We start from the raw sequence: 57,671 nt of genomic DNA, 5'->3' as shown, positions 1-57,671 counted from the left end.
GACTGGTCGGGCCGCTGAATTAGGCGCTTGAGCGTATAATCACTGCCATCGATGGAGGCGATGACCACGTCATTGGGGCGGGGTGTCAGCGTGCAGTCCACGGCCAGCAAGGAGCCACTACGGATGCCATCTTCGCCCCCGGTCATGCTGTCGCCAAAGCAGCGAATGAGGTAGGTGGCATCGGGATGCGGCAGCAGTAAGCCATTCAAATCCAGCTCCTCCGGCTGGTGGTCACTGGCCGGGGACGGAAAGCCGGCCGGTACCAAGTGGTCAAAGTACGGCAGGAAGAGCGGTTCGCGGAGAACCGAGACGATAACAAGTTCAGGCATAGGGGTACAGCAGCTAGGTGGTCTGCAAGTATACGCTATACTAATATAATTAGTATAGACAATGCCAATAATTTTAGTTATCCGGCCTGCTCTCCTAGTCCCAGGGCACGCAGATCGATAGAGGCGGCGTAGTCCTCCAAGCAATCTGAAGTGGTAAAGGTGCACGTGCGCACGAGGCGATTGGCGAACTGGTCGTAGGTGAGTTCCACGAAAAAGCCCGCCTCAAAGTGGTACAGGTGGACCGCGTCCTGCTCTTCGTAGCGCCGGGCGAGAAAGTGACCGTACTGCCCAATAGCCGTCAGTTCATCAGTAAAAGCTAAGGCCTGAAAAGAAGTAGCGGCAGGCTTCATCTAGCGGAAAGGGGCCGGGTAGTCGCCGGGGGAGTCGGGCAAGGGCCGGTAGCCTGGCCCCCCGCGCAGGATGCTCGCTGCGAAGAGTTACTTCCGGGGGTCAACGCGCTTTGCTGGGGCCGCCTCCCGCCCGGCTACCTAGCGAAGCCATCCCCTGCCTAATCTATACCCCTTTCTGTTTTCGGTAGCCTGCAATTTGTGGGGTAATAGTCCGACCTTCACGGCCCGTGGACCTTTTCCTTTCCTCGTACTATCCTGTATGGCGACCATCACCAAAGTCACCGTGAGCCTGACGATGCTCAACGTGTTTTTATCGGACAACACCGTCAAGCCGTTCTTCTATACGCAGCCCCTGGCGACCTTTCTCTACACGGCTACCCCGCAGCAACGGGAAAACTGGGATATTCAGGACAAAGGCCGGGCAGTGGTCTGGCCAGACCTGGGACAATCGTTGGGGTCGAGCAGTTAGGGTAGGTCCTCTTCCGACAAGCGGACCAGTCGTGGTAGGGCGACCCGTACGGGTCGTCTGAATAGTTTCCGCGGCGCTAACGCCGCGGGCCCCACAGCCGCTAGCGCCGGGCTTGTTGTCCTGGGGAAGGGGAAGGCGCTCCCTCCTATTGCCTAATGTTAAAAGATACGGGGGCAGTAAGAATAGCTAGCAGCCTACAGCAGCTTCCGCCGCTTCTTTTCCTCCTCCGGCAGTTCGCGCTGGGACTCGGGATGCTGCGCGAAAAAGGCCAGGAGCGCCTGGTCGAGTACCGTCGCGAGGTCCTTCCGCTCCCAGAAGGAATACTGGTGCAACTGGCGCCACGTCTCCACCGGCAGCTGATTCGAGAACTTGATCTTGACCGCTTCCGCTTCGGGCGCTACGCTCGGGGCCGCAGGTGCCTTGGTCGCTTTCGGCTTCAACAAGAGATCGTCGGGATTCGCGGGTAACAGCTGATCGAGGTCGAATTTGGGTTTGGATGCCATGCTAGTCAGTGTTTATAATATTTATGATCTTGATAATATTGACAATCCCTCTTATCTTGATTATTAATACTATCAAGATAAAATAGATGATCAAGCAAGAATCTCTTGCGTCAGGGCCTCATAATCCATAAGCGCATTGGAGTTGGGGGCGGTTTCGTGCAGGGACCGCCGCTGCACCTGCGCTTCGGGGATAGCCACGTTGTCCCGAATGGTGGCTTGCATGACCAGGGCGCCAAACTGGTCCCGCATGCGCTTGACGAACTGGTGGTGGAGGCCCTTGCGGTAGGTGGCGGCATACTTGGTGAGAAAAATACCCCCTACTTCCAGCTCCGGGTTGTAGCTGTCCTGAATTTTCGCGACCAGCTCCAGCAGGCTATTCACGCCATCGAAGCTGAAGAGCTCGGGCTGGGCCGGCACGTACACTTTCGAGGAAGCGGTCAGGGCCGCCACCGTCAAGGGGGAATTGGGGCTGGGCGGACTATCGATCAGCACGTAATCGATATGCGCCGCCAGGTTTTTGAGGGCCTTCTTGAAAAGCAGCGGATACGCTAAGTCCGCCCCGAGCCCCTTCTCGGCTACCACCAGGGACTCATCCGCCGCCACGAGCCACAGGTTGGGCCCCACGGGCTGCATCACGTCGAGCAGCGTGGCTTTGTGGTCGATGACCTGCGTCAGGTTCTTAGCGGGGGCCACCAAGGGCAGGCACCGGGTGAGGTTCGCCTGGCTGTCGGCATCCACCAGGAGCACCCGATGGCCCGCCTGGGCCATGCAATGACCCACTGCCCAGGCGGACGTGCTCTTGCCCGTGCCTCCCTTCCGTAACGCGAACGTGTAGATTTCCATATGATCTTGAGTATATATCTGGTAAAGAAGGTCAACATAAGCTAGATTAACAAGCAGCGGTAGATAATCATTACTATATTCTTTATATTGATTATCTATCTTATCTGGATGATTTGTTTTATCTAGTTGATCTACTTTATCTGTATGATCTGTTTTATCTGGATAATCTTGCAAAAATATTTTGCTTTATTGCCGGCTTACTTGCCCAGTGGGCACGGGCTTACCGGCCCCTGGGCGGCGGGTGGCCTTAGCCGTCCAGGATAACGCTCCTAAAGACAAGTGGCCATAGCCGGAGGCGGCCCCGGTTTTGCCTGGGTGCAGCAACCCTGTACTAAAGTCCATCTAGCTTATCATGATAATCTTTATTATCAAGACAGACCAGCTGAAGTGACTGATCTTGACCATCAAGATTAATCGGCTACGCTTCTCCGCCCGCAGAAATGAGGGCCCGGGGGCCGCGCGGACGGGTGGAGTGCCATCGGCAAGCGGTTGCCCGTGGGGTAGGGGAGGGGCGGCCCCGCTGGTGACCGGGTTATCCCGGCGCCGTTTGTGCCGGCGCGCCCGACCTGCCCTCCTGCTCCTGGTAAAGCATGCTTAAGTGCCCCGAAAGCCCGGAGGGGGTAGGGAATCATCTATTACCAAACCCACGAAGAAAAGCCCCGCGGCCTGCCTGGCACAGGCTGCGTTGAGCTAAAGAAGCGGCAGGGAGCTTTCCCCGGGGTGCGTAACGTGGATTTGGTAATAGATGGGTAGGGTAGCCCACCCGGCGCGCCGGCCGACCCCTAGTTGATCGGCTTGGCTGGGGAGTTGCGGCCGGGGCGTCGTGGGTTTGGGAACAGGTCAGTCATTTATCATGGCCGCCCCGGCGGAGAGTACCCGTACTCGCCCCGGGGAGAAAGTCCCCAAATGGCTTTCCCAAGCCCGGGAGGCCATTAGTCAGGTGCTGCTGTAACCAGCGTCGAGAGGGTAGCTATTACCAAAACCCCGCCCCCGGGGCTGCGATTACGAAAACCACGGATCCCGATTACAAGAGCACGACACCTATTACCAAAACCCCGACAGATGGCTTTAAGGCACTGGGTGACTCATCTGCTTACGCCGGCGCGTTGTCCCAAGAAGATCGGGCGCCCCGCTTCGGTACTAAGGGCCTGTCCTCCGTCACCGAACGCCTTGAGCCGACCCCCGCCCTCAGTAGAAGACGAGCCGGTTTGGCTGTCCGTTTACCACGGCCGTCACCGGCGAGACCTACCTGAAGCTTAAGCAGACGGGATACTTGGGAGCCGGTTTTCCTGTTCAAGGAAGTGACGGCGGCGGCCCTGACCAAGGAACTTCACCACTACCCCAACGCCGAGAAGCCTTTGCCCCCGGCGGCTGGCAGCGCCCCCCAGCCGCCGGGCAGCCTCGGTATGGCCGGAGCTGCCCGGCGGCGAGCGCCGAGCTGGCTTCCCTCGGCCGTTCCCTAGGCCGGGCGGTAATCCCGGCCAGCTAGCCACTGCCCCCCGGTAGGGGAGGGGCCTTGCCGATCCTTCGGGCCCGGCTCCGCTTGGGGGTGGGGAAGACTGGGGTGCCATTTTTCACGCAGAAGAAGTTTTTGTTCGCCCGCCGCCGCCGCACGGGGGCGGGGTGCCATTTTTCACGCAATTGCCCGGGGAGATAATACCCTCCCCACCAAGCGGTTCGCTCGCTTTTCCCGTTTCCCTGCTGGGGCCCAGAACCCCCTAGAAGCTATCTTTATCCTGGCTCCAGCCTGCTTTCCCGCCTTGCCAAGCGTTTCTATTTTCTCAAAAAAAAGCCGAACCTCTTCTGTTTTCTTAAGCTATTCTTTACTATTCTATATTCAGGGCGCTTTAACTGATTGATAGTCAAATGTTTGAACCCGTTATCTACGTGAAAAACGGCACTCTGTCGCGTGAAAAATGGCACCCTATCGCGTGAAAAACGGCACCATCTACGTGAAAAACGGCACCCTATTGCGTGAAAAACGGCACCCCTGCGTGAAAAACGGCACCATCAGCGTGAAAAATGGCACCCGGAACCCTGCCCCGCCCCAATTGCGTGAAAAATGGCACCCGGTGAGCTCGCCTTCCTCATCTGCGTGAAAAATGGCACTCCTATCGGGTTGTTGCGTGAATGGATTTTGTGTTCACGCTTTTTCGCTTATCTTCACCGCCTATCCCGGCCCAACCCGCGTTGCCCATGCTGCCCCCTTCGTCGCCGCCCGCCGCCCTCTACCCCCGCGCCTACCAGGCCAACGCCCTGGTGCGGGCCCCGCTGAAGCTGACCCACGTGGAGGCGCGCATCTTCGCCCTGGCCCTAGGCTGCATTCACCAGGACCAGACCGAGCTGCCCGGCATCTCTATCCCCCTGAGCCGGGTGATGACCCAGAAGAAGGGGGGAGCGTGTACGAGACCATCCGCGACGCATGCAAAAGCCTCATGTCCAAGGTGGTCAGCATTGAGTCCCAGACCGGCAGCAAGAAGCGCTTTACGGCCTACTCCATCATCAGCTACATCGACCTGAATGAGGGCACCGGTTATTTGACGGGCAACTTTGCCCCCGAGATCAAGCCCTTCCTGCTCCAGCTGGCCGAGCAGTATACCCACGTGGAGATCGAGACCCTGCTCACGCTCAAGTCCGCCCACGCCCACCGCCTGTACTGGCTGCTCAAGTCCTGGGATGACGTGGGTTTGTGGGAGGTAGACTTTGAGACCCTGCGCAAGCAGGTGCTCGGGGATGACAACGACGTGACCTATACCCTGTTCTACGACTTTAAGCGCTACGTGCTCGAGCCCGCCCTGCGGGAGCTGCACTCCCTGGGGTGGGTGGTCAGCTACCAGCCCGTCAAGGAAGGCAAGAAAGTCAAGGGCGTGCGCTTTACCATCCCCAAGCCCCTGGCCCAGCTCGGGGAGGACGGCTTCCCCGAGCCCGCCGCCCCGCGGACCAGCAGTAAAACCCGGCCCGGGGACAAGCAGATGAGCCTGGCCCTGGCCGCCGAGCTGCCCACCCTGCAGCAGCGCATTGTCACGCGCCTGCAGAAGCTGAAAATGACGGCGGCCCAGATTCAGCACGTGCTCGACTTTATGGGGGACGACGAGGCTCGCATCGCCAAGCTCATGAAAGTCAGCCATCCTTTGCTGCGCGATTACGAGGCCGGTAACAAGGTATTTGATAACTTAGGTGGGGTGGCGACCAACCTGCTTAAAACGGAGTTCCCGGCCTGTACCCCACCCTCAAGTAAATCCACCCACCGCCCGCTGGGCTCGGGGTAGGGGAGGGGCCAGAAAGGGGGAACAGCTCCCGGAGCAGGCAGCACTGGAGGGCTACCGGAGTACATAAATAATGACTGGGCTAAGCCGGTCATTATTTATACTTTTGTACTAAAACAGTTAATTTTGAGGTGTTTTTTAAAAGTATATTTTAGCATTAAATGGATATAAGCTCTTGTGCTAAAATGTACTATTACAGTTAGGTCCACTTGCCCTTGAACAAATCATAGGGCTCCTACTTTCCAATGCTCAACCCACTTTTGTCGCCTAGGCAGGTTCTCTTTCTGCTTCCCATATAGGTTCAGGTAGAGAAAGAGAGCTACCCGCTTGGGCGTAAGCCCCGCCTGTTCACCGCCTTTCCGCTGTTCTCTCGGCCCGCTGTTCTCTCGGTGTCCGGGTACGTACGCCCTCCGGGGCTTCCCCGCGCACGGCGCGCACAAGCCGCTGGTAGGCGTGGATGAGCTCGACCGTGTCCATGCTGGTCGCCACGCTGTGGAAACCTTCTTCCAGGCGCTGCCGGGCCCGCGTCCGATCCGCATAGATGAAACAGTACTTGCCCGCCGCCTGGCAGGCAGTAAGAATGCGCCGCAGCGCACGCTGCATCACTTCGGCCTCAAACTGGGCCGGCACGCCCAGGGCGATGGACAGATCAAAGGGCCCAATGAAGAGGCCATCGACGCCTTCCACCTGCACGATCTCCTCCACCTGCTCCAGGCACTCGCGGGTTTCGCACTGGGGCAGCAGCAACGTCTCGCGGTTGCAGCGTGCTAAATACTCCCCCAAGTTTTGCAGCGCCGGCGCGTAGCTGAAGGCCGAGGCCCGGGACGGGCCAAAGCCGCGCTCGCCCAGGGGCGCGTACTTGCCATATTGGACCAGGCGCTGGACCTCCTCCACGGTTTTGATGGCCGGAATCACCAGCCCCTGGGCTCCCTGATCCAGCAGGTTCATTACCGCGGCCCGAGAAGTATCCTTCACCCGCACCAGCGGGGTCAGCGAGTGGCGTTCGGCGGCCAGGATCTGGGCGGCGGCCCCCGCCACGCTGCCCGGGCCATGTTCCAGATCCAGCACGACATAGTCCAGCCCGGCCAAAGCCAGGCATTCGATGATGGCCGGGTCCCCGAGCTGCACGAAGGTGCCCAGCGTGGGGTGCCCTGCTGTAATTTGGCGCGTAGTTGATTGAGCATGCAGTCAGGGGAGTAAGGGCGTCCGATAGTGGCCGCGTAAGATGGGGATTTCGCGGAAATCCGTTTGCCGCCCGCCAAAGGTTATCCGCGCCGGAGTCCGGGCAGCGCCGATGGGTGGAGACCGCCACTGCCTGGTTATTGTGCTGGTCCAGTTGCCGCGCCCGCCGGGCCCCACCTGGTATTCGCTTCGCCGGCCACCCCCCGGTGGTCGCGGACGAGGAGCTCCTGCTGGCCAGTGTGGTGGTCTTTACCAGCCAATTAAATCTGACACCCTGGCTTCTGCACGTGGCCGCCGCCGACCCGGACCGGGAGGTAGCCCAGCTGCTCGGCGCGCTGGCCGTGGGGCAGTACACCCACGCCACCTGGGATGGGCTCATCCCCACGCTGCTGGGCACCCAGGGCCCGCCGCGCGCGTGGCGCCGGCAGTATGGCGCGGGGGATTTGACCAATTAAACTTAGTACCGATAAGTGAGGATTATCGGTACTAAGTTCGTAGGTTTGGGCGTCCCAAGGTTAGTAACGATTTACTCCTTATCTATAGGCTACATGGAAAATCCGTCGTCGCTGCCGGTCCTGATCCCCACCCGCACGCACGCACTCGTGGAGATGCCCGCCTCCGTGGGCCGCTACGCGGAGGCGGGTCTGCAGGGGGCGGCCAATACCCAGCGCGGCTACGCCGCCGATCTGCGCAGCTTCGAGGACTACTGCCAGCACCACCAAGTGAGCTACCTGCCAGCCGCGGTCACCACCGTGGCCGGCTATGCGTCCCAGCTGGCCGACCGGGGCAAGAAGTTCGCGACCATTCGCCGCCACGTAGCGGCCATCGCCAAGCTCCACCAGCTGGCCGGGCAGCCGTCGCCCACCACCCACGAAGCCTTGGGCGTGGTACTCGACGGCATCGGCCGGGTCCTGGGCAAGCGCCAGCGCCAGGCCCCGGCCTTTACCGTGGCAGAATTGAAGCAGGCCGTGCGGGCGATGAACTTGACAACTCCCACCGGGCTGCGCGACCGGGCCCTGCTCTTGCTGGGCTTTGCCGGGGCGTTTCGCCGCTCGGAGCTGGTAGCCCTGAACGTGGAGGACGTGGAGCTGACCCGCCAGGCCCTGCTCATCCACCTGCAGCGCAGCAAAACCAACCAGTACGGGGAGGCCGAAGACAAGGCGGTGTTCTACGCTCCCACCGCCGACTACTGCCCCGTGCGGGCCGTGCAGGAATGGATCGAGTGCCTGGGCCGAACTACCGGGCCGTTGTTTACGCGCATGAACCGGGGCGCCGCTGGGGTGCCCGGCCGGCCGGGGCTGGCCCGCCTGTCGGATCAAAGCGTGAATGATCTGGTCCAGCGCCACCTGGGGCCGGCCTACTCGGCCCACTCCCTGCGGGCTTCCTTTGTCACCATTGCCGTGGAGGCGGGCCAGTCCAACAAGGCCATAAAGAACCAGACCAAGCAGAAGACTGACGCCATGATCGAGCGCTACGCCCGCCTCGACGACGTGAAACGCTTTAACGCCGCCCAGTACTTAGGCCTCTAGCCGGCCGGCCGCCGCAGGCAGGGCTAAGAGATTCGTATTACACTCCGGGTGCTGGCTTCAGCAATGGTTGCACCCGGGTTAGCCGATGGCCTTGGTCGCCTGACGACCGGCCCAGCTCTACCCTCCTCCCATACCCCCGTATCGGCCTTGGGCTGCTGCTCAACCGTGCTGGCAGGCTTATTGGTGCCCAAAAACCAAGTGAATCCCAGGTAGGCCACGCGGGTTTCGTACTTAGTCTGGAAATTAGCGGTGAGTCCTTCGGCTGCGAGCTGCGTATGCTGGCGGCGCGTGTTCAACACATCGCTGACGCGCAGGGTGAGCGCGGCTCGGTTGTGAAATAGGCGTTGGCGCAGGGCCACATCGATTCCGTATACGGCCAGCAAGCGGCCCTGCGGCACTACGAGCGGAGCGCGGTAGGTGCCGCTGAGCTGCACGGCCAGCGTTTTGGTGGGGCTGAAAGGGTTAAGCAAATAGGCCGGGCCGGGGAAGTTGGCGCGGGTACCGTCGCCAGCGTAGCTGGCCACTTGGTTGCGGTAAAACGAGCCATTGGCCGTCAGTTTCCACCACGTAGTCAGGGGTTGCGTCAGCGAGAGTTCCAGGCCGTAGCTGGCGGTGCGGCCGAAGTTGGCGTAGCTGGTGCGGGTGATAAAGTCGGGCTGGCCGCTCCGGCGGGTTGCCAGCGTGTCAAGCGTGCGCAGGCTCTGAATAGCTTGGTTGGCGAAACGCCCAAACAAGGTCGTGCTCAGCGTCGTGGACTGCCGGTTTGCTTGGTAACCCAGCTCGGCTACCTGCACGTACTCGGGGCGCAGAGTGGGGCTGCCTACCAGCTAGTTGCGCGCATCGGAGTAGATAGACAAAGCCACGATTTGCAGAAAGGTGGGGCGGTTCAGGCGGCGCGCGTAGCTGAGCTGGAGGCGCTGGTCGTGGGGCAGGGTGCGGGCCACCGTCGCCGAAGGAAACAGGTTAAAAATGCGCTGACTGGTGGAGCCCGTGGGCAGTACCTGCGCTTGCTGCCCGGTGTACTCGGCCCGCAGCCCGGCTTGGTATTCCCACGAGCCCGATTGCTGCTGGTAAGAGCTGTAAGCCTGCGGCAGCACCTGCTGATACTGGTAGCGGTACGAGCCGGCCTGCTGTCGGACGAATGCTGCCCCGCCACTGGCTGCCCTGAATACTCGGCCGTGCCGGGCGTCACCATTACACTGCAGTCGTAGTACTCCGCCTATTGCAGGTAAACATGAACAAGAGCCGGTACTCGTCACCCCTCGCAAGGGAGCGTTTGCGAAACGTGGCCCAACAGGTTGAAAGCCGCTGAGGTGTTCTTGTCTAAGGACCGATGCCACGGCCTAATCGCTACCTACAGTACCTAGCACAAGGCCTCGTACTCGACAAAGGCTGGAAATGGCAGGCGGGCGATAACCCGGAGTGGGCGAAGGCAGCATTTAATGACTCGAAGCAGACAAGCGGGGATTCAACGAAGGATACTTTTGAGGTGCCCCAAATGCTTAAAAAAGGGCTGATCAGCTGGTTGCGGCTCCGCCTGGCATTCGGTACTACGCGACCGCAATCGCTGGCACGAACGATCCCGCAAGCAGGGGCTTGTGAAATCCAGCTGAACGGGAAACTCATTTATCAGCTTGGTGCGCTCCGTACTGCCGCCGGCCAAATCAAGGCGTTTAATCTGCCCAAGATCCTCGTTTCATTTCCGGTTAGCCCCGACCCCGTTCAGGGGTTGGCGATCCGCTACGCCTTCCCGCCGAACATCCACTATGCCACGCATTTTGGCATGATGAATCCCCTGTTCTTGGGTGCCATACACCCTGCCGATACGGCTGTTTCAACCTACCCGAACGCCGATCCGCGGGACCGCAACCGAGACATCGCTAAAATCCCTGTTTTCGCCCTTCTGTACCGGCTTTTCTCACCCTCTTTGTGTTCTTTCCCGGATGGAAAGCCCCCTGGATTTCTCGGTTTACGCCCTTTGCGCCGCCGTCTCGTGGGGCCTCATTTCGTCGGTGAGACCACCTGCTTTTGTCAATACAGTTTACGGCATCAACAACGCAGCCCTGATCTTCGAAACGCTGGGGTACCTTTTCAAGCTCCCGGCAGTGGACGCGACCTTTCAGGCTAAAAAAGGCCGCTTCTATGGGGCCACAGCACGGAGTGGAATCGGTGCCATGGGTGTCGGAGCGTTGGTGTATGGGTGAGTCGCACGTGTTGGCCACGGGAACCAACTAAACTGCATTCGGCAACCGCCACCCCAGCAGAGGTGGTGTGCCGAATACCTTTAACTTAGGGGTCTCTACAAATCGCCAACACCGATGGGACGGTTTCTCCTTTTTTGCGGGTTGCTGCTTTTCGGCCTGGGAATACGTCAGGCCGCGCGGGCCCAAGCCCCGGCCCCGCCTACCCAACGGCTGACGAGCTGGTGGTGGAAGCCGGCCGGGACAACCGAGTTCGGGCGGCCCGACGCCGCCAGCCCTTGGCGGCCCGCGTACTGGTGCAACACCGCCGTCGACGGGCAGCCGGGCCCGGCCCGGCAGCTGTGGCTACGCACGCGGGTGACCATCTCCGAGGCCCAAAGCCGCACCCCGATGCTGCTGGTGTTGCGGGGGTGGAGCACGGCCTCGGAGGTGTACTGGGACGGCCAGCTGCTGCAGCGCAACGGCCGGCTCGGCCCCCAGGGAGAGCAGCCCGGGCGCTGGCACCAGCAGCTGCCGCTCACCCCGGCGCAAGCCCAGGCCGGGGCGCACACGCTGCTCGTGCGCGTGTCCAACCAGCACTTTGCCGACCGGCCCTGGCAGCCGGTGGCCACCTTAACTACCTGGCCGCGCCTGCTCGCCCAGCAGCAGCAGGAGACTTCCTCCGCGACGCTCATCATCGGGATCCTGGGGGCCTCGGCCCTGTTTTGCGGGCTGTTGTACGTGGGCTTTGCCCGCCAGCGGTCCTACCTCTTCTTAAGCGCCTATTGCGGCTTGCACGCCCTGAAAATCTACGGGGGCCTGCGGGGCGCCGCGCCCGACGCCAGCGTGGCCGAGTACTTCCTGCTGGTCCACGACGTTTCCTACCTGGCCCTGCTGGCCAACAACCTGTGCCTGCTGGCGTTTTTGGTGCTGGAGCTGCGCCTGCCGCGCGCACGCTGGTGGCTGACCGGGGCCCTGGTATTTTCGGGCGCGGCGTACGGTTGGCTGCCCGTGAGCTTTTACTTTGTCGTATTTACGGTGGTGTTGGTGGCGGCCGGGCTGCTGGCCGTGCGGCTGCGGCGCGAGGTCAGCCGCTGGGCGCTGGCCGGCATCGTGGGCCTGACGGGCCTGACCTTTCTGGGCTACCTCTGGCTGCTGCCGCTGGGCTACTACTGGGGCATCGTGTGCTTTATCGGCCTCATGGCTTTCGCCCTCGGGCGGCAACTGGTGCAGCGGCACCGGGCGCAGCAGCAGGCACAGCTGCGCTCGGCGCGCCTGGAGAACGAGCTGCTGCGCAAGAACATCCAGCCGCACTTTCTGCTCAACACGCTCATGTCCCTGCAGGAGCTCATTGAGGAAAACCCCCGGCAGGCCAATCAACTCATTGACGCGCTGGCCGCCGAATTTGAGTTGGTGTCGAGCATCGCCGAGGAAAAACTCATTTCCATCGAAGACGAGCTGCAGATCTGCCGCACCCACCTCCAGATCATGGGCTTCCGCCGGCAGTCGGAATTTGTGCTCGAAACCCGCGGCCTGCTGGGCACCGAGCAGGTGCCGCCGGCCACCTTCCACACCCTCATCGAAAACGGGCTGACGCACGGCTACGCGCAGCGCGGCACCGGGCGCTTCGTGCTGACCAAGGAGCCCCTGGGCCGGGGCGTGCGCTACCGCCTCTTCAACGACAGCGACGCGGCCGCCTGCGGCCGGCCCGTGGTGGAGGGCACCGGCTCGCGCTACGTCAAGATGCGCCTGGAAGAGTCCTTTCCCGGGGCCTGGCGCCTGCGCTCGGCCCCGGTCAGTGACGGCTGGGCCGTGGAAATCGACCTCTTGGCACCCTCACAGTAGCGCCATGCGCGTGCTCATTGTCGAAGACGAGGCCCTGGTGGCCAGCCGCCTCGCGCGCTTGCTGCGTGCAGCCCTGGGCGAGCGGCTCAGCAGCGTGGTGGTGCAGCCCTCGCTCGAGAGCGCGCAGTTCTTTCTGCAGGATACGCCCATCGACCTGCTGCTGCTGGACCTGAACCTGAACGGGCAGGACGGGTTTGCGTTGCTGCAGCAGGCCGTGGCCGGCTCCTTTCACACCATCGTCGTCTCGGCCAACAAGCAGCGCGCCATCGAAGCCTTTGACTACGGCGTGCTGGACTTCGTGGGTAAGCCCGTGACGGCGGAGCGGCTGCAAAAGGCCCTGGCGCGCTTCGACCACCGCGAGCTCCGCGCCGCCGCGCCGCTCAAATACCTGGCCGTGCGCCGCCGCCAAGCGATTCGGCTGCTCGACATCGCTGAGGTCCTCTTTATCAAGGGCGCGGGCATCTACTCGGAACTGCACCTGCGCAACGGTAGCGTGGAGCTGCACGACAAGTCGCTGCAACGACTGCAAGCGGTGCTGCCCCCGGATTTTCAGCGCGTGCACAAGTCCTACATCGTGCGGCTGGTCGACGTGCGCCAGCTGCTCAGCCATGGCTCCAGTAAGTACGAGCTGGAACTGCTCAGCGGGACCCTCTTGCCGGTCGGGCGCGAGCGGTACAAGGAACTCAAACAAGCGCTGGGCTAACCGCGGCGGGGGAGCTAAGGGCCGGCCAGGCCGGAGCTGGGCCCAAGAATAGAGCGGGACGTTGAACGGAACAGCCCAGAGGCGCCGGCCTTGAGCCGTTGGTAAGGAAATAGCGCCGTTCATGAAGAAATGCGGGCCGCGGGGCAGGCAGGAGAATAAATTGGACGCAGTACCCGGCTTTAAATCCTTCCGCCATGAAACGTCTGTCCTATCTGCTGCCCCCGCCGCTGCTTCGGTTGCTCGCCATGACGGCCCAGGCCCCCACCTCAGCCCGGGATAAACAAGCGGTTCGAGCCGCCTTCCTGGAGTAAGCAGCGTCCTTGTCGCCGGGCAAAGTCTTGTTTTTCAGAACGTTGACCATCCACAAGCCCATGAAATTAACGATCAATCACCTCTCCAAGACCTACCCCAATGGGGTAGCGGCCCTCCAGAATGTGTCCTTTACCATTCCGGCGGGCATGTACGGTCTGCTGGGTCCCAACGGGGCGGGCAAATCCACCCTGATGCGCATTCTAGCTACGCTGCAGGAGCCGGACGCTGGCAGCATCCGCCTGGGCACTCTCGATGTGCTGCGGGAGAAGGAGGCTGTGCGCCAGACTTTGGGCTATTTGCCCCAGGAGTTCGGCGTCTACCCCAAGGCTAAGGCAGAGGAATTACTCGACTATTTCGCTATCCTCAAGGGCTTTACGCAACGTCTGCCCCGCCGCCAAGTAGTGGAGGCACTACTGCGCAAAACGAATCTGTGGGAGGTGCGCCGGCAGCAGCTGGGGGGCTTTTCCGGGGGCATGCGCCAGCGCTTCGGCGTGGCGGTGGCCCTGCTGGGCAACCCGCGGCTGCTGATCGTGGATGAACCCACCGCGGGCCTGGACCCGGCCGAGCGGGTAAGATTCCTTAATTTATTGAGTGAGCTGGAAGAGAACAGCGTGGTGATTCTCTCTACCCACATCGTGGAAGATGTCGCGGAGTTGTGTACCCACATGGCCATCATTAACCGGGGTGCATCCTGCTGGAAGCCGAGCCGCTCCAGTCCATCGAACGCCTAAAAGGAAACATCTGGCGCAGCGTGCTTGACAAGCAGGCGCTGCCCGCCGGGGAGCAGGCGCAGGCCGTACTCTCCACCAAGCTGCTGGGCGGCCGCACCGTCGTGCGGGTATACTGCGAGGCGTCGCCGGGCGCTGGGTTTGAACCGGTAGCCCCCGACCTGGAAGATGTGTACTTCAGCACCCTGGCCGGGCACTACGGACCCAGGGTGCAGCAGCCGGAAAGGGAGGTGGTCGTATGAAGCTGTGGACGGTTTTTCGCTTCGAGGTAGCCTACCAGGCCCGCCAGGTCTCAACCTGGTTTTATTTCCTGCTGCTGCTGGTGATTACCTTTTTCATGGCCCGCGAAGTCTTCCTTGATGAGGCGCAAGTGGGTGGCTTCTTCCTCAACGCCCCATTCGCCGTGGCGCAAATCACCCTCGTCGCCGGCATCATGGGGCTGCTGGCGCTGGCGGCGGTGGCGGGCGCCGCCGCAGCGCGGGACGTGGAGACGCGCCTGCATCCGCTGCTCTACTCCGCCCCTATCGGCAAGGCCTCCTACCTGGGCGGGCGGTTTCTGGCCACCTTTACCCTCGGGGCGCTGCTGCTGAGTGCTGTTCCCCTGGGGCTGCTGGGGCTGCGCTCCTGCCGGGGGAGCACCGTGACCTCCTCGGGCCCACGCGCGCGTCTTCTTATCTGAGTGCCTATTTCCTGCTCGCCCTACCCAACGCCTTCACCGCGATGGCGCTGATGTTCTCGGCGGCGGTATTCGGCCGGCGGGGCATCGTGAGCTATCTGGGGGGCATTTTTATTTTCTTCGCCGCGTTTGTCAGCTGGCAGTTTGTGGCCGTAGAGCAGGGGTACTGGGAGATAGGGAAACTAACGGACCCGCTGGGACTTACGGTGCTCGGTGAGTTGTCGAAAGTCTGGACCAAGGCGCAGAAGAACACGCTCCTGGTCGGGCTGCAGCCGTCCATGCTCGCCAACCGCCTCGTATGGCTGGGCGTCGCGCTAGGCAGCTTAGCGCTCACCTATTTCCGTTTCCGCTTCGCCCACCTCGCCGAGAGCTCCCGCCGGGGCGAATTGCCCGAGGCAGCCATACCCCATCCGCCCTGCCCGCAGGTAGCGTTAGGACGAAGCGTACCCCCCTTGTCGTGCCGACGGTCCGGCCGGCGTTTGGGCCCGCCACCAGGGTGCTGCAGGTCCTGGCTATCGCGCGGGAGTCCTTCCACCTCATCGGCACGGGCTGGGGTGGCCTGGGGGTCGCGGTCCTGGCCGCGTTCTTCATCCTGACTGCCCCCTGTCCCTGGCTAGCTATTATGGGGTTCCGGAGCTCCCCACCACCGGGCAGCTAATAGCCCTGCTGGAAAACCCCAGCGATCATGGCATCTGGCTGGTTATCCCGCTGCTCATCATTTACTACGCGGGCGAACTCGTCTGGCGCGAGCGCGACGCCCGCCTAAGTGAAATCGTGGGGGCGGTACCCCTACCGGAGTGGGTCTCCTTCGCCGGCAAGTTTGCGGGGCTCACCCTGGCGCTGGTTGTCCTGCAGGCGCTGTTGCTGCTGGCCGCGCTGCTCGTGCAGCTGCGCTTAGGTTACTACGAGTTTGAGGTCGGGCTGTACGCGCGTGTCCTGTTCGGTATCCGGCTCACCGATTACCTTTTGCTGGCCCTGCTCGCCTTCTTCCTCCACGTCGTGGTCGACCAGAAATACGTCGCTCACCTGCTTGCCGTAATAGCGTACGGGGTGGTGGCCTTCGGCCCGCTCCTAGGAATTGAGCCCGGTCCCCTGGTCTATGGCTCCGATCCGGGGTGGTCGTACTCGGACATCCGGGGCCTAGATCCCTTCCTGGGGCCGTGGCTGCTGTTCAAGCTGTACTGGGCGGGTTGGGCCCTGCTGCTCGGCCTCGCGGCCCTACTGCTCTGGCCGCGGGGTAAGGCGCAGGGCCTCCGGCACCGGCTCCGCGGGGCGGGCAGCCGCTTGACGCGCGGGGTGGCCGCAACTAGTGCCGTAGCGGTGGCCCTGGTGCTGACTTTCGGGGGCTTGATCGTGTACAACCTGCACGTGCTGCACCCGCGCCACGCTGCTCCCAGCGGGGAAGCGTGGCGGGCTGAGTACGAGCGGCGCTATGGTCGGTACGCCGGCATTCCGCAGCCGCGGGCGACCGCCACGCGCCTACACGTCGAAATCTATCCCGCGCGGCGGGTAGTCGAGATCCGGGGAACCTATCAGCTGGTGAATAAGAGCGAGTTCATGATCGATTCCGTGCACGTGGCGACGGCCTTAGGGGGCGAAACCCGGTCGGTAAGTCTCAATCAGCCAGTGCGGGCTCAGCGTATAGACCAGAAGCTCGGCCACCGGATCTACGGGCTGGCGCAGCCCCTTCGGCCGGGCGACTCCTTGCAGCTGGCGTTCGCGGTCCGCTTCGACCCGCGGGGCTTTCCGAGTGACGGGATGGATCCATCCGTGGCCGCGAATGGCACGCACTTCGGGGACTGGTTGCTGCCCCGCCTGGGCTATCAGACGGGCCGCGAGCTGCGGGAGGCCCGGCAGCGGCGGACGTATGGGCTTGCCCTGCGTCCGGAGGTCCCCCCGCTGGATGACGCGCGGGCGCTTATGGACGAGGCCGGGCAGGAGTGGGTCAACTTCGAGGCCGTCGTGGGCACCGACGCCGGACAGCTCGCGGTGACGTCCGGCACGCTGCGCCGGACGTGGGCCCAGGGTGGGCGTCGCTACTTCCATTACGCGACGGATGCGCCCATTAAAAGTGACTTCACTTTCTTCTCTGCCTCCTACGCCGTCCGCGAAGGGAGGTGGAAGAATACGCAGATCCAGATCCTGCACCATCCCGGGCATACCCTGAATGTGGATCGCATGGTCCGCGGCGCGCAGGCGGCGCTCGACTACCTTACCCGCCAGTTCGGGCCTTATCCGCACCGCCAACTCCGATTCGTGGAAGTACCCGGCAACCAGAAAACCCTGTTCGCTGCCCCAACCAATGTCTCCTACCAGGAAGGGTTCGCGCTGCTCCAGGCCGACGAAGACCCGCGGGGGTAGACCTGCCGTCCGCGACGGTCGCGCACGAAGTGGCCCACCACTGGTGGGGCCATCAGTTGGCGCTGGCCCAAGTCGGGGGGCAGCGCTGCTTACCGAGACCCTGGCCTGGCACTCGGCGCTGGAAGTGGTAGAGGCCACCCACGGGCGGGAGCACTTCGAAAAACTCCTGCGTATGGTCCGCAAAGACTTCCTAGCCCCCGCCCCCGCGCCGCCGACCCGCTGCTGCGGTCAATTGACCGCGTGCAGTACTACCGCAAGGGGCCGCTGGCGCTGTACGCGCTCCGGGAGTACATCGGGAAGGAGCCGGTGAACACTGCCCTGCGACATCTGCTCGCGCAACACGGCCCCGGAACTATGCCCCTGGCGACCCCGCTCGACCTTTACCGGGAGTTGAAAGTGGCAGCGCCGGACTCCCTGGACTACCTGGTGCATGATCTCTTCGCGGCCAATACCTTTTGGGCGCTGGAAACGCAGGAGGTCACGGCCCACAAGACCACAGCCGGCACCTGGCAGGTGACCCTGGCGGTGCAGGCGCGCAAAATGGTCATCGATGCCGAAGGGGTAGAGACCACGGTACCCTTAAACGACTGGGTGGAGATTGGCCTGTTCGCCCCTGCCAGCGAGGGCCCCGGGTTGGGAAACCCGCTCTACCTGCAGAAGCACCGCCTCCGCGCCGGCAGACAGAAGATCACGGTGACCGTGCCCCGAAAACCCGCCCGGGCCGGCCTGGATCCGAATTACCTGCTCTTTGATTGGGACATGGAGGATAATACCATGGAGGTAAAGTTCATAGAATAAGGACTTGTGTAAGGGCAGGTAAGCGGAGCAGGCACTACTGTTATTTCGGGCCAACAAAGCGGAACTCAAAGCTGGTAAGTAGTTAGCGTTTTAGGCTGGTAGCACCGGAGGTAACGAGCCTCCTGGGGGATGAGAGGACAAATAACCGAACCGAAGACTACGGCTGCCGCCCCGCCGGTGCGCGGGGTAAAGCTGCCCGAATTTCGGCAACTACAACAACTGCCCCGGGAGGCAGGCCTTGGAAAAGCCGCTGGATTTGACCGAGCCGGAAACGGCGCTGATAACCTTCAAGCCCTAAACGGGCGATGTTTCATTTCTCACCTAACTTTTTTTGCCATGAAAAAGCGATTAACTCTGGTAGTACTGCTGGTCCTGGTGGCCATACTAGGCAGCTTCTTCCTTGCCCGCGGCCGCTACTTCGCCGCAAGCGGCAACCCTTCTGCAAGCGGTTACCAGGTGGGCGACCAAGTCACCGACTTCAAGCTGAAAAACGTGGACGGCCAGCTGGTGACGCTGGCCGACAACGGGGACGCCAGAGGGTACATTGTCGTCTTCACCTGCAACACCTGCCCCTTCGCTCAGGCCTATGAAGACCGCATTGTGGCGCTGCACCAGCAGTACGCCCCGCAGGGCTACCCCGTGGTGGCCATTAACCCCAACAACCCCTGGCTATCGCCCGGCGACTCCTACGGCAGCATGCAGAAGCGCGCGCGCGTAAAGAACTACCCGTTCCCCTACCTGGTCGACGCAACCCAGGACGTGGCCCGCCGCTTCGGCGCCACCCGCACGCCGCAGGTGTACGTACTGCAGCGCGCCGGCTCCGCCATCCAGGTGGCCTACATCGGCGCCATCGACAACAACAGCGAGGACGCCAAGGCCGCGACCACCAAGTATGTGGAGCAGGCCCTGGCCGACCTGATGGCCGGCAAAGCTGTTGCCACGAACTTCACTAAAGCCGTGGGCTGCACCATCAAGTAGCGCAAAAAGGCCTAGCCCGCTGGCCAGGGGCGAGAGGTCGCCGTGGGCGGCGGAAAAATGGTGGGGCTTCCCACGTCCAGCGGGAAGCCTGCGCCGGGCGTGGGGCTATTATTAAAGCTTTGAATTGCAAAGTACTTTTGTTTTATTTGCGTCGGCCGACCGCCCCGGGGCCGATTTAGAGCCAGGGGCCCCTGACGGTCTCGCTTCCCCCGGACTATTGCCCTTTTCTTACCCCTCTTTGGACTTTCCCCATGGCTAAAAATGACAAAGAAGGTTCCAAAGCGAAGAGCAGGGCGGGCGGAGCAGCCGCTTAGGGCCCCGAGTCCCGCCGCCAGGACAGCCCAACGGTCGCCAAGAACTCGTGGCGCCGGTTGGCCGCTTCGCCCTCCCCGATTACCGCAAGCTTGATCCGCTAAGAATTTATCCTTCTACCCCTCTTATTCAACCCACCGGCCGATGCAGCTAGCCATCCAGCACCTCTCCAAGACCTACCCCAACGGCGTGCAGGCCCTAAAGGACGTCTCCCTGACCATTCCGGCGGGCATGTACGGCCTGCTCGGTCCCAACGGGGCGGGCAAGTCCACCCTGATGCGCACGATCGCTACGCTGCAGGCGCCCGACACGGGCTCTATCCACCTGGGTGAGCTGGACGTGCTGCGCCAGCCCGAGGCGGTGCGCCAAACCCTGGGCTACCTGCCCCAGGAGTTTGGGGTCTATCCCAAGGCCCGGGCGGAAGAGCTGCTGGACTACTTCGCCATCCTCAAGGGCCTCACCCAACGGCGGACCCGCCACCAAGTGGTGGAAGCCTTACTCCGGCAAACCAATCTGTGGGAAGTCCGCCGGCAGCAGCTGGGGGCTTTTCCGGGGGCATGCGCCAGCGCTTTGGCGTGGCCGTGGCTTTGCTGGGCAACCCGCGGCTGCTGATCGTGGATGAACCCACGGCCGGCCTGGACCCGGCCGAGCGCGTGCGCTTTCTCAACCTGCTCAGCGAGCTGGGCGAAAACAGTGTCGTGATCCTCTCCACCCACATAGTGGAAGACGTCAGCGAGCTCTGCACCCGCATGGCCATCATCAATCAGGGTCAAATCCTGCTCGAAGCCGAACCCTTACGGGCCGTGGAGGACCTGCAGGGCCGCGTGTGGCGACGGCTGGTGGAAAAAAGCGCCTTGCCCGAGGTGGAGCGCGAGTACCGGGTCATCTCGACCAAGCTGCTGAGCGGGCGCACGCTCGTGCACGTCTACTGCGAGCAGGCGCCGGGTGCGGGCTTTGAGCCGGTGGCGCCTGATCTGGAGGATGTGTACTTCAGCACCATGGCTGGGCACTACGGCCAGCAGCCGGTGGGGCAACCGGAAAAAGCAGCCCAAGCATGATACTCTGGACCATTTTTCGCTTCGAGTTCGGTTACCAGGTACGCCGGCCCTGGCCCTGGCTGTTTGTGGTGGTGCTGCTCGGCCTCGATTTTTTGATGACGCGCGACGGCTCCGTGGCCGAGGTGCTGTACGCCGACTTCTATCTTAATTCGTCTTTTGCCGTGGCCAAAACCACGGTGTTCGGCTCCCTGCTCTGGCTGGTATTGGCCGCGGCCATCGCCGGCGACGCCGCCGCGCGGGACGTGGCCACGGGCATGTATCCGCTTACCTACACTACCCCCGTCAGCACATTCAACTACCTGGGGGGGCGGCTGCTGGCCGCCCTCGCCCTCAACGCCCTGCTGCTGCTGGCCGTGCAGGCGGGCATCCTGCTGGGGGTGTACTTGCCGGGGGTGGAGGCGGAGCTGATAGGCCCCTTCCGCCCGGCAGCCTTTGGGACGGCCTACGCCTTTATCGCCCTGCCCAACGCCTTCGTCGCGACGGCCCTGCAGTTTGGGCTGGCCACGCGCAGCGGCCGCCCCATGGCCAGCTATTTCGGCAGTTTCCTGCTCGTGTTCATGGGCTTTTTCGTCGCCTCCTTTCTGCTGTTCAGCCGGGGCCTGGGGACGCTACTGGACCCCATCGGCATCCGCTTCGTGGTAGAAGACCTCGCGCATTTATGGACCCCACTGGAGAAAAACTGGCGCCTGCTGGCCCTGGAGGGCGTCGTACTCCAGAACCGCTTGCTGTGGCTGGGCCTCGGCCTGGGGGCGGTCGTTCTCACTTTCCTGCGCTTCCGCTTCGCGCACCGGAGTGAGAGCTCCTCCTGGTGGAGACGGCTCCGAGCCCGCGTAAAAAAGCCCCCCACGCTCCTCCCGGCCCGTATCGGCAGCCCGGCTACTCCGCCAGTAGCCCGGCCGTCGTTCCGGCGGGTCTTTGGCCTGGCCACCCAGGGACGCCAGACCCTGGCCATCGCGGCGGACTCCCTGCGCATGATGGTGACCAGCTGGGCCGGCCTGGCCCTGCTGGTCGTCATTCCCCTGCTGACCGTGCCCGTGGTGCTGGATCAGCTGGAATCCAACGGCGTGCCCCTGCTGCCCACCACTGCGCAGGTCCTGACGGAATTGACCGGCTCGATGGGCGATGAGCTGAGCCGCTGGGTAATCATTCCCTTCCTCATCATTTTCTTCGCCGGCGAGCTGGTCTGGCGGGAGCGGGATGCGCGCCTGGGCGACATCACCGATACCATGCCCGCGCCGCACTGGGTGCCGCTGCTGGGCAAGCTGCTGGGTCTGGGGCTCGTGCTTACCCTGCTGATGGCCCTGCTGACGGCGGCCGGTATCGGGGCGCAGCTCATCCGGGGGTACCAGGATTTTGAGCTCGGGCTCTACCTAAAAGTCATGTTCGGGCTGCAGCTGCCCGACTACCTGCTTTTTGCCCTGCTGGCCCTCCTTATTCACGGGGTGGTCGACCACAAATACCTCGGCCACCTGGTGGCTGTTCTGGCTTTCGTCTTCATTGCCTTGGCTTCCCTGTTCGGCGTCGAGCACAACCTGCTCATTTACGGGGCCGGCCCCGGGTGGTCTTACACCGACATGCGCGGCTTCGGCTCCTCCCTGGGCCCCTGGCTGTGGTTTAAGCTCTACTGGGCGGCCTGGGCCCTGCTGCTCGCGCTGGGCGCGAGCCTGCTCTGGGCGCGCGGCCAGGAAAGAAGCCTGGGGCAGCGGCTGCAGCGGGCGCGGCGGCGGTTTACGCGTCCCGTGGCCTGGGCGACGGGCGCAGCCAGCCTGCTGGTCTTAATCCTGGGTGGGTTCATTTTCTACAACACCAACGTGCTAAACCAGTACTTCACCGCGGCCGAGCGGCAGGCGCGGGGCGCCGCCTACGAGCGGCAGTACGCGCGCTACGCGGCCCGCCCCCAGCCCCAGCTGACCCGGACCAGGCTGCGGGTGGAAATTTACCCGGGGCAGCGGACCGTGGACATCCGCGGCACGTACCGCCTCGTCAACCGCAGCGCCGGGCCCATCGACTCCATTCACCTGGCTACTACGCCCGGCCTGGAAACCCGCGCCGTGGCCTTCGACCGGCCCGTGGCCCGCGTGGACGCCGACGAGGAGCTGGCCCACCGGATCTATGTGCTGCGGCAACCCCTGCGTCCCGGCGACTCCCTGCACCTCGACTTCCGGGTGCACGTCGCGCCCCGGGGCTTTGGCGAGAGCGGGGTCGATGCGTCGGTCGTGACCAACGGCACCCATTTCACCAACGCCTGGCTGCCGGCCCTCGGCTACCAGGCCAGTCGGGAGCTGCTCAGCGCCGCCGACCGGCGGGCGCACGGCCTGGCCCCGCGGCCGCTGATTGCCTCCCTGTACGACGTCGCCGCGCGCCAGAAAGGCGGCGGCGGGTCGGCCTTCGAAGCCGTGGTGGGTACCGACGCGAACCAGGTGGCGGTGGCGCCGGGCGCCCTGCGCCGGACGTGGACCAAAGGCGGGCGCCGGTATTTTCACTACCGCGCCGACCACCCCCTTGGCAGCGAGTGGGCCTTCTTCTCCGCCGCCTACGCGGTGCGGGAAGCCGAGTGGCACAATCCCGACGGCTCGGGCCAGGTCGTGCCTATCCGCCTCTACCATCACCCCCACCATACGGCCCACCTGGACCGCGTCCTGCAAAGCATCCGCGCCTCCCTGGCGTATTACACGCAGGAGTTTGGTCCCTACCGCCCCCCCAGCTCCTGGTCGTGGAGCACCCCGGGCTGGGCACGGGCATGCACGCCGAGTCCGGCCTGCTTAGCCACGGCGAGGGCTTTACTTCCTGGAACCCCACGCCGGAGCCGGGCAGCCATGATCATCCCTACGCCATCGTGGCCCACGAAATGGCCCACCAGTGGACGGTGCCCTACGCGGCCGTCGAAGGTGCCCCCGTCATGTCCGAGAGCCTGGCTTGGTATTATGGGTTGAAGGCCGTGGAACACGCGCGCGGGCCCGCGCAGCTGGCGCAGCTGCTGCGCTACATGCGTCAACCCTATCCTTACCCGGCCATCCGCCGGGGCGAGCCGTTGCTGCGGGGGCTGGACCCCTACCTTGCCTACCGCCGGGGGCCTTTCGCGCTGTACGCGCTGAGTCAGTACATCGGCGAGGCCCCGTGAACCGGGCCCTGCGCACCCTGCTCGAGAACCACCGCCCGGCGGCGGCACCGCTGGCCACCACGCTCGACCTGTACCGGGAGCTGCAGGCCGCCACGCCCGACTCGCTGCGCTACCTGCTGCGGGATTTGTTCGAGACCAACACGTACTGGGAGCTCGGAACCAAGCAAGCCACGGCTAAGCAGCTGCAGCCCGGCACCTGGCAGGTCACGCTCGCAGTGCGGGCCCGCAAGGCGGTAGTCGACAGCGCGGGCGGGGAGCGGGAGGTGCCCATGCATGATTGGGTGGAGGTGGGCGTGTTTGCCCCCGCCGAAAAGGGGGAACCCTCCGGCCAGCCGCTCTACCTCCGCAAGCACCGCCTGCGGTCGGGCCAGCAGACGATTACGGTGCCGGTGAAGCGCCAGCCCACCCGCGCGGGCCTGGATCCTTATCACCTCCTGATCGACTTGCAGAGGGAGGATAACCTGAAGGATATAGGGTCATGAAGTTCAAAGCAATCTTTCGGTTTGAGTTCAGCTATCAGCTGCGGCAGGTTTCCACGTGGCTACTGTTCGCGGCCTTTCTTTTGTTCGGATTCGGGATCCTGAGACTGGTCACGCTCCCCGACGGTACCTACCTGAATGCGCCGAGCACCATTGCCTTCTTTGCTATTTTCGGCAGCTCCATCTGGCTCCTGATTGGAGGAGGCGTGGCCGGCGATGCGGCCACCCGGGATATTCAAACCCGAATGCATCCGCTGGTGTACACGAAGCCCCTGAGCAAGCGCAGCTACCTCGGAGCCCGTTTCCTGGCGGCCTTTACCCTGAACGCCTTGCTTCTTCTGGCCATGTATGCGGGGTTCCTGTTTTCCTTTTATGGTCCCGGGGCCAAAGCAGCGTTTATCGGGCCCTTCCATCTGGCCTCCTACCTAACCGCCTACGGTTTTATCTCCTTACCTATTGTCATAGCCGTTACCGCCGTTCAGTTCACCTTCGCGGCCCGGAGCGGCCGGGCCATTGCGGCCTATATGGGCAGCATCCTGGTCTTGTTCGTTTCCCATTTCCTGGGCACTACTATAAGGTACCATCTGCGCTGGGAGGTCCTGGGCAGTCTGTTGGACCTGCTGGGGCTTGGCATCGTAGCGGACATGGAAGGATGGACGCCGCTGGACAAGAATACGCGGCTGATTCTGCTGGAAGGAAGCTGGCTCGGGAGCCGCCTGCTGTGGGGGGCGTGGCGGGGGGCGCACTGGCCTTCACCTACTGGCGCTTTCAGTTCGCCCTCGTGACGGATGGCCCCGGGGGCGCCTTTTCCAGCGTCGAACCGAATCCGGTCGTCCCAAGGTGCTGGCTGCCAGGGGCGCCGTGCCTACCAGCTTGCAGCCTGCCAGTCCGATCACCCTACCCGATAGCCGGCGGGAGTTCGGATTCGCCACGTCTGCGCGCCAGACCCTGGCGGTCGCCCAGACTTCCTTTTGGATGATCGCCCGCGGCCGGGGTGGCCTCACGCTGGTGGCCGGGTTAGCCCTGGGCACCGGGCTGTTTGCCACCGAATACATGGAGTGGTTGGGCGTCCCCTTGCTTGCCCGCACGGAGGAGGTGTTACGAACGTTAGCTCCTCCCCTGAGCAGCTTTAAAACCCAATGGATTATAATTCCCTTGCTTACCATCTTCTACGCCGGGGAGCTCGTCTGGCGAGAACGGGAAGCGGGCCTGCAGGAGCTTTCCGATACGACGCCGGTGCGCGAATCAGTGCTGCTGCTGGGCAAATTCATGGGGCTGGCGCTGGTCATCACCACGTGGGTTGCCTGGCTGCTGGGGGCGGGGATAATCAATCAGCTCGTCATGGAGTATCACCATTTTGAGCTGGGGTCTACGTGCAGGTGCTGTTCGGCATTCAACTCACGAACTACCTGCTCTTCGCCCTCCTCGTCTTGGTCATCCACGTATTGGTGAATCAAAAATACGTGGGTCACCTGGTGGCCTTCGGCGCCTACGGGTGCATCCTGTTCGCCGGGATGCTCGGCGTGGAGCACCACCTCCTTATCTACGCTTCCGACCCAGGCTGGACCTACAGTGACATGCGGGGCTTCGGCCCCTTTATGAAGCCCTGGCTGTGGTTTAAATTCTACTGGGCCGCCTGGGCGTTCCTGTTGGCGGTGGTAGCGACCCTGTTCTGGGTGCGCAGCCAAGACGTCACCCTCCCCGCGCGGCTGCGCTGGGCCCAGCACCGGCTAGCCCAGCATAGACTGGCTGCGCTCCTAGCCCTAGTACTCGTCGTCGCCGCCGGGGGGGGCATTTTCTACCACACCAACGTCCTGAATGAGTATGCCAGTAAGGCGGATCGAAGGCAGATGCGCGCGGACTACGAGCGGCGCTATGGTTCGTATGAACAGGCGCCCCGCCCCGCCCTGGTGCGAACCGAGTTGCAGGTCGAGATCTATCCCGACGAGCAAGCAGCCGACATCCGGGGCTCCTACCAGCTCGTGAATCGCAGCCAGGTGGCCATAGACTCTATTCACCTTTCTACTATCCCGCACCTTGATATTAGCGACATCTCCTTTGATCGGGCGACTACCCCGCTCCTGGCGGATGAGAAGCTTGGCTACCGGATTTATGGGCTGCAAAATCGGCTGGAGCCCGGCGACTCCGTGCAAATGCGCTTCGCCGTGCGCATCGCTGCCCGGGGCTTCACCAACGGCGGGGCCGAGGCGGCTGTCGTGGCGAATGGGACCCATATTACGAGCGACTGGCTGCCGATCATTGGCTACCACCGCGACCGGCGTTTAGGCGACGCACGGGAGCGGGAAATGCAGGGACTACCGCCGCGCCGCCCCAGACCCTCCCTCTATGATGTCGCCGCGCGCCAGGAGGCCCGTCACGCGGAGCTGATGGATTTTGAGGCGGTGGTAGGAACCACCAAGGACCAGATCGCCGTGGCGCCCGGCGCTTTGCGCCGGACGTGGACGAGAGGAGACCGCCGCTATTTCCATTATGCTACCCAGGCCCCGATTCAGAACGGGTATGCCTTTTTCTCGGCCCGGTATGCGGTACGGGAAGCGCAGTGGGTGCCCCAGCTTAATTCAAGCCAAGCAGCAGCGCCCTCCATTCCAGGGGCTGGAAGTACAGCCAACCCCGTTACGATCCAGATCTTTTATCATCCGGCGCATGCGGACAACGTGGCGCGGATGGTGAAAAGCGCCCAAGCTTCGCTGCATTATTACTCCCAGGAGTTCGGTCCTTACCCCTACCGTCACTTTCGGGTGCTGGAGCGCCCCGGGCCCGGCCGCGGCATGCACGCCGAGCCCATGACGATTGATTATCAGGAAGGATATTCCTTGATGAATCCGCGGCCCGGGGGCCTCGACCTGCCCTACCACATCATGGCCCATGAAGTAGCGCATCAGTGGTGGGGGTTTCAGCTGGCCCCCGCCGCCGTGGAGGGGGCCGGTTTGCTCGTTGAAAGTACCGCCACCTATTCCGCGATGCAAGTAGTGGAGCAAACGCTCGGTTACGAGCATCTGCTCCGCTATTTGTCGCAGATGCGCCAGGAGTATGAAGTGCCGCGCTCCCGGGCGGCTCCTCCCCTGCTCCGGGCCAACGACGCGTTCATGAATTACCGCAAGGGCCCTTCGCGCTCTTCGCGCTGCGGAATTACATTGGAAAAGATAGGGTCAACAATGCCCTCCGGCGGGTGCTGCACGCCTATTCTCCCAGTCCGCCCCTGCCCACCACGCTTGATCTGTACCGGGAGCTGCAGGCGGCCACGCCCGACTCGCTGCGCTACCTGCTGCATGACCTCTTCCAGGCCAACACCTTTTGGAAACTCAAGACGGAGCAAGCTACGGCCAAGCAAACCCAGTCCGGCACCTGGCAGGTGAGCCTCCAAGTGGAGGCACAAAAAGTAGTGGTTGACAGTGTAGGGGTGGAAACGCAGCTACCGATGAATGATTGGGTGGAGGTCGGGGTGTTCGCCCCGGCCGGGAAGGGCCAAAAGGCAGGCCAACCGCTCTACTTACAGAAACGCCGCCTCCGGTCGGGCCAGCAGACGATCACGGTGATGGTGCCGCGCCAGCCGGTCCGCGCCGGCCTTGACCCCAATCACTTGTTGATCGATCTGGAAATGGAGGATAATGACCAAAAGGTGAAGATTGAAAATTGAGGGCCGACGCGGCGGGGCTCGGGCTATGGTCACATGCCTATCCTCTTGGGGTTGAGCTGCCTCAGCGCCGAACTGTTTGACGGCAGGAGCTGGGGCAATCAGACTAAAACGCGCTGGTAGAGGAAGCATTGCCTCCCTCCTGATCAGGCCTAGCAATGCTCTAAGGTCATCCAAGGGCTAACCTAGTCCATAAAAAGGATGATTGCCTATAAAAGTACCTTGTGTTGCATAGTACTGCCAAATACTGTAAATTAGGGAGCCGTTATCAGTTGCTTGGAGTCCTGATAGTACTAAAAAACCTATCTAAGATGTACCCCAGAAGAAGCATGTTGAGCGGCCCCTTTGCCTGCGCGCCCCCGTATAAGATCTACGAATAGATTCGTAAATTGCTTCCTCTTGCTCCCCTTGCTCCTCTTAATCAGCCTATTGCCTAGCCCGCGCCCCGTTACTTCCCCGTGTTACCTCTGCTGTGTCTCATGAAAGCTACCTTACCTTCCTCTCCGTCACTGCCCGTAAGAAAAACCCCGGCGCGTCGGCTCCCCAGCGACCAGGTGCCCCCCAGCAGCCCTCCCCTGAAACGGCTGCTGGTGAAAGACCAGCATAAGCTGTTCTTCATCAAGGTCGATGATATTCTCTACTTCGAGGCCGACGGCAACTATATCACCCTGCATACGCGGCAGCGCACGTATCTGCTCTACGAGAGCCTCACTCAACTCGAGCAGCGCTTGGATTCGTCCGACTTTACGCGCATCCACCGCTCGTACTTGATCAATCTGAACTATGTGGAAGAGCTCGAAGGCTATTTCAATGGCGAATACCTGGTCAAGCTCACGGGCGGCCACACGCTGAAATGGACCCGTTTCTACCGCGCTAATGCGAAAGACTTTCTGACGAAATACCAGTAGCGGCTTTTAGTAGGCTGACGGCTGGCTGGCGGAGCCGGCCACGGCCTACCGGATGGCGGACCGGGGGCAGGGGCGTTGTCCCATGTGGGTCGGGGCAAAGCCGGCTTTAGGTAGACCTTATAAAGGGGCTTTTAGGTCTACTAAACGAAGGGTATCATTCTCATAACGGGTAGAGGATAGGTTCCTCCCGGTAAATGTTATCGGAACCTATCATAAAAAGAAAAAGCGATTGTTAAATCGACCAGCTTAGGGATGATAAGTAAGAGTTAGCGACTCTAAGTTTCGCGAAAAGCACCAACCAGGAAAAAGGGAGCATAAGGAAGACTTATTGACCCTAAGTTTGGGCAAGAACAGCAACCAGAGCGAGGGATTAACAGGAAGCATCTTCGTACCTAAAGTTGAGACAGTGGAAATGATAGGCCCTTCGCCGCAAGAAGAGTCACCCCTACAACTTCTTGGAGCGGCGGGTAGCCTACAAAACCATGAAGACGGCCAACGCAGTCATAGCTGGAATAAGGAGGACTACCGCCACAGAGAAATAGCGTTGCTCCAGGCCCCAACGCATCACAGGAAATACACCTGACTTTGGGCTACCTAGTTATAAATTGGTAAAGTCTGCTAAAGCCGATGAGTATAGCTTTTTCGTCCTTACAGCTCTATTTCTGTCAGGTGGTATGTCCCGTCCTGACCTCCCACTGACACGAGGCTTACTGGTTTACAGTTTACGTCCCGTAAGGCCTACTACTTAGTTGCCCTCCTCCAGCGGGCTAAGATTCCTGCTAAGTCAAATACGACTCCCTTTTTGCCTAAAATCACCCCGCTCCATTGGGGCGAGAACGGATACTTTTAGTCAGGCTTTAGGCGGGGAAGAATGTCACCGGTTAAACTTTCCACCTACTGGGTCGAGCCCACAATATCTTATTAGGCTAGGACACTAACCAAACAGCGTGGTGGAAACGAAGGCAGAGAAAGCAAAGGCTCCCTCACGGCGAACGTCCATCACGGACGTGGCACGGGTGCTCCAAGTATCGGCCTCCACGGTATCGCGGGCCTTATCGGATCAGCAGGACATAAGTAAAGCCACTAAAGCACGGGTGCGTCAGGTGGCCCACGCTATGAACTATCAACCTAACCTGGTTGCCGCGGGACTACGCAGAGGACAAAGTAAAACCTTAGGTGTGATTCTTCCCCATCTTTCGGGCGCCTTTTACCCTACGGTACTGCATGGCATAGAAAAGATGGCCAGTCAGCACGGCTACCAGGTGCTGGTATGCCAATCCCACGACGAGGTGCGTTGCGAGCAGCGGCGGGTTGCGGCGCTGCTCGCCGCGCAGGTGGAGGGCATTCTGATCCCGGTGTCGGCGACAACCCTGGCCGAAGTCAACCATTTAGCCCAGGTGCAGCAAGCGGGTACCGGCCTCGTATTTTTTGACCGGGCACCCGCCGATTTACCTGGCAGTGCGGCTGTGCTATTAGATACATATAACGGTGCCTATGAGGCGGTAACGCATTTAATTAAGGGTGGCAGCCGGCGCATCGCTCATTTTGCGGGCCCGCAGCAAGTCAGCACCAGCCGCAACTGCCAAGAAGGCTACCTAGCCGCCCTGCGCGACCATCAGCTCCCGCGCGGGAAGAATTGATGTATCCTGTTTCCCCTTCCTGCTCCGAGTCAGGCCGACGGGGTATGGAGTATCTGCTAAAACGAGCATACCCACCCGACGCCGTGTTCGCGGCTTCCGCCATTCCGTTAGTGGGTGCTTTAGCCGTGCTGCACGAGCGAGGAGTGCAGATTCCCCAGCAGATAGCGCTGGCTGGTTTTAGCAACGAACCCTTTACCACCATGACCCAGCCGCACCTGACCATGGTCGATCAGCGGGCCGAGCAGATGGGCCAGTCCGCCGTACGCTTACTGCTCCAACTACTGAAACGGAACTCCCAGGTGAATCACCCCAACGTGTTTCTGAAACCGGAGCTGATAATTCGGGATTCCTCGCGGCGCTGAAAAGCTGATCGATGCTGCTCTTCATCCTAAAAAACTTCAGTAGCGCGAACTATCACTCCTAGCATCTCTTCGCCCTACAAAAGCCATCGGGGAAGAGAAATCAAATCGAAGCGCCCCTGGCCGGGTAGCTGGACGGGTAAGTGAGTGTCCTGATTTTAACGAGTACACCAGGCAGTAATCGGCTTTCAACCCCTTAGGTTCTAAAGGTCATAATGCTCTCTAAAATACGGCAAACGATTACGCTGGCTCAATTACTCCCCCATTTCGACTAAATCAACCCGCCTTTTCTTGAGCCTGCGACCCTACTTTTATCCAAGTCAAACTAAAAAAGTAAATGCTACCACGGATTTCTTTTTTAGGACCTTCTTTAAGTTCCTCCTGCCATAAGGTAATCCACTGACTGAGCTAAGTAGGCTTTCACTTTCTTCATTTCCCACCTATTCCGGCGTGAGCCGGAATGCCAAACTTCCCTCTATGAAACGAGAATGGCTACTCCTGTGCGGAACGCTCTTATCCCTGAAAGGGACGGACGCCTTCAGTGCGCCGAGCACCGCTTCCCGAGCCGGGTCCTCCTGGTCCCTGGCCTCCTCTGCTGCTCCCGATAAGGCCGGGCTGCTTGCTCCCGACTTGACGATTACGGGAACCGTCACGGACGAGAATGGGGGCGGCTTACCGGGCGCCACCGTCGTGGTGAAAGGCACAACCATCGGCACCGGCACCGATGACAAAGGCAACTTCACGTTGAACGTGCCTGAGGTCAACGCCAACGGCACCTTGGTAGTAACCTTCGTTGGCTATACGCCCCAAGAAGTGCCCATCAACGGCCGCACCACTATCAGCGTGCAGCTTAGACCCGATGCTCAGGCCCTGAATGAGGTCGTAATCGTGGGCTACGGCACCCAGAAACGGGCCGACGTGACGGGTTCGGTTGTGTCGGTACCGCAGGATCGTTTGGATAAAATCCCCGTCTCCAACGTCGCCCAGGCCCTCCAGGGCGCGGTAGCGGGGGTGCAGATTACGGGCGGCTCTAGCGTGCCAGGTAATCAGCCCAACATCCAGATTCGGGGCGTGCGCTCCATTACGGCCAGCACGAGCCCCTACCTGATTGTGGATGGGGTACCCTTTCCGGGTAACCTCAATGATATCAACCCCAATGACATCGCCTCCATTGAGATTCTGAAGGACGCCTCCTCGACGGCCATCTACGGCACGCGGGGCTCCAATGGCGTTATTCTGATCTCAACCAAGCGCGGCAAAACCGGCAAGCCCCAGATTCGCTATAACGGTTACGGTGGGCCCGAGTACCTGAACAACCGACTCACGCCCCTGTCGGGCCCCGCCTTTTCCGCGAAGTGGCAGGAGTTCACCCGCCAGCGGGGCATCAACCTGACGCCCGTACCCAACACGGGGGAACTGGCCAACTACGAGGCGGGCATTACCACCGACTGGATGGATCTGGTTACGCAGCAGGGTTTTATTCAGGACCACAACCTGTCCATCTCGGGCGGTACCGACGACGTGAAGTACTTCCTGTCGGGCGACTACTTTAAGCAGCAGGGCGTGGTGAAGGGCTTTCAGTTTCAGCGCATCAGCCTGCGCTCTAACATCGACGCAAACCTGACCCCTTGGCTGCGCATTGGCACCTCAGCCTTCTACTCGACGAACAACGACGACGGGGGCCGCGCCGACCTGAGCCTGGCCCAAGTATCCAGTCCCTACGGCACCCCCTTTAACCCCGACGGCAGCTACACCATCTTCCCCCAGCCGCCGGAACAGCTGATTCGCAACCCCTTGCTGGGCCTGGCAACCACCCGCGAGAGCCGCGTGAACCAACTGACCGGCACGGGCTACGCCGAGGTGGAGCCCACCTTTGTCAGCGGCCTGAAGTACCGGCTGAACGCTACCTATTCGTACCGGCCTTACCGCTCCACCTTCTACGAAGGACGGGCGGCCGGCAACCTGCGCGGCACGGCCCAGCTGCTAAACGATGAGCGCTCCAACTATACCATTGAGAACCTGCTGATCTATAATAAGGACATCGACCAGCATCACTTCGATCTGACGGCCCTCTACAGCTCACAGCAGAACGACTACTTTACAACCACCGAAAACGCGAGCGGCTTTATCAACGACGCGATTGGCTTCAACAGCATCGGTTCGGGCAGCAACACGCCTACCATCAGCTCCTATAGTGAGAGCCGGGCGCTGGTCTCGCAGATGGCGCGCCTCAACTACTCATATGACAGTCGATATTTGTTTACAGTTACGGCCCGGCGCGACGGCTCATCGGTGTTCGGCGCCAATGCCGATAAGTACGCCATCTTCCCTTCCGTGGCAGTGGGCTGGAACATTGCCAACGAGGCATTTCTGCGCGATAACAGCCTGATCAACGAACTGAAGCTGCGCTTCTCCTACGGCACGACCGGCAACGAAGGCATTAATCCTTATCAAACAATTACCGGCAACGCGCTCTTGCAGTACGCCTACGGCGGCGTGTCGGCCATTGGACTACGGGCCAACACCATTGGCAACGTAAATCTGAAGTGGGAAAGCACCACCAGCACCAACTATGCTATCGACTATGCTTTCCTAAAGAATCGCCTTCAGGGCAGCGTGGAGTACTACGACGCTAAGACCGACAACCTGCTGCTGGCGCGTCAGATCCCCATTATTTCGGGCTACGGCTCTATTCTCGACAACATCGGACGGGTACAGAACCGGGGCATTGAGCTGAGTATCAACTCAGTGAATATTCAACAGCCGGACTTTACCTGGGAAACGGCCTTCAATATCTCGGGCAACCGCAACAAGGTCCTGGAGCTGTACGGCAACGGGGCCGACGACATTGGCAACCGCCGCTTCATTGGCAAACCGCTGAGCGCCATCTACGACTACCGCGTGACGGGGGTGTGGCAAGTAGGCGAAGACCCGGCCGGTCTGGACCCGGGCGCTAAGCCCGGAGACCTGAAGTTTGCGGACCTCAACGGCGACAACCTCATCAACAGCCAGGACCGCGAGTACCTGGGCACGCAGCTGCCCGACTACTCAGCGGGCTTAACCAACACCTTCTCTTATAAGGGATTAAGTCTGCGCATCTTCTTCCAGACCGTGCAGGGAGTTCTCAAAAACAACGGCATTCTAAACTTCGTGGACTTAGGCGGCCGCCTGAATACGCCAGAGGAAGTGGGCTACTGGACGCCGGAAAACCAGAGCCAGTCGCGTCCCGGCCTGAACTACAATAACCCCGCGGCTACGGCTACCCCAGCGACGCCAGCTTTACCCGTCTCAAGGACGTGACGCTGAGCTACACCGTACCGGCCGCGCTGACCGAGCGCCTGAAGCTGGGGGCATTTCGGCCTACCTGAGCGGGCGCAACCTCTACACCTGGACCGACTGGGTGGGCTACGACCCTGAACAAAACTACACCCTGGGCAACGGCACCGGCAACACGGACGGCAATGGTCCGCCTAACTTCCCCAACGTAGCAACCTACGTGTTCGGCCTCAATCTGAGCCTCCGCTAATCTACTTTCCATCTGTCTTTTCGCTTCTGGCATGAAACGTATAATATTCGCCTGTATCGGGCTGTTAGGGTCGGCCCAGCTTCTGAGCTCCTGCGACAAGGAGTTTTTGGAGGAGGACCCCAAATCATTGTATACCCCCCAGACGGTGCTCGTCGATTCATTGGGCTTTGAGTCAGCTATGGCCGGCTTGCAATCGGTGGTGCGCGAGCAGTACACTCGTGCCAACGAGCAGGGCCTACTGGGCATGATGCAGCTGGGCACCGACGTGGCTATTCCTGGGCAGGTGCAGGGCGTGGAGGTGCCCTACTACAACTACGCGCTGCTGAACTCGCAGGACCAGGCCAGCGCCGTGATGTGGAGTTGGGCCTACCGCACCATCAACAACGCCAACCAGATTATTCAGGGCGCTGAAACCGCACCGGCCACGGTACGGCAGGGCTACAAAAACCGCATCAGTGCCGAAGCCCGCTTCTACCGGGCCTATGCCTACAACTTCCTGGCAACGCTCTGGGGCGACGTGCCGCTGATTGAGCAAGCCATCACGGCCCCGCGCACCGATTTTACCCGCACCCCGGTAGCGGAGATCAATGCCTTTATTATCAACGACCTGACAACGGCCATTCCCAGTATGTTCACGGCCAGCCGGGCCGCCTCCGGGCGTATTACCCGCGGGGCCGCCCAGCAGCTGCTCGGCGAGGTGTATCTGCGCGACAATCAGCCCGCACTGGCTGAGAAGGTGCTCCAGGAGCTGCTTAGCAGCGGGCAGTACAAGCTCATCACGGCCCGCTACGGCGTGCGCGCCAGTCAGCCCGGCGACTATTTTGCCGACATGTTTATTATTGGCAACCAGCGCCGCAGCCAGGGCAATACCGAGCTGATCTGGGGCATTGAGCAACAGCTACTCGTGCCCGGTGGCACCACGGAGGCCCAGCACCGCCGCATGTGGGTGCCCGCCTACTACAACATCCGGGGCATGGCCCTGGCCGATTCGCTGGGGGGCCGCGGCTTGGGCCGCCTGCGCCTGAGTAATTGGGTGGACTACCGGCTATATTCGACCCAGGATATGCGAAACTCGAAGTATAACCTCAAACGCAAATTTTACTACAACGACCCCTCGCAGACAGCCCTTTTCGGCAAACCTGTGACGGGCCTGCGGGGTTCAGACACGATCTTCAACATTACACCCTACACGACCAAGTGGAATCAGTTTGACCCCACCGACACCTTCGGGTACGGCACCATCAAGGACCTGACCATGATGCGGCTGGGTGAAACGTATCTGCTGCTGGCCGAGGCACAGTTTAAGCAGGGCAACACGGCCGCCGCCGCCGCCAGCCTCAACGTGCTGCGTACCCGCGCGAAAGCCGCCCTGGTGACGGCCACCGACATTACCCTGAACTTCATTCTGGATGAGCGCGCCCGCGAGTTGATTGGCGAGGAGCAGCGCCGCCTGACCCTGGTGCGCACGGGGACGCTGATCGAGCGGACCCAGCGCCTGAACGGGGCCTCTGTCACGGCTTTGACCGCAAAAAATCTGCTGCTGCCCATTCCGCAAACGTCTATTGAATTGAATAGCGACGCTCCCTTGGGCCAGAACCCAGGCTACTAAACCCGGCAACGGATAGGCATCCAAAAAAAGCCCCCCAGCAGCTGGGGGCTTTTTTCGTGTTAAATCAACCTGAAAAATCTCCCGTAACTCCTTGGCACGGCTTGTCCTGTCATCACGGCGATGCTCGGTAACAGGGGCAACACCATGCGCTTAAGGACTGACCTCATAGCTGCATTAGCAATCTACAGTATCAAGCGCTTGCCCGGTTTGGAGAAGATATTGAAGTTGATTGTAGTCGGCACACGCCACCACCAACGCCGCTATTGGATAAGGCTTCTTTAGTGCTGGTACACGCGCACGTAATCAACCTCGAAGCGATTCGGAAAGATCGTGTTGCCCAGCGGGCCGCCGTTGTCACCGCCCAGCGCCAGGTTGAGCAGCAGGTAGTGGGGCTGCATCATGGGGTTGAAGCCGGTGCCGTCCTGGTTCACAGTCTGGGTGAGCGGGGTTTCATTGAGCAGCAGATCATCCACGTAGAGGCGGATGGCCGTGGCATCCCAGTCCATGCGCCAGACGTGAAACTTCTGGCTCCACTGCGGGTCGGTAAACTCCGCTACCGGCTTGGTTTTGCTGTGCCACCTGGCCGTGTAGGGCTGAGCCGTGCCGGAGGCCACATTGGCCAGCACCTTGCCCTGGTAGAACTCCATAATGTCGATTTCGCCGATGCTGGGCCACGGCTTGCTTACCCCGAGGGTCCAGAACGCGGGCCACAAGCCGGCGCTGGTATCAATGCGCCCACGCATCTCGAAGCGGCCGTACTGCCAGCTGTGCCGGCCGCGGGTATTGAGGCTGGCAGAAGTGTATTCAATCAGTGGGGGGCTTTTTTTCCAGTCCGGACTGCCGGCTTGGTAGTTCGGGTTGGGCCGCTGCTCTTTGCGGGCTTCGATTAGGAGCAGGCCGTTTTCACAGCGGGCGTTGTCGGGCTGGTACCACTGTAGCTCGTGGTTGCGCACGAAGCCGGTTTCAAACTGCCAGTTCTGAGGGTCGGGGCGGCCATTGGTGTTGAACTCATCGGCCCACACCAGCCGCCAGCCTTCGGGCGCGGAGGCCGCAGCCGTGGAAGGGGTAACAGCTGGGGCACCTACCAGAGACCAGGAGTTGGAAGTAGAACTCTTAGCCCGTGGCGTCGGCTTCCAGTCCAGAATATAGACGGGCTGGGCCGGCAGCTTTTCCAGAGTTTCGCCGTCGCCCTGGCCCGTGCGCTGCACGAAAAGGCTAAGAACGCCTTGCCGCTGCCAGCGCTCTGTGTCGTAGCTGGGCTCCCAGTTGCCGACGGAGGTAGAAGTCAAATCCGTCACCTGCCAGCGGTTTAGCTGCAAATCAGAGCAGGTGGCCAACGAGGCCCGGTCCTGGCGTTCGGCGTCGCGGAAGAGCAGGTAGGCCGCCGTCCGGCCCTTTTGGGTCGCCACCAGCAGCTGTGGGCGCGAAACAGGGATCTTCTTGGTGCCCACCCCGCTCAAGCTGAAGGGGGTGGTGCGCTGCGATATTTGCGCGGTTTTCCATTCTTTTCCCGCCCGATAAATAAGCTGGTACTGCGGTACCTGCGTACCCGCTGGCCGCCAGTAGGTGGCAATGTAGGGCGTGCCGGCCGCGTCGGTGGTGATGGAGGTTTGGTTGATCAGCTCACTATTCTGCGGAATGCGGGCCGCGTACTCAGCAGTGGCCGCCGTAATAGGCAGTTGGTACATTTCGCCGGTACTCCGCTGCCACGTTTTGCCGCCGTCTAGGGAGCGGGCGTAGGCCATGTCGTGGTTGGAAGCCACGTTCGGTGATTCCCGCCACACCCACGACACGTGAATGGCGCCTTTCCGGTCGATGCAGGCCTGCCAGTAGGCATTGCGCTGCCCTTCCCCATCAATAAGAACGTCGTGGAGGCGCGTCCAGCGTTGGGTTTTCGGACTGTAGTGGTTGAGGGCCAGGTTGCCGTTGCCGGAGCTGCCGTCGCGGTAAAGGAACAGCAGGTCGCCGTTGGGGAAGCGGTGGAACTCCGGGTAGGTCACGTTCTTTTCCCGCTCGCCGGTCATGGGCTGTAGGGCGCTCATTTCCAGGGAGCCGGGCCGCACGCTGCGGCAGTAGCGCAACGGGTTGCCGTGATGGTCGAAGGACAGGTGCAGGTAGCCGGCCCCGTCGACCATCAGGCTGATGACATTGTGAGCGTCCTGCACCTTGCCCTGGTAGGGGGTGCGCTGCACTTGCCAGGTTCCGGCGGGCAGCCGGCGCTTAGCCAGCACCACGTAGCCCAGGGAATCATAGTAGGCCGTATACTGCTCCTGCTTGTGCGTCGCGACGGAATTCTTGCGGAAAATTGCTCCGTTCACGTTGTTTTTTGCCCATCCTAGACCCACCGGCGATGGGGCGTGACTGAACTGGGTAAGCAGGCAAACGCCGCTGAGCAGCAGGCCTAGCAGCCTATGGGTATGTTTCATGCAGTGGTATTGAAATACCCGAAGAGCCTAAGCAATAAATAGGTTGGCAATACAGCTGGTCTTGCTGAACCCCACCAAGCATCTCTACTAAAGTATAGGCATTACGGATTCAATGAAACGGGAGAAAAGTTTCGCGGAGCTCACCAAAATAGACTGATTACCGCCTGTTAAGGCTGAGAGGCTTTCTCGTTCACTAAGCGCATAGTGTAGCTATAGGCGTACTTTTTATCCAGTAGGCGGTACTGGTCGTGGGGCAAGGCCCCCAGCTGTTGTCGCCGCCCACCCCGCGCTGCTTTAGATCTACTTGTAAGGTCACGCCGCCGCGCTTCTTCAGGTCGGTGGGGTGCTGCTGCTTTTTGGTCAGGCCAGGGTCGAGGTCCTCGGTGCGGAAAGGCAGGGCGCTAAAGCAAATGGGCTGCTGGCGTCCTTCCACCCGCAGGCCCAGCCCAGTCTGATCGGTCAACGTCAGCCAGCGCACGTCCGTGCGGTAGCCGTTTTCCTGGGGCCGGATATAATTGCGCGTATACTGCCCGTTTACCGAGTCCTGGTAGGTGCCCAGCAGGGCTGCCGTGCTGCGGTCCGAGTAGTTTTCCCAGGGGCCGCGACCATAATATTGAAGGCGGTTAAAGCGGCGCGGCAAATCCAGACGCATGCCAAAGCGCGGCATTTCGGGCAGGTCCCGGCCAGTTAAATCAATAGCCGCCGTCACCTGCACCGCCCCGTCGTTGCCGATGAGGTACTCCACCGTGTACGGCGCGTTGATGTCAGTAAGCTGATATTCCACTTTGATCGGCAGACCGTTGGCGGACTGCTCACCTACGGTTACCCGCTGTACGCGGCGGGCGGCGTGGGCCGTGCGCCAAGCGCCTAGGCTCTGGGGCATACCGTTGCCGAAGTCGTTGTCAGTGGGGGCACGCCAGAAGTAAGGCTCGGGGAAGCCGTCTATGATCCGCTGGTCCTGCAGGCGGTAGCTGGTTAGGCGACCCTGCTTGGTATCGAACTCGCCGCGCACCTGCCCGGCGGCAAACGTTAACTTGTCGCCTTCCCGTTTCACGTCCAGCGCGCCGGCTCCACCAGGGGCCGCGGCAAAGTACGAGGCCGCGGGCGTCAACAGGAACTGCTCCCGGGCTACCTCGTGGCCGGCGGGCACCAGCGGTGCAGCGGCTTTGGTCCGGGCAAACACGTTCAGCACGTACTCCACCCCGGCTTCCGGCTTCAGCGGGGGCAGGGCCAGCTTCACCTCCTTTTGCTTTTGTGCCTCCAGCTTGCCCACGGCAAACGTGCCGGACTTCGTGACGAGGCCGTTGCGCAGCAGCTCCCAGCGGAAGCTGTAGCCGTCCAGGTTGCGGAAAGAGAAGCCGTTAACGACGGTAACTCGGCCTTCTGTGGGCTTGGCCGCGCGGAAGCGGATGTCCTGGTACACCTTTTTCACCTCGTAAAGGCCCGGGTGCGGCGTGCGGTCGGCGGCTACCAGGCCGTTAGCGCAGAAGTTCTCGTCGTTCTGCAAGTAATAGCCCCCAGGTCGCCGCCATAGGCAAAGAAAGGCCGTCCGTCCGGGGTTTGCGTTTGCAAGCCTTGGTCCACCCAGTCCCATATGAAGCCGCCCTGCAGGTGGGGCTTGCTGCGAATCAAGTCCCAGTATTCCTGAAAGTTTCCGGAGCTGTTGCCCATGGCGTGCGAGTACTCGCACATGATATAGGGACGCGTTTTGTCAGTGGCCTCGGCGTACTTTTTCATCGAGTTCATGCTGGGGTACATGGGACTCACGATATCCGTGTTCACGTCTTCGCCGGCTTGCTCAAACATAATAGGGCGCGAGGGGTCGCGCTGCTTGAGCCAGGTGTAGGCGTCGTGAAATACGGGGCCGTTGCCGCATTCGTTGCCTAGGCTCCAGATGATGACGGAGGGGTGGTTCTTGTCGCGCTCCACCAGTCGCTCGATGCGGTCGCGGTGGGCTGCGGCCCACTCGGGGCGGTAGGCCGGGTGCTGCTTTTTATCGAATGGGGCTTGAAGCTCAGCCCCGTAGCCGTGGGTCTCAATATTGGCTTCATCCACTAAGTAAAAGCCGAGCTCGTCGCAGAGCTTGTACCAGCGCTCATCATTAGGGTAATGGCTGGTGCGCACTGCATTCACGTTAAATCGTTTCATGAGCTCCAAATCCTTGCGCATGCCGGCTTCTGTCACCACCCGGCCGGTGGTGGGCTCTAGCTCGTGGCGGTTCACACCGTGCACTTCCACTGGGCGACCGTTCACCAGTAGCTGGGCATTTTTGATTTCCACCTTGCGGAAGCCGAGGCGGGTGCCGGTAATAGCTAGGGTCTTTCCCTGCACATCCTGCAGCGTAAGGCGGCACTGGTAGAGGCTGGGTGTTTCCGCCGTCCAGGGGCGAACGCTGTTGGGGCGGCCATAGAGCTTTACTGTCTGGGTGCCGGCGGCGCTGCTGGCAGCGACGGCCTGCTGCTGGCGTAGCACACTTTTGCCATTGGCATCCAATATTTCCACTAGTAACTGCCCACCAGGGGCGGCAGCAAAGGAGCGCAGGGTCACGTCAGCCGAGAACAGGCCGTGTTTGTAGCTCGGGTCCAGGTCGGCGTGAGTAAAGAAATCCCAGATAGTTTGCTGGGGCAGGCTAGTAAGATATACGTCCCGGTCAATGCCGGAGAGGCGCCAGAAGTCCTGGTCTTCGAGGTAGCTGCCGTCGTGCCAGCGCAGCACTTGCACGGCCAGTTGGTTGTCGCCAGCCTTCAGATACTGCGTAATATCGAACTCGGCCGGCGACTTAGCCACCTTGCTCATGCCTACGCGCTGCCCATTCACGTACACCACCGCGTAGCCCGAGATAGAGCCGAAATGCAGCAGCACCTGTCGGCCCGCCCAGCCCGCCGGCACTGTGAACGTACGTCGGTAGGTACCCACCGGGTTGTCGCGCCCGTCGATGTAGGGGGCGTTCTTAGGGAACGGATACACGATGTTGGTATAAATCGGCGTGCCGAAGCCTTTCACTTCCCAGTTCGAGGGCACCTCAATGGTTGGCCAACTCGCGTCCTGGAAGCCCGGCTGTGCGAAATTGGTGGGCCGCTCGGCGGGCGGGGGGCGTAGTGAAATTTCCAAGTTCCGTTCAGCGACTGGTAGTAGGGCGAGCGGGCGTAGTCATCCACCGCGACGTCCGCTGCGCGCTCATAGAGCATAAAGCTGGCCCGGGGCTTTTCCTTGTTCTGCTCCACTACCTGCGGATTTTCCCACTCACTGGGCGACGGCTGGGCGGCGGCCAGGCTCCCACAGAAAAGTAGTACGGCCGTTAGGAAACGGGAATGAGCCATGGTGAGTTGGGCAAGGGCGGATTTTACAGCCGACACGCAAGGAGAATTTTGTTGCTCTGGCTATGCTTCCACAAAATTAGAACCGGCGCGCGGCGTGAGCAGGGTCTAATTTCAGTGAATAGCGGGGGCTGATTCGTCAACATCCTTTACCCAGGCCCCAACGCGGCCATTACCACTCTCACTTCATTTCGCCGGACGGGTAAACACCGCTAACTGAGTGGGGATTAATTCACTGGTGATAAAGCCCCCGTACACGCCCCCCGCCCCGGCAAGGCCGATACTTAGGAGGATGTCATCGGCATCGCTGCCGCCGAAGACAAGTTGGGGCACTATTCCCAAGCCAAGCAGGCCCGTGGCTAGCACCACTCCCCTACCGACATCTGCTTGCCAGCTGCAGCAGCGGGTGCTTGGCCAGTGGTATAATGCTACAAACGGGAGGTAGCCGAACCACCCATAAAACCGTATCATGAAAAAGCCATACAAAAATTCTCCTAAGCCCACCCGCCCGTTGAGGCATACCGCTATAAGAACCGCTACTAACAAGCTGGCTACAACGAAGGCTATTATTTTGCCGGCGCGTTTCATGGGGCTCTTTCCTTGGCTGCTTGTTTTTAATGCCCTGCTGGTCTCTTGTCCAAATAGCGGTACATCTCACTGGCAGCCAGCAAAAAGGCCCCCACCCCGAAGTTGGTAGTCGAGTTCTGATTCACTATTTGGCCGGGAATGGCTTTCTCGCCGATGGGCTGCACGTAGCCCACTGTGCCGTCGGGCTGTAGCGCCGTGGTCGTCAGGTACTGCCAGGCGCGCTGCACGGTGGGCAGGTATTCCTGTTGATCCAGCACGCCATGGTTGATGCCCCAGAGCAGGCCGTAGGTGTAGAAAGCTGTGCCACTGGTTTCGGGCCGGGGCGTGCGCGGGGTCCAGCAGGCTGCGCGTCCAGTAACCTTCCGGTTGCTGGGCCTGTTTGATAGCCGCGGCCAGGCCGCGATACTTGCTGAGGTACTCGGCCCGGTGCGGGTCGCCCGTGGGCAAGTCCTGAAGCACCTTCGCCAGGCCCGCCAGCACCCAGCCGTCGCCGCGGGCCCAGAAGTCCTTTTTGCCGTTCGCCGACTTATGCTGGGGATACACGTACTTAGCATCGCGGTAGTAGAGGCCCGTTTCGGCGTCGTACATGATGCTATTAGCGTAGCTGAAGTATTCGTGTAACTTTTCCAGATACTGCGGGTTGTTGGTCACCTTGTAGAGCTTGGTCATCACCGGCATGACCATGTAGAGGCCATCGGCCCACCACCAGTAGTCGGATTGAGGAGTGCTCATCTGGTACTCCATCACCTCCCGGGCGCGGGCAATGCGCTGGGGTTCGGGCTTGAGGTTATACAGGTCGATGTAAGTCTGAAAGCAGATCTGCCAGTCGCCAAACAGCACGTGGTCCGCCGTTTCGCCGTACTTATATTGCCAGGTGGCGCGGTCATCCGAGGTAGCGCCCTTCCACTGGTTGTGCTCGGCCCAGGCCTCAGCGTACTGGCGGTACTTTTCGTTTTTGGTGACGGCGTACGCGGCCATGTTGCCCGTTTGGTAGGCGGCCGCGTCCCAGAACGACCACACCTGGGGCGGATGCGTGGCCTGCCAGTGGTCGTTGACTTTGGTGATAAGCGCCAGTACCGCTGCTTGCTGAGGCTGAACGTGCGCCGTCGAGGTGGTTTTAGCGGTCGTGCAGCCGGTGGGCAGCCCCAGCAGCAAACTTGCGCCGAGCAGGTAGGTAGGAATACGGTTCATGTAGTGAAAGGCTAGGTATAGTCGCTTTTTCTTGACTCGGTAGGTAGGGCTGACGTTTCGTCTACCCCCGGCCCTCTTTTTCAATAAGTAAGGAGGAACCAAACGGCTCTTCAGGTAAATCAACTTCCTTGGTATAGCCTCAGGGCCGGTGGGGCTTGCCTACGACCAGCTTATTGCCCGCGACATCGACTTCAAACAGGTGCGGAATGCGACGGTACTCTCCATTAATGTCTTTGTGGCTGTGCGCCGCCATCAGGAGCTGACCATTTAGCGTACGGAACAGCATCCCGTGTCCGTAGTTGGGCGGGGTGATGGGCACTTTTTCCTGCACCCAGGGGCCATCGAGAGTACCGCCAGTCGAATACGCCACGCCTTGCGTGTACACGTCGTACACCCAGCTAGTCCAGATCATACCCAGGCGGCCGGTTTTGGTTTGAAACAAGTAAGGTCCATCGGTTACTTTGTTGGGGCGCGGGGGCCAGTACGCGGGTTCTCCCGGCTCCAGGGTGAGTCGCTGGCGCGAAAGAGCAGCTTGCTCTCTCCTACCGTACCACTCAAATCAGGCTTCAACTCAATCTTTTCAATGGTGCCGTTCAGGTTCTGCAACCACTCGTAGCAGTACACCAGGTAGGGTTTGCGGTCCTTATCTACCCACAGGGTGCCATTAAGGGTAGGCTTGTTAGCGGGTAAGTAAGTGGCCTCCTGCAGGGGCACGTAGGGACCGTCCGGTTGGTTGCTGACCAGCACGTGGCAGGCCCGGCGCTCAATGGCATTGCCCTGCACGGTATCAATCTTGACCGCTGGGTTGGTGAAGGTGGCGAAGTAATAGTACTTGCCCTGGTAAGGATGAATTTCGGCCGCCCAGATCATCGGCCTGGGCCCCATCCAGGAAGCAGGGTCGGGCTGGGCCACGGGGTAGGGACCATCCCAGCGCTTCAGGTCTTTGCTCTTCCAGAGCAGACCGCCCGTGCCGGTCATGTAATACTGGTGGGTCCTCTGATCGGCCAGGATAAAGGGGTCGCTCAATCCAATCGAGTCAAGCAGAACGTTTCTTCGGACGGCTGGTAGTTTCACGTCCTGCGCTTTGCTGGCTATCACTAGCAGCAGGCAGATAAATAAGGCTAACCACGTCGTTTTCATACGTATCCAGTGGGTTGGCACCATTGGCTCCTTGCTATTTTTCCACCATAATCGGTGCATCCCAGGCCCCAAGCGGTGGCTCGACCAAGACCCAAGGATAGGAGCGCTGCCAAGACGATTTTTAGTGTAGTTAAAAAAGTACTTGTCGAAAAAGGCTATTTCACCTTCACGGGCTTGATGCCGGCGTGGGTGGGCACCACGGGTTTGATGCTGCCGTCGGCGTTGAATTCCAGCTTATCAAGGCACACTTCGCGGTGGTAGCCGGCGGCCTTACCCATCGTAATACCTTTCGGATAGGTGAAGCGGTGGTACACCAGGTACCACTCGTCACGGCCCGGCACCTGAATGGTGGAGTTGTGACCCGTGCCGTAGATTCCCATCGAAGGGTCTTTGCTGACAACCAGGTTGTTGGCCGGCACCGTAATCTTGCCCAGGGGCGTGGCCGAGGTGCCGTAGCGCACCCGATAATCGGCGTCGCGGGTGTCGTTCTCGCTCCACATAAAGTAATAGGTGCCGTTGCGATACAGCACGTGGGCGCCCTCCCGGAAGGTAGCGTCGGGCGTCATCACCTGCGTGGTGCCGGGCTTCAACGACACCAAGTCGTTGCTGAGCTCGGCCCCGGCCATGTAGCCGTTGCCCCAGTACAGGTAGAGCTTGTCGGTTTTGGGGTCACGGAATGCGGCCGGGTCAATTTGCTGACCGCCTTTCACGCCCTCGGGCAGCTTATCGAGCAGGGGCTTGCCGGTGTCTTTGAACGGGCCCGTGGGGCTATCTGACAGCGCCACTCCAATTTTGCCCCCCGCGCAGAAGTAGTAGGCGTAGCGGTAGCCGGTGGGTGTTTTCTGCTCGATAATGCTGGGTGCCCAGGCACTCTTCTGCGACCATTTCACATCGCGCGGCAAATCCAGAATCACGCCTTCATCCTTCCAGCTCACTAAATCAGCTGACGAAAACGCCTTGAAGTAGGTGCCAGACCAGCCCGTGAATCCGTCGCTGGTGGGGTAGATATAAAATTTGCCGGTTTTCTCGGCGTACAGTATCGCCGGGTCGGCATAGTAGCCGTTCAGGGCCGGGTTGTGGGTTTCCGTTACGCTGACCTTATAGCATTGCTTGGCCGCGCCCTGCCCTACTGTATAGGTCACGGGACCTTTCGTGAAATCCTGCGGACCGCTTGGCATTACGTTCAGCCCCAGGTCAGGAAACTGGGGGTTGAAGGACTGAACATTGGTGCCTGGCAGCACCAGGAAGGCCGCGTTGCCGGCGACGCTGTCCACCACAGTATTATTCTGGCGGATAGCGGGATTCTGGGCTGTCAGCAGCGCGTCGGCGGGGCGGAGCCAGCGGGTAGCTAGGCGGCTGGCTTCGGCGGCCGTGATGGGCAGCACGGTGCCGTGCCGGGGATGAAAATTCATGCTTACCTCACTATCCACCACTGCAAAGTTTTGCAGGTCGCGGGTGCGCGTGAACTGGTATTTGCCCTTCGTGTACACGTCGTACATCAGGATGTAGTCGTGGGAGTTGTTGAGCTTGAACGTGCCCGCCCCTTCCACCGGGTCCGTGGTTTGCTGCACGTACGGGTCGCGCAGCACGTAGCCTTCTGTTAGCTTGTCCGACACGGCGATTTTAATGCCGTTGCCCTGGCCTTCGGTTTTGAAGAACAGGTAAAACTTGCCGTCTTTCGCCACGATGTCGCCGTCGATGCACGAGCCGTTGGTGGGGCTGAAAAACAGCTGCCTGGGCTCCCCTTCCAGGTCGGTAAAGTCTTTATTGGCGTAGGCGTAGTATATTTTATCCGGGTCGTTGCCGTGCTTCAACGAGAAGTACACCAGGTACTTGCCGGCTTGGGCGTCATAAATCGTTTGCGGCGCCCACACCCGTTGCAGGTTTTCCTGGCCGGGATAGCGCTTCTGAAAGTTGATGGCACTGGACGTCCAGGTGATGAGGTCGGTGGAGCGCAATAGCACCATGCCCCGGTTGGAACTCCAGCCGTTGGCCGACACCATATCCGTGGCGACCATGTAGAAGGTTTTGCCGTCGGCCCCGCGCAGAATATGGGGGTCGCGCACGCCGTCCGTTTCGCTGATGGCGGCCGAGCTGATAATGGGCTGGTTGCCATTTAGCGCCGTGTACTGATAGCCGTCTTTGCTGAGGGCAAACCGGATGGCTTCCTCTTGCTTCTCGTTGCCGGTGAAGTACGCAAACAGGTAGGCACTGTACTTCTCTTTTGTTTGCGCTTGGCCTACTACAGTCGAGGCGGCCAGCCAGGAAGAGAGCAACAGCAGAGCAAGATTTCGCATAGTCGTATGGTTGGGGTAAGGACAATGAACGAGCGGCACCACCCAGTGCCCCAATCAGGTTCCCACGCCTGTCTGGCCACTTCTTCCTAGGAAGCAAAGGAGCAAAGTCTTATAATCACGTCCTACTCCCCTCCCACCACGAAGGAGAAACGCGACCCTGCCCTGCTCCGGTTGGTACCGCCCGTTGCGTTGCCGTCAGCTACCTATTGGGGGAAGCTGCTTAATTGAATTTTAGTTGTTTTCTGGTGCCGTCCGTGAAAAGAACTACTGGGCCGTTGCCCGGATCGGAGTACGTTATTTTCTTGACCGGCAGCAGTTCCTCGTTTTTCCAGGGTTCTCCAGATTTTTTCCAGAGCATCAGCGTGGCGTACACGGTGGGCTTAGTGGGCGCCGGCACCATCGTGGCCGCCACGTTTAGGATAGTGCTTTCCGGCTTCACAGGGTTCAAGCCCTTGGTGTCAAGCGTTTCCACCTTGTCCCAGCCGCTGAGCGTTACCAAGGCGAGCTGATGGGTTCCGTTGTCGATAAGCTGCACGGGGTGGCCTTTTACCTTCCGGGTTGTGCGTTTTATCGTGCCCGTCAGGTTGGGCAGGGCGTAGTGGCCCAGGCGCGCGGCCACGGGCTCGGTACTCACATTCTGATCAATCCGCAGGATACCATTGGGCAGGGGCAGGTCGGCCAAGCGGAGCTTGATGTTGGGGTTGGTTTCCAGCTCGGCCGTGCGGTAATACACCCCGTCCTCGTATTTATTGAAGGTATAGAGGCGCAGGGGCTCCCACTTGTTGTCCTTGTTCTTGAACACGTAGTTCATGGCCACCTCGCCGTCCGGGCCATCCGCTTGCCACGGAAAGGCGCTGTTGTAGCTCAGACGGTTATAGTTCTCATCGCCCCGATAGGGGTCCGTGCTGCGCTGATGCGGGGTCGTCCGGATTTCGGCCGCGCCGCTATTGGGGTAGTCCGTAATGAGCATGTTGGGTCCGGACTCGAACTTGCTCCGCGCCGTGCCTTTTGTCAGCTCCTTGCCCCAAGGCCCCTCATTTTCAGTAGCCGTCCAGAAGGGACTATCCGCCGGCACCAGCAGGCCGAGGAAGGCCTTGCCCATCCAGAACACGCTGCCCCGGCAGCTGTAGGGCTGCACGGCCGGCTCAAAGGCGCCGTAAAAGCCGAGGGTAGGAACGTTATCCTGTAAAAAATCAGGGTTTTCTAAAAACTGCAACAGCGCGCCCGACGCGATGCGCCGCATCCAGCCAAAGTTAGTGCTTGGGTCGGGTTGAGCCCCATGAGCGGAAATGGCACCACCGCCCCGAAGCGGTAGCTGATGCTACGGCCCCACATGATCATGTGCCCGTCCCGCCCAAACATATAGGGGTAGTTTTCCTTCAGGGGGGCAAAATTTGCCGCCAGCTGCGCGGCTACCGCGGGGTAGTGCTGCTGCCCGTAGTACAATGCCCAGAGGCAGCCGTACATCTGGAACGCCCACATGCTGTAATAGTCGAAGGACGGCGCGTCGTCGTACCAGCCTTCGCCTTTATAGTGGGTCAGCTGCTTGTGCAGGTATTCTTCCAGCAGCTTTTCGTTGACCGCGTAGCCCCGGCTTTTAAAAAAGCTCAGGATGAAGATGTTGAAATACCGCCAGTTTTGCGGGACGGTGGGCCCGTCGCCGTAGCTGAGCATGGTTGCCGCCAGGGCCTTTTTCGTCGTTTCGGGCAAGGGGTCCCACAACAGCTCGGGGGCGGCAAACAAGGCTACGGCCAAGCCGCCGAACTCCACCAGATTTTGACTGGGGCCCCCGTCTTTCGCCCGGGGCTTGATGTAGGTGTCGCTGGCGGGGTCCGCCAAGCGACCCAATTGGTGGCGGTAGTACTCAGCCACTGGAATGCCGTTCAATTCCAGCGCCGGGTTTTCCTTCAGCAGCGGGGCGGCCATAAAGAGGGTGCGGCATAACCCTTCGAGTTTCTCGGTCGGCACTTGGCCCAGGTTGCGCGGGTAGCTTTTGCCCGGCTGCTGGGGAAACTGCAGGGGGTCATCCAGGCGATGCACGTAGCTGAAGGCCCCAGTAAGCAGGTGTTGGGCTGCGTCCTGCCAATGTTGGCGGGTCATGCCCGTAAAGGGGCTTCGCTGCCGGTCCGGCTGCTTCACTTCGAAAAGTGGCAACTTCAGGGACGCCGGGGCGACGGCGGTCTTAAAGGGCGGAGCCGACGGGGACGGCTGGCCGTGGGTTAGGCTGGCCGCCAACAGACCGGCCGCCAGCAGCCCCAGCCGCCGCGGGATGGTGCGGCGCAGAGCAGGTGGAGTGAACGAGGGTAGCAGGGGGTGGGAAGTGGGCATACTGCTGTTAGTTGGTTTTATGGGCCTCGCCCTGGGTCCCGACCACGTCGAGGATGGGCTTGTCCACCCCCGTGAGCTTATCCTGCTGAGGCTTCAAGAGCTCCAGCACGACTACCTCATTCGAGCCTTTCTTTAGCCATTCGGCGGGTACATACAGGGTTTGCTGGGGCCCAATTTCCCAGTAGCGGCCCAGGTGGTGACCATTGATCCACACGCACCCCTTCCCCCACTGACGCATGTCAAAGTAGGTGTCGGCCGTTTTGTCCAGGGTAAAGGAGCCGCGGCGCAGCACGGGTCCATTCCCCAGGGCAACTGACTTAGCCCCTGGGGCTTCTGCGACGTTGGAGATGTCATCGAAGGGCAGACGGAAGTGCTGCCAGCCTGTGAGCTCCGTACCCGCGAAGGTGACTTGCTCGGTGATGCCCTTGCGGTTCTGATTCAGGAAGGGCCGAAGTTGAGGCGGCCCAGGTTTTCGACCAGAATTTCTAGCGTGACGCGGCCGGGGGGCAACGTTAACTCCACCTGGTCCTGCTCCAGGCGGCGGTCCAGGGTAGCCACGCGCCGCCCGTTCACGAGCACGACGCCGTAGTCACGCAGATCCTTGATTTTCAGGATGCCCTGGCGGCCGCCGGGCACCAGGGTGCGGTACAGCACGAAGCCATAATCCTGATTCAGGTCCTCGAAGGTCTGCGGCTTGGGGCTGACCACGGGCTTGGGCAGCGCCGCCGTCAGGGTGGTTACCTTGGTCAGGCTGATCGTGGGAATCCGCATCGCGGGCTTGGCCGCGGGCACCGGGGGCAGCGTGGTGCCCTTCGGCAGGTGCTTTTCGATAACGCTGCGAAAAGACCGGAACTTAGGCGTGGCGTTGCCGGCCTCATCCAGGGGCGCATCGTAGTCGTAGCTGCTGATTTGGGGCTCGAAGCGGGTGCCCTCCCCCTTGTAGTTGGCCCCGTTCATAAACCCGCGGGTGGTGCCCCCGTGAAACATGTACATATTAATGGAGATGCCCGCCGCCAGCACCGAGTCGAGGCGGGGGGCATATTTTTCGGCCGGCACCGTGTGGTGGGGCGTGCCCCACCAGTCAAACCAGGCCGGGTACCACTCGGCAATATAGAACGGGCCCTTCCCGCCGTGGTAGGTGCGCACGAGCTGTTTCACTGCCTCGGGCTTGTCCAGCCCGTTCACGGCGGGCAGCAAACCGGGCAGGTGGCCTTCTTTTACTTTCTCGGCCGGGTCGCAAGTGTACAGCAGGCCGTCGAAGCCCGCCTGCTCGAACATCTTGCGATTCAGGGCCAAATAGTCCTTGTCGCTGGCGTAGAACCCGTACTCATTCTCCACCTGCACCATCAGCACGGGGCCACCATGGTTGACTTGCAGGGGCGCCAGGTGCTTGGCCACTTCCTTCAGGTAGCGACCATAGGCAGCTAAATATTTGGGTTCTTTGCTGCGGACCACCAGGCTTTTATCCTTCTGCAGCCAGTAGGGGTAGCCGCCAAATTCCCACTCCGCGCACACGTAGGGGCTGGGCCGCAGCACCACCCACATGCCTTCCTCCTGGGCAATCTTCACAAAGGCGGCAATGTCGTGGTTGCCGGCAAAATCGTACTTGCCGGGCTCCGGTTCGTGCGCGTTCCAGAAGACATAGGTGCCAATGGTATTCAGACCCATGGCCTTGGCCATGCGGATGCGGTGGCGCCACGCTTCCCGCGGAATGCGCGGGTAATGCAGCTCGCCCGAAATCATCTGAAACGGCTTGCCGTCGAGCAGGAAGCTCTCGTCGCCCAGCGTGAAGGTGTGCTTAGGCGCTTGCGCATGAGTGGAAGCTGCCGCTAGGGTTAGCGCTCCCATTAGCAAAGCCCGCAAAAGGTGCTTACGCATAGTGACGTATTGTTATTGATTGAAAAAACTCAGGTTCCACTGATCCAGCCAGCTGATGCTCGGCCGGTTGTTCTTAAACTGCACGGGCAGCCATAGGTAACGGCTGTCTTTCAAATCCTTGGGGTTCCAGCGGTCGGCCATGAACATAAAAGCCCCCCGCTGGCCCGCTACCGGCAGCACGAAGGTGGACTGCCCGCCGAAGGTGAGCTTGGCCTGGGGGCCAGTCATAGGGTCACCCAGTAGTTGCCAGGGACCAAACAGGGAACTGGCTACGTGCAGCGACGCCTCGTTCAGGGCCCAGCCAGTGCAACCACTAGTGATAAGGTAGTATTTGCCGTCTTTCTTGAACACCGCCGGGGCTTCCCGGTGGCTGGCGAAGAGCAGCGTATCCTGGGTCGTTGGGGTCAGGTAGTCGTCCGCTAAGCGGGCTAGCCGCAGGTCGTAGTTCTCGCGGGAGGAGTAGATATGATAAGCCGCGCCATCCTCGTCCACGTACAGGCCCATGTCACGTGACATATGGTTATTGGGCCGAAAGCTGCTCACATAACGGAACGGGCCGGTGGGCTTGTCCGCTACGGCTACGCCGGCTCGGGCCGCCTGGTAGCCCTGGCCTTTTAGCTCCAGGTGAAACCACATCACATACTTGCCCGTGCGCTGGTTGTAGATAACCTTGGGGCGCTCCATCAAACAGCCCAAGGCAAGGTCGTGCGCCGGATCCGAAGACGGGGTGAGGGCTTCGCCTTCGTACTGCCAGTTGTAGAGATCCTGCGAGGAATACACGTTCACGCCCTCCTCCTGGTGCTGCGCGCGCTTCTCCCCGTACCAATAGTAGGTGTTGCCTACCAGCAAGATGCCCCCGCCGTGGGCATTGATGAGGTTACCGTCCGTGTCGTACCACAACTCGCCCGGCCTAAAGGAAGTGTACCGGGTGGGGGCTTTTCCTGCGGGGCCTCTCCTGGGCCTGACTGCGCCGGGGCTTCGGGAGCCGCTAGCAGGATGACCAGGGGGAGGAAAGCGAGGAAACAGTTTCGCATGACGAACAAGGATGAAATGGAGTAGGCCCAGCGGGTAGCAGACCGAGACCGGGGGCGGATGGTAGAGCGGCGTTGGGCCCGTTGGAGAATCTAAAAGTACTGACCACCCGCCCCGCCCTGCGGGGACGTTTTGGTTGAAAAGGGGGGGCAAAATGGTTACGATGGCGTACCGGGCGCGGCGTAAGCTTTGAATGCAAAGCAATTGTTAAATTCGGCTTCTGGGCAGACGCGGGCGCCTACCCTCCCGCGCTCCCCCTATCTTCGGCTTTCGCCACCCACGCTGAAATCCCTCCTCTCCTCGTGCCCTCTCCTCTCCTTTTCCAGCGGATTCTTCCCGTTCTTCTGCTCTGGCTACTGCGAGCGGGGTACAGTCCGGCCCAAAATATAGCTCCCCGGGACTTTAGGTTTGAGCACCTCACCGTGGACCAGGGGTTGTCGCACAGTGACGGCATGGCCGTCACTCAGGACCGGGCGGGGTTTATCTGGGTGGGCACGAATCGCGGCCTGGACCGCTACGACGGCTACAGCTTAAAGCAGTACTCCCTGCCCGTGAACCCCCGCAATGGCATTTCGGGCAACCGTATTAAAGTGGTCTACGTGGGCGTTGATGGGCGCCTTTGGGTCGGGACGGAACGGGCAGGGCTGAGTTTATACGATGCGGCCCACGACACCTTTTTCAGCTTCGACGAACGCCACGTCCCTGCCGCCTACCAGGCCCTAGCCCAGCAACTGGCTCAGTCCGACGTGTCGGCTTTAGCCTCGGACAGCCTGGGCCGGCTATGGGTGGGCACCATTAACGAAGGCGTTTTCCTGCTCACCTTCGATAGGCAGGGCCGGGTGCGGCAGCTGCAACAGCTGCCGCCCCGCGTCAACGGGCGGGCGTCCCTGTCGCGCGTGACGGGGTTGGCCGTGGACCCCGAGGGCAAGGTCTGGGTGGGCACCCTGGATGCCGGGTTGCAGGTCATCCGCGCTACGGAAGCGGCGCTCCCCGTGCAGTCGACCCCGCTGGCCGCTACGCCCATCCGCGCCCTGCACCTGGACCGGCGCGGCGATCTGTGGCTGGGCACTGATCACCAGGTGCTGTGGGTGGGGGCGGCCAACCGCCGCACCATGCGGGAGCTGGCCGCCCATCCCCTCCCCCAGCAGTTCCCTATTCTGCAGTCCATTTTTCTCGACTCCATGGGGCAGCTCTGGGTGGGCACCACCTACGGGTTGTATGTGTGGCAGGCCGGCGTGGTCACCGCCGGGACGCCGCCCCTGCGCCCTACCGCGCCCACCTTGTTTCTGCCCCAGGATGATGAGTCGTTCAGCATTAACTCGGAGCGCATCCACCAGATCTTTGAGGACCGCAACCAGATTATCTGGCTGTGCGCCTCGGCGGGGGGACTAAATAAGGTAGACCTGCGTCAGAAGCCCTTCGGCCTGATCCGCCAGCGGCTTACCGGGCGCCTGGCATTGTCGAACAACTACATCAACGCCATTTATAAGGACGAAGCCCGTAACACCCTGTGGTTCGGCTCCCGCAACGGCGTGACGAGCTATGACTTGGCCCAACACACTTACCGGCACTACCTTAATCAACTGGAGAGCAGCCCGCGTGGCGTGGATGTTTCCGCCGTCTTTCAAGCCCGGAACGGAATGCTGTGGTTTGGTACGCGCGCCGATGGCTTAGTGACGCTATCGCAATTGGGCGGCCGCGAGCAGCTGACTACCTACACCCAGCTGGCGGATGGCACGGACTTAAGCGCGGAAAGCATCGAACGCATTGTTCAGGACCGCGACGGCACGATCTGGGCGGCTACTTTTACGACCGGCCTGCACCGCTTCAGCGCTACCGGCCAGCACCTGGGCTCCTACCGCACCGATAACAGCGCCCTACCGTCGGATCAGTTTACCTTCCTGCTCTTCGACCCCCAACGCGATGTGATGTGGGCCAGCACGCGCGATGCCGGCCTGCTCAAGCTCCGCGTGCGGGGAGACTCCCTGCAGGTACTGGCCCAGTACCAGTACGGTCCAAAGCGCCCCAACAGCCTGCGCGTCAACTACGTGTGGCCCCTGCTGCTGGATGAGCGGGGGGCACTGTGGATTGGCACCATTGGCGGGGGCTGCACCAGCTGCGCACCGATGCGCAGGGGCGCGAAACCATGCACTATTACGACCAGGAGCTGCCGGAAAGCGACGTGGAAAGCATCCTGGCCGATGACGCGGGCAACCTCTGGCTCGGGGGCACCGGCCTGTATCGCTTCACCCCAGTACCGGCCAGTACCTGCGCTACGACGTGGCCGATGGGCTGCAAAGCAACGCCTTCAAGATTGGTGCCGCCACCCGGGCCCAGGATGGCACCCTGTATTTTGGGGGCATCAATGGCATCAATTATTTCCAGCCCCAGGAAATTCAGGCTAACCCCTCCCCCCGGTGGTGCAGCTTACGGGGCTGCGGGTCAGCAATAAGCCGGTGGCCGTGGGTGACACGCTGAACGACCGCGTCCTGCTCCAGCAGGCGCTGTCCGTCCCCCAGACGATTACCATTCGCGCTGCGGAGAATGACTTCGCAGTAGAGTTCGTGGCCCTCAACTACGCTAACCCCCAAAAAAACCGCTATGCCTACCAATTAGTGGGCTACAACCAGGACTGGGTGCACCCCGCCCCGGGGCAGCGCACGGCCAGCTTTGCCAACCTGCCGGCGGGCACCTATACCTTGCAGATCAAAGCCACCAACGGGGAGGGCGTGTGGAGCAAGCGTTACGCGACCATGCGCTTTGAGGTGCTGTCCCCCTGGTGGCGCACGTGGTGGGCCTACGCCCTGTACGGGCTCGTGGTGCTGGGCTTCGTGGCTTTGTATCGCCGCTTTGAGATGAGCCAGCAGCAGCTTCAGAATAAGTTGCGCCTGGAGCAGTTTCAGGCGGAAAAGGAGAAGGAGTTGACCGACTTAAAGCTCGGATTTTTCACCAACGTCTCCCATGAGCTGCGCACCCCGCTCACGCTTATTCTGGGGCCCATGGAGGAAATCATCAGCAGCCCCGGCCCCGTGGCGGACCTACGCCCCAAGGTGCAGCTCATGCAAAAGCAGGCCCGCAAGCTGCTCGACTTGGTGAATCAACTCCTTGATTTTCGCAAGGTGGAAACCGGCAACGTGCCCCTGCGCGCCAGCTATGGCGATGCAGTCCGCTTTCTAGCCGACCTGTTCTCGATCTTTCAGCTGAAAGCGCAGGAGCGCGCCGTGGACTACGTGCTGGATGTGCCCGCTGATCCCATTATGCTGTACTTTGACCGCAGCAAGCTGGAAATCATCCTCACGAACCTGTTAGCCAACGCCTTTAAGTACACCCCCGACCAGGGTCGAGTGGAGCTATCGGCGACCATCGTCGGCAATCCGGGGGCGAAGCGGTATGTAGCCAGGGCCAGCTAACGGGCAACTACCTGAAGATAAGCGTGACCGATACGGGCGTGGGTATCAAGGCCACGGAGCTGGACCTCATCTTCGACCCGTACTATCAGGCCAGCCACACCAGCACCCTGCGCATGACGGGCACCGGCATTGGCCTGTCGTTGGCCAAGCAGTTTGCCGAGCGCCATGGGGGCCAACTGTTAGTAGCCAGTAGGGAGGGAGCAGGCACCACCTTTGAGCTGCGCCTGCCCTTCGGCCGCCAGCATTTGCGGACCGAGGATATGCAGGAAGAGGATGGAGTAGCCCACGAAGAGGAACTGCCCGTGGCCGCGCTGCTGGAAAATGACCACCCACGCCTGCCGGGCGTCGAGGTACCGGCCGGGCCGCCCCAGCTGCTGATCGTGGAGGACAACGAGGAAGTGCGCCAGTATCTGCACCAACTCTTTGAGGCGGAATATGAGGTACTCACGGCGGAAGACGGAATCGAAGGGTGGGAAAAAGCCTTAAGCCACCTGCCCCATTTCATTATTAGTGACGTGATGATGCCGCGTAGTGACGGCCTGGAGATGTGTCAGAAAATAAAGCAGCACCCCAAAACGGCGCACATTCCCGTGCTATTGCTCACCGCCCGCACGGCGGAAACCCACCAGCTCGAAGGCCTCGGCATGGGCGCCGACGACTACGTGAGTAAGCCCTTTAACCCGACTCTGCTGCAAGCCAAGGTCACCACCCTGCTGCGCAACCGCCGCAAGCTGCACGAGTACTACCAGCGGCAGATCCTGCTCGAGCCCACGGAGATTGTGGTGGCTGACGCCGACCGGCAGTTCCTGGAAAATGCTATGAGCGTCGTGGAAAAGCACCTGGAAGATGCCGAGTTCAGCGTGCAGGTACTCGTGCGGGAAGTAGGCATGAGCCAGTCCGTTTTCTACCGCCGCATCAAGAGCATTACCGGCCAGACGGCCGTGGAGTTTATTCGGGATGTGCGCATGAAGCGGGCGGCCCAGCTACTGGCCCAAACCCCGATGCGGGTGTCCGAAGTTGCCTTTCAAGTAGGTATCGAGGATGCAAAATACTTCCGGAAAGCCTTCCAAAAAATATATATGCTCTCCCCTTCCGAATACGCCAAACAACACCGACAAAGCCGGGAAGCGGCCTCCACGACTACTCAGGGCTAGCCTATGGTGCGGGGTAAGAGAAGAGCGAAGGGGCATGAGCCCGGGTATCTTGCTTTAACCAAAGCAGTTACGTTGTCTGTGGCCTTCATCTACGAATCGCAGGGCGGTTGCCGGCGACGAGTCCAGCCCCTGTAATGTCTTAAAATGCCCCCCAGCCTTGCGGGACTATTTCGCTAGGTTTGTTTTCGCCCCCTTGGGTCGTACGGGGGCTTTTTCCGCCCCGGCCACCACCCCCTGCTGTATGAAGTATACATTACGACTTTCTCGTCTGCTTACTTGTTGCGCCCTGCTGGCCCTGCTTCTGGCTCCCGCGACCCACGCGCAGTCGGTTTCCGCCCCAGACAAAGCTTTCCTCAAGCCTAAGTTTATTAAGAAGCAACTGCTCAAGGCAACCAAGTGGCAGCTAGCCCATCCCAAGCATCCGCTCACGGACTGGACCAATGGCGCCTTCTACTCGGGCGTTTTTGCCGCGTACCAGACGACCAAGTCTCCCCTGATTCTGGATTCCCTGCTGGCCATGGGCGAGCGCACCCAGTGGCAGCCCGGCCCGCGCTACGATCACGCCGACGACATCGTCATCTGCCAAACCTACCTGAACCTGTACCGTTTAAAAAAGGACCGGCGCATGATTCAGCCGACCATAGCCGTGGTCGAGAAATTTCGGACGATGCCGGGTCCCGAAGTGCAGGCCCACGGCATTGCCTGGTGGTGGTGCGACGCCCTGTTCATGGGCCCGCCCGTGCTGGTTAAGCTGGGGGTAATCGAAAACCAGCCCCAGTACCTAGCCCTGAATGACACCCTCTACCAGCAAACCTACCGTCGCCTCTACAACCACCGGGAGCACCTGTTCGCGCGGGATGCCAGCTACCTGTGGAGCGAAGCCGGGGAGGGTAAAAAGGAGAGTAACAGCCAGCGTATTTTCTGGTCGAGAGGCAACGGCTGGGTGATGGGGGGACTGGTGCAACTCCTGCAAGAGTTGCCTCAGGACCACCCTAGCCGGAACTTCTACGTGCACTTATTCCAGGAAATGAGTGCCCGCCTGGTGCAACTGCAGCAGCCCGATGGCCTGTGGCGCTCCAGCCTGCTCGACCCGCAGGCCTATCCCGGCGGGGAAGCGTCCGGTTCCGGCTTTGACTGCTATGCCCTGGCCTGGGGCCTCAATCAAGGTATCCTCGCTGGGCCACAGTACCG

General features: G+C 61.0%; 44 protein-coding genes and 6 pseudogenes (2 of these 50 only partly in view). 32 read left to right on the top strand and 18 right to left on the bottom strand.

What is annotated here, in order from left to right; all coding sequences use genetic code 11:
• Positions 1–329 carry the 5' portion of a LexA family protein gene (locus tag H9L05_RS21375; protein ID WP_187734392.1) on the bottom strand. The gene continues 142 nt to the left of window position 1, outside the view, so the window shows 329 of its 471 coding nt (coding positions 1–329); it begins with the start codon at positions 327–329; its stop codon lies beyond the left edge, outside the window.
• A 77-nt stretch (positions 330–406) separates the two neighbouring features.
• Positions 407–679, bottom strand: coding sequence for a hypothetical protein (locus tag H9L05_RS21370; protein ID WP_187734391.1), 273 nt, complete (start codon positions 677–679; stop codon positions 407–409).
• A 259-nt stretch (positions 680–938) separates the two neighbouring features.
• Here H9L05_RS21370 and H9L05_RS21365 point away from each other — a divergent pair, with 259 nt between their 5' ends.
• On the top strand, positions 939–1,148 hold the full coding sequence (locus H9L05_RS21365; protein WP_187734390.1) for a hypothetical protein: 210 nt from the start codon (positions 939–941) through the stop codon (positions 1,146–1,148).
• 194 nt (positions 1,149–1,342) lie between these two features.
• On the opposite strand, the gene H9L05_RS21360 is transcribed toward H9L05_RS21365, so the two are convergent.
• Entirely contained in the window at positions 1,343–1,651 is a 309-nt protein-coding gene (locus H9L05_RS21360) for a hypothetical protein (protein WP_187734389.1), read from the bottom strand.
• Positions 1,652–1,741: 90 nt separating this feature from the next.
• Positions 1,742–2,494: a ParA family protein gene (locus H9L05_RS21355; RefSeq protein ID WP_187734388.1), complete on the bottom strand. Its 753-nt coding sequence runs from the start codon at positions 2,492–2,494 to the stop codon at positions 1,742–1,744.
• Between the two features lie 1,301 nt (positions 2,495–3,795).
• Here H9L05_RS21355 and H9L05_RS21350 point away from each other — a divergent pair.
• From H9L05_RS21350 to H9L05_RS21335, 4 genes are all read left to right on the top strand, one after another.
• Entirely contained in the window at positions 3,796–3,957 is a 162-nt protein-coding gene (locus H9L05_RS21350; protein ID WP_187734387.1) for a hypothetical protein, read from the top strand.
• 453 nt (positions 3,958–4,410) lie between these two features.
• Positions 4,411–4,593, top strand: coding sequence for a hypothetical protein (locus H9L05_RS21345; RefSeq protein ID WP_187734386.1), 183 nt, complete (start codon positions 4,411–4,413; stop codon positions 4,591–4,593).
• Between the two features lie 40 nt (positions 4,594–4,633).
• Positions 4,634–5,014: a replication initiation protein gene (locus H9L05_RS21340; protein WP_187734385.1), complete on the top strand. Its 381-nt coding sequence runs from the start codon at positions 4,634–4,636 to the stop codon at positions 5,012–5,014.
• Entirely contained in the window at positions 4,930–5,763 is an 834-nt protein-coding gene (locus H9L05_RS21335) for a replication initiation protein (protein WP_187734384.1), read from the top strand. The genes H9L05_RS21340 and H9L05_RS21335 overlap by 85 nt, the downstream gene beginning before the upstream one ends.
• Before the next feature lie 345 nt (positions 5,764–6,108).
• Here the strand turns inward: H9L05_RS21335 and H9L05_RS21330 are convergent, their stop codons facing one another.
• The gene (locus H9L05_RS21330; protein WP_187734383.1) at positions 6,109–6,888 is read right to left on the bottom strand and encodes an HpcH/HpaI aldolase family protein; all 780 of its coding nucleotides are present in this window, start codon (positions 6,886–6,888) and stop codon (positions 6,109–6,111) included.
• 296 nt (positions 6,889–7,184) lie between these two features.
• On the opposite strand from H9L05_RS21330, the gene H9L05_RS21325 reads away from it, so the two are divergent.
• On the top strand, positions 7,185–7,397 hold the full coding sequence (locus H9L05_RS21325) for a hypothetical protein (RefSeq protein WP_187734382.1): 213 nt from the start codon (positions 7,185–7,187) through the stop codon (positions 7,395–7,397).
• 93 nt (positions 7,398–7,490) lie between these two features.
• Positions 7,491–8,471 (top strand): tyrosine-type recombinase/integrase, encoded by a 981-nt coding sequence (locus H9L05_RS21320; protein ID WP_223285011.1) that lies wholly within the window; start codon positions 7,491–7,493, stop codon positions 8,469–8,471.
• Positions 8,472–8,494: 23 nt separating this feature from the next.
• Here H9L05_RS21320 and H9L05_RS24435 read toward each other — a convergent pair.
• Positions 8,495–9,730, bottom strand: a pseudogene (locus H9L05_RS24435) (outer membrane beta-barrel family protein).
• Between the two features lie 74 nt (positions 9,731–9,804).
• Here H9L05_RS24435 and H9L05_RS21305 point away from each other — a divergent pair.
• From H9L05_RS21305 to H9L05_RS21210, 21 genes and pseudogenes are all read left to right on the top strand, one after another.
• Positions 9,805–10,599 carry a hypothetical protein gene (locus H9L05_RS21305; RefSeq protein WP_187734379.1) on the top strand — a complete coding sequence of 265 codons (795 nt, stop codon included), beginning with the start codon at positions 9,805–9,807 and terminating at the stop codon, positions 10,597–10,599.
• Between the two features lie 430 nt (positions 10,600–11,029).
• Positions 11,030–12,496 carry a histidine kinase gene (locus tag H9L05_RS21300; RefSeq protein WP_187734378.1) on the top strand — a complete coding sequence of 489 codons (1,467 nt, stop codon included), beginning with the start codon at positions 11,030–11,032 and terminating at the stop codon, positions 12,494–12,496.
• 4 nt (positions 12,497–12,500) lie between these two features.
• Positions 12,501–13,199 (top strand): LytR/AlgR family response regulator transcription factor, encoded by a 699-nt coding sequence (locus H9L05_RS21295; protein WP_187734377.1) that lies wholly within the window; start codon positions 12,501–12,503, stop codon positions 13,197–13,199.
• Positions 13,200–13,570: 371 nt separating this feature from the next.
• Positions 13,571–14,481: pseudogene (locus H9L05_RS21290) on the top strand (ABC transporter ATP-binding protein).
• The gene (locus tag H9L05_RS21285) at positions 14,478–14,918 is read left to right on the top strand and encodes a hypothetical protein (protein WP_187734376.1); all 441 of its coding nucleotides are present in this window, start codon (positions 14,478–14,480) and stop codon (positions 14,916–14,918) included. The pseudogene H9L05_RS21290 and the gene H9L05_RS21285 overlap by 4 nt, the downstream one beginning before the upstream one ends.
• 771 nt (positions 14,919–15,689) lie before the next feature.
• Positions 15,690–17,276, top strand: coding sequence for a M1 aminopeptidase family protein (locus H9L05_RS24430; RefSeq protein ID WP_394368507.1), 1,587 nt, complete (start codon positions 15,690–15,692; stop codon positions 17,274–17,276).
• 240 nt (positions 17,277–17,516) lie between these two features.
• Positions 17,517–18,074, top strand: a complete 558-nt coding sequence (locus H9L05_RS21275; RefSeq protein WP_187734375.1) for a hypothetical protein — start codon at positions 17,517–17,519, stop codon at positions 18,072–18,074.
• A 129-nt stretch (positions 18,075–18,203) separates the two neighbouring features.
• A complete protein-coding gene (locus H9L05_RS21270; protein ID WP_308422045.1) occupies positions 18,204–19,052 on the top strand; it encodes a thioredoxin family protein in 849 nt (282 codons plus the stop codon).
• Between the two features lie 456 nt (positions 19,053–19,508).
• Positions 19,509–20,422, top strand: a pseudogene (locus H9L05_RS21265) (ABC transporter ATP-binding protein).
• The gene (locus tag H9L05_RS21260) at positions 20,419–23,355 is read left to right on the top strand and encodes an ABC transporter permease/M1 family aminopeptidase (protein WP_187734374.1); all 2,937 of its coding nucleotides are present in this window, start codon (positions 20,419–20,421) and stop codon (positions 23,353–23,355) included. The pseudogene H9L05_RS21265 and the gene H9L05_RS21260 overlap by 4 nt, the downstream one beginning before the upstream one ends.
• Entirely contained in the window at positions 23,339–24,025 is a 687-nt protein-coding gene (locus H9L05_RS21255; RefSeq protein WP_187734373.1) for a hypothetical protein, read from the top strand. Before H9L05_RS21260 ends, H9L05_RS21255 begins: the two co-directional genes overlap by 17 nt.
• Positions 24,022–24,807 (top strand): ABC transporter permease, encoded by a 786-nt coding sequence (locus H9L05_RS21250; protein ID WP_187734510.1) that lies wholly within the window; start codon positions 24,022–24,024, stop codon positions 24,805–24,807. The genes H9L05_RS21255 and H9L05_RS21250 overlap by 4 nt, the downstream gene beginning before the upstream one ends.
• A gap of 55 nt (positions 24,808–24,862) precedes the next feature.
• A complete protein-coding gene (locus tag H9L05_RS21245; RefSeq protein WP_187734509.1) occupies positions 24,863–25,474 on the top strand; it encodes an ABC transporter permease in 612 nt (203 codons plus the stop codon).
• Complete coding sequence (locus H9L05_RS21240) at positions 25,396–27,399, top strand: M1 aminopeptidase family protein (protein ID WP_187734508.1); 2,004 nt, start codon at positions 25,396–25,398, stop codon at positions 27,397–27,399. The genes H9L05_RS21245 and H9L05_RS21240 overlap by 79 nt, the downstream gene beginning before the upstream one ends.
• Positions 27,396–27,680: a hypothetical protein gene (locus H9L05_RS21235; protein ID WP_187734507.1), complete on the top strand. Its 285-nt coding sequence runs from the start codon at positions 27,396–27,398 to the stop codon at positions 27,678–27,680. The genes H9L05_RS21240 and H9L05_RS21235 overlap by 4 nt, the downstream gene beginning before the upstream one ends.
• A 476-nt stretch (positions 27,681–28,156) precedes the next feature.
• Positions 28,157–28,585, top strand: a complete 429-nt coding sequence (locus H9L05_RS21230; protein ID WP_187734506.1) for a LytR/AlgR family response regulator transcription factor — start codon at positions 28,157–28,159, stop codon at positions 28,583–28,585.
• 950 nt (positions 28,586–29,535) lie between these two features.
• On the top strand, positions 29,536–30,225 hold the full coding sequence (locus tag H9L05_RS21225; protein ID WP_187734505.1) for a LacI family DNA-binding transcriptional regulator: 690 nt from the start codon (positions 29,536–29,538) through the stop codon (positions 30,223–30,225).
• On the top strand, positions 30,225–30,587 hold the full coding sequence (locus tag H9L05_RS25470; RefSeq protein WP_187734504.1) for a substrate-binding domain-containing protein: 363 nt from the start codon (positions 30,225–30,227) through the stop codon (positions 30,585–30,587). The genes H9L05_RS21225 and H9L05_RS25470 overlap by 1 nt, the downstream gene beginning before the upstream one ends.
• Before the next feature lie 474 nt (positions 30,588–31,061).
• Positions 31,062–33,884, top strand: a complete 2,823-nt coding sequence (locus H9L05_RS21215) for a SusC/RagA family TonB-linked outer membrane protein (protein WP_223285022.1) — start codon at positions 31,062–31,064, stop codon at positions 33,882–33,884.
• 100 nt (positions 33,885–33,984) lie between these two features.
• Entirely contained in the window at positions 33,985–34,110 is a 126-nt protein-coding gene (locus H9L05_RS25465; protein WP_262892726.1) for a hypothetical protein, read from the top strand.
• 31 nt (positions 34,111–34,141) lie between these two features.
• On the top strand, positions 34,142–35,719 hold the full coding sequence (locus H9L05_RS21210) for a RagB/SusD family nutrient uptake outer membrane protein (protein ID WP_187734503.1): 1,578 nt from the start codon (positions 34,142–34,144) through the stop codon (positions 35,717–35,719).
• Positions 35,720–35,997: 278 nt separating this feature from the next.
• Here the strand turns inward: H9L05_RS21210 and H9L05_RS27085 are convergent, their stop codons facing one another.
• The 12 genes and pseudogenes from H9L05_RS27085 to H9L05_RS21160 form a co-directional block, all read right to left on the bottom strand.
• Positions 35,998–36,807, bottom strand: coding sequence for a glycoside hydrolase family 16 protein (locus H9L05_RS27085; protein WP_187734512.1), 810 nt, complete (start codon positions 36,805–36,807; stop codon positions 35,998–36,000).
• 48 nt (positions 36,808–36,855) lie between these two features.
• Positions 36,856–38,145, bottom strand: a pseudogene (locus H9L05_RS27080) (BNR repeat-containing protein); the annotation flags it as partial.
• Between the two features lie 193 nt (positions 38,146–38,338).
• Positions 38,339–39,652 (bottom strand): beta-galactosidase small subunit family protein, encoded by a 1,314-nt coding sequence (locus H9L05_RS26575; protein WP_317175214.1) that lies wholly within the window; start codon positions 39,650–39,652, stop codon positions 38,339–38,341.
• Entirely contained in the window at positions 39,613–41,256 is a 1,644-nt protein-coding gene (locus tag H9L05_RS26570; protein WP_317175213.1) for a glycoside hydrolase family 2 TIM barrel-domain containing protein, read from the bottom strand. The genes H9L05_RS26575 and H9L05_RS26570 overlap by 40 nt, the downstream gene beginning before the upstream one ends.
• Before the next feature lie 820 nt (positions 41,257–42,076).
• Positions 42,077–43,241 (bottom strand): annotated as a pseudogene (locus H9L05_RS21190) (glycoside hydrolase family 88/105 protein).
• 139 nt (positions 43,242–43,380) lie between these two features.
• A pseudogene (locus H9L05_RS21185) lies at positions 43,381–44,381 on the bottom strand (glycoside hydrolase family 43 protein).
• A gap of 155 nt (positions 44,382–44,536) precedes the next feature.
• The gene (locus H9L05_RS21180; RefSeq protein ID WP_187734502.1) at positions 44,537–46,678 is read right to left on the bottom strand and encodes a family 43 glycosylhydrolase; all 2,142 of its coding nucleotides are present in this window, start codon (positions 46,676–46,678) and stop codon (positions 44,537–44,539) included.
• Positions 46,679–46,898: 220 nt separating this feature from the next.
• A complete protein-coding gene (locus tag H9L05_RS25460; protein WP_187734501.1) occupies positions 46,899–47,921 on the bottom strand; it encodes a DUF2264 domain-containing protein in 1,023 nt (340 codons plus the stop codon).
• Positions 47,882–49,006, bottom strand: coding sequence for a DUF2264 domain-containing protein (locus H9L05_RS25455; RefSeq protein WP_187734500.1), 1,125 nt, complete (start codon positions 49,004–49,006; stop codon positions 47,882–47,884). Before H9L05_RS25455 ends, H9L05_RS25460 begins: the two co-directional genes overlap by 40 nt.
• A 7-nt stretch (positions 49,007–49,013) precedes the next feature.
• Entirely contained in the window at positions 49,014–49,298 is a 285-nt protein-coding gene (locus H9L05_RS24420; RefSeq protein ID WP_223285021.1) for a hypothetical protein, read from the bottom strand.
• A 146-nt stretch (positions 49,299–49,444) separates the two neighbouring features.
• Positions 49,445–50,884 (bottom strand): glycoside hydrolase family 35 protein, encoded by a 1,440-nt coding sequence (locus tag H9L05_RS21165; RefSeq protein WP_223285020.1) that lies wholly within the window; start codon positions 50,882–50,884, stop codon positions 49,445–49,447.
• 12 nt (positions 50,885–50,896) lie between these two features.
• Positions 50,897–51,784, bottom strand: coding sequence for a glycoside hydrolase family 43 protein (locus tag H9L05_RS21160; RefSeq protein WP_187734499.1), 888 nt, complete (start codon positions 51,782–51,784; stop codon positions 50,897–50,899).
• Between the two features lie 434 nt (positions 51,785–52,218).
• On the opposite strand from H9L05_RS21160, the gene H9L05_RS21155 reads away from it, so the two are divergent.
• The 4 genes from H9L05_RS21155 to H9L05_RS21140 all read left to right on the top strand — a co-directional run.
• Positions 52,219–54,321: a ligand-binding sensor domain-containing protein gene (locus H9L05_RS21155; protein ID WP_187734498.1), complete on the top strand. Its 2,103-nt coding sequence runs from the start codon at positions 52,219–52,221 to the stop codon at positions 54,319–54,321.
• Positions 54,322–54,333: 12 nt separating this feature from the next.
• Positions 54,334–55,326: an ATP-binding protein gene (locus tag H9L05_RS21150; protein ID WP_187734497.1), complete on the top strand. Its 993-nt coding sequence runs from the start codon at positions 54,334–54,336 to the stop codon at positions 55,324–55,326.
• Positions 55,269–56,480: a response regulator gene (locus tag H9L05_RS21145; RefSeq protein ID WP_223285024.1), complete on the top strand. Its 1,212-nt coding sequence runs from the start codon at positions 55,269–55,271 to the stop codon at positions 56,478–56,480. Before H9L05_RS21150 ends, H9L05_RS21145 begins: the two co-directional genes overlap by 58 nt.
• Before the next feature lie 241 nt (positions 56,481–56,721).
• On the top strand, positions 56,722–57,671 hold the 5' portion of the coding sequence (locus H9L05_RS21140) for a glycoside hydrolase family 88/105 protein (protein WP_187734495.1). The gene runs 181 nt beyond the window's last position; 950 of the gene's 1,131 nt are visible here — the first part of the coding sequence; it begins with the start codon at positions 56,722–56,724; its stop codon lies off the right edge, out of view.

Origin of the sequence: Hymenobacter qilianensis, assembly GCF_014489555.1 — a bacterium.
In the GTDB taxonomy this organism is placed as follows: Bacteria; Bacteroidota; Bacteroidia; order Cytophagales; family Hymenobacteraceae; genus Hymenobacter; species Hymenobacter qilianensis.
The sequence above is the reverse complement of the archived record's forward strand: the minus strand, read 5'-3'. Positions and strand labels throughout refer to the sequence as shown.

Bases quoted from the DNA above. Each gene is read 5' to 3' on its own strand.
- H9L05_RS21370 (WP_187734391.1), bottom strand. From the start codon at position 679: ATGAAGCCTGCCGCTACTTCTTTTCAGGCCTTAGCTTTTACTGATGAA.
- H9L05_RS21365 (WP_187734390.1), top strand. From the start codon at position 939: ATGGCGACCATCACCAAAGTCACCGTGAGCCTGACGATGCTCAACGTG.
- H9L05_RS21360 (WP_187734389.1), bottom strand. From the start codon at position 1,651: ATGGCATCCAAACCCAAATTCGACCTCGATCAGCTGTTACCCGCGAAT.
- H9L05_RS21355 (WP_187734388.1), bottom strand. From the start codon at position 2,494: ATGGAAATCTACACGTTCGCGTTACGGAAGGGAGGCACGGGCAAGAGC.
- H9L05_RS21345 (WP_187734386.1), top strand. From the start codon at position 4,411: ATGGCACCCTATCGCGTGAAAAACGGCACCATCTACGTGAAAAACGGC.
- H9L05_RS21335 (WP_187734384.1), top strand. From the start codon at position 4,930: ATGTCCAAGGTGGTCAGCATTGAGTCCCAGACCGGCAGCAAGAAGCGC.
- H9L05_RS21320 (WP_223285011.1), top strand. From the start codon at position 7,491: ATGGAAAATCCGTCGTCGCTGCCGGTCCTGATCCCCACCCGCACGCAC.
- H9L05_RS21305 (WP_187734379.1), top strand. From the start codon at position 9,805: ATGCCACGGCCTAATCGCTACCTACAGTACCTAGCACAAGGCCTCGTA.
- H9L05_RS21295 (WP_187734377.1), top strand. From the start codon at position 12,501: ATGCGCGTGCTCATTGTCGAAGACGAGGCCCTGGTGGCCAGCCGCCTC.
- H9L05_RS21285 (WP_187734376.1), top strand. From the start codon at position 14,478: ATGAAGCTGTGGACGGTTTTTCGCTTCGAGGTAGCCTACCAGGCCCGC.
- H9L05_RS21270 (WP_308422045.1), top strand. From the start codon at position 18,204: ATGAGAGGACAAATAACCGAACCGAAGACTACGGCTGCCGCCCCGCCG.
- H9L05_RS21260 (WP_187734374.1), top strand. From the start codon at position 20,419: ATGATACTCTGGACCATTTTTCGCTTCGAGTTCGGTTACCAGGTACGC.
- H9L05_RS21250 (WP_187734510.1), top strand. From the start codon at position 24,022: ATGAAGTTCAAAGCAATCTTTCGGTTTGAGTTCAGCTATCAGCTGCGG.
- H9L05_RS21230 (WP_187734506.1), top strand. From the start codon at position 28,157: ATGAAAGCTACCTTACCTTCCTCTCCGTCACTGCCCGTAAGAAAAACC.
- H9L05_RS25470 (WP_187734504.1), top strand. From the start codon at position 30,225: ATGTATCCTGTTTCCCCTTCCTGCTCCGAGTCAGGCCGACGGGGTATG.
- H9L05_RS21215 (WP_223285022.1), top strand. From the start codon at position 31,062: ATGAAACGAGAATGGCTACTCCTGTGCGGAACGCTCTTATCCCTGAAA.
- H9L05_RS21210 (WP_187734503.1), top strand. From the start codon at position 34,142: ATGAAACGTATAATATTCGCCTGTATCGGGCTGTTAGGGTCGGCCCAG.
- H9L05_RS21180 (WP_187734502.1), bottom strand. From the start codon at position 46,678: ATGCGAAATCTTGCTCTGCTGTTGCTCTCTTCCTGGCTGGCCGCCTCG.
- H9L05_RS25460 (WP_187734501.1), bottom strand. From the start codon at position 47,921: ATGCGGCGCATCGCGTCGGGCGCGCTGTTGCAGTTTTTAGAAAACCCT.
- H9L05_RS25455 (WP_187734500.1), bottom strand. From the start codon at position 49,006: ATGCCCACTTCCCACCCCCTGCTACCCTCGTTCACTCCACCTGCTCTG.
- H9L05_RS21165 (WP_223285020.1), bottom strand. From the start codon at position 50,884: ATGCGTAAGCACCTTTTGCGGGCTTTGCTAATGGGAGCGCTAACCCTA.